At 64.9% G+C, this 56,472-nt stretch carries 54 protein-coding genes (2 of these 54 only partly in view); 19 read left to right on the plus strand and 35 right to left on the minus strand.

Annotated features, from left to right (window positions below; all coding sequences use genetic code 11):
• Positions 1-824, plus strand: the 3' portion of a protein-coding gene (locus ACN6KF_RS27265; RefSeq protein WP_434960050.1) for a hydantoinase/oxoprolinase family protein. 289 nt of this gene lie to the left of the window's left edge; the window shows 824 of its 1,113 coding nt (coding positions 290-1,113); its start codon lies beyond the left edge, outside the window; it ends in the stop codon at positions 822-824.
• Positions 825-917: 93 nt separating this feature from the next.
• Here the strand turns inward: ACN6KF_RS27265 and ACN6KF_RS27270 are convergent, their stop codons facing one another.
• The 6 genes from ACN6KF_RS27270 to ACN6KF_RS27295 form a co-directional block, all read right to left on the minus strand.
• Positions 918-1,493, minus strand: a complete 576-nt coding sequence (locus ACN6KF_RS27270; protein WP_434960051.1) for a DUF447 domain-containing protein — start codon at positions 1,491-1,493, stop codon at positions 918-920.
• A gap of 2 nt (positions 1,494-1,495) precedes the next feature.
• Positions 1,496-2,890 carry a DUF6513 domain-containing protein gene (locus ACN6KF_RS27275; RefSeq protein WP_434960052.1) on the minus strand — a complete coding sequence of 465 codons (1,395 nt, stop codon included), beginning with the start codon at positions 2,888-2,890 and terminating at the stop codon, positions 1,496-1,498.
• Positions 2,869-3,426, minus strand: coding sequence for a flavoprotein (locus ACN6KF_RS27280; protein ID WP_434960053.1), 558 nt, complete (start codon positions 3,424-3,426; stop codon positions 2,869-2,871). Before ACN6KF_RS27280 ends, ACN6KF_RS27275 begins: the two co-directional genes overlap by 22 nt.
• Positions 3,423-4,022, minus strand: coding sequence for an amino acid kinase family protein (locus ACN6KF_RS27285; RefSeq protein ID WP_434960054.1), 600 nt, complete (start codon positions 4,020-4,022; stop codon positions 3,423-3,425). The genes ACN6KF_RS27280 and ACN6KF_RS27285 overlap by 4 nt, the downstream gene beginning before the upstream one ends.
• A complete protein-coding gene (locus ACN6KF_RS27290; protein ID WP_434960055.1) occupies positions 4,019-4,717 on the minus strand; it encodes a (5-formylfuran-3-yl)methyl phosphate synthase in 699 nt (232 codons plus the stop codon). Before ACN6KF_RS27290 ends, ACN6KF_RS27285 begins: the two co-directional genes overlap by 4 nt.
• A gap of 67 nt (positions 4,718-4,784) precedes the next feature.
• Complete coding sequence (locus tag ACN6KF_RS27295; protein WP_434960056.1) at positions 4,785-5,354, minus strand: DUF2380 domain-containing protein; 570 nt, start codon at positions 5,352-5,354, stop codon at positions 4,785-4,787.
• A 214-nt stretch (positions 5,355-5,568) separates the two neighbouring features.
• On the opposite strand from ACN6KF_RS27295, the gene ACN6KF_RS27300 reads away from it, so the two are divergent.
• The 9 genes from ACN6KF_RS27300 to ACN6KF_RS27340 all read left to right on the plus strand — a co-directional run bounded on the left by ACN6KF_RS27300 (position 5,569) and on the right by ACN6KF_RS27340 (position 12,789).
• Complete coding sequence (locus ACN6KF_RS27300; protein WP_434960057.1) at positions 5,569-6,780, plus strand: ABC transporter substrate-binding protein; 1,212 nt, start codon at positions 5,569-5,571, stop codon at positions 6,778-6,780.
• Between the two features lie 53 nt (positions 6,781-6,833).
• Positions 6,834-7,808, plus strand: a complete 975-nt coding sequence (locus ACN6KF_RS27305) for a YVTN family beta-propeller repeat protein (RefSeq protein ID WP_434960058.1) — start codon at positions 6,834-6,836, stop codon at positions 7,806-7,808.
• Between the two features lie 59 nt (positions 7,809-7,867).
• Positions 7,868-8,356: an SRPBCC family protein gene (locus ACN6KF_RS27310; protein ID WP_434960059.1), complete on the plus strand. Its 489-nt coding sequence runs from the start codon at positions 7,868-7,870 to the stop codon at positions 8,354-8,356.
• A 67-nt stretch (positions 8,357-8,423) separates the two neighbouring features.
• Entirely contained in the window at positions 8,424-9,167 is a 744-nt protein-coding gene (locus ACN6KF_RS27315; protein WP_434961316.1) for an ABC transporter ATP-binding protein, read from the plus strand.
• A complete protein-coding gene (locus tag ACN6KF_RS27320) occupies positions 9,167-10,012 on the plus strand; it encodes an ABC transporter permease (RefSeq protein WP_434960060.1) in 846 nt (281 codons plus the stop codon). The genes ACN6KF_RS27315 and ACN6KF_RS27320 overlap by 1 nt, the downstream gene beginning before the upstream one ends.
• A 32-nt stretch (positions 10,013-10,044) precedes the next feature.
• A complete protein-coding gene (locus ACN6KF_RS27325; protein WP_434960061.1) occupies positions 10,045-10,671 on the plus strand; it encodes a hypothetical protein in 627 nt (208 codons plus the stop codon).
• A 174-nt stretch (positions 10,672-10,845) separates the two neighbouring features.
• Positions 10,846-11,112, plus strand: coding sequence for a CPCC family cysteine-rich protein (locus ACN6KF_RS27330; protein WP_434960062.1), 267 nt, complete (start codon positions 10,846-10,848; stop codon positions 11,110-11,112).
• A 192-nt stretch (positions 11,113-11,304) separates the two neighbouring features.
• The gene (gene yghX, locus ACN6KF_RS27335; RefSeq protein ID WP_434960063.1) at positions 11,305-12,192 is read left to right on the plus strand and encodes a YghX family hydrolase; all 888 of its coding nucleotides are present in this window, start codon (positions 11,305-11,307) and stop codon (positions 12,190-12,192) included.
• Positions 12,193-12,483: 291 nt separating this feature from the next.
• Positions 12,484-12,789, plus strand: coding sequence for a hypothetical protein (locus tag ACN6KF_RS27340; protein ID WP_434960064.1), 306 nt, complete (start codon positions 12,484-12,486; stop codon positions 12,787-12,789).
• A 178-nt stretch (positions 12,790-12,967) separates the two neighbouring features.
• On the opposite strand, the gene ACN6KF_RS27345 is transcribed toward ACN6KF_RS27340, so the two are convergent.
• The 11 genes from ACN6KF_RS27345 to ACN6KF_RS27395 all read right to left on the minus strand — a co-directional run bounded on the left by ACN6KF_RS27345 (position 12,968) and on the right by ACN6KF_RS27395 (position 26,143).
• The gene (locus ACN6KF_RS27345; RefSeq protein ID WP_434960065.1) at positions 12,968-13,783 is read right to left on the minus strand and encodes an IclR family transcriptional regulator; all 816 of its coding nucleotides are present in this window, start codon (positions 13,781-13,783) and stop codon (positions 12,968-12,970) included.
• A 235-nt stretch (positions 13,784-14,018) separates the two neighbouring features.
• Entirely contained in the window at positions 14,019-15,218 is a 1,200-nt protein-coding gene (locus ACN6KF_RS27350) for an aminotransferase class V-fold PLP-dependent enzyme (protein WP_434960066.1), read from the minus strand.
• Between the two features lie 35 nt (positions 15,219-15,253).
• Positions 15,254-15,745, minus strand: a complete 492-nt coding sequence (locus tag ACN6KF_RS27355) for a RidA family protein (protein WP_434960067.1) — start codon at positions 15,743-15,745, stop codon at positions 15,254-15,256.
• A 33-nt stretch (positions 15,746-15,778) separates the two neighbouring features.
• Positions 15,779-16,771, minus strand: a complete 993-nt coding sequence (locus ACN6KF_RS27360) for an ABC transporter ATP-binding protein (protein ID WP_434960068.1) — start codon at positions 16,769-16,771, stop codon at positions 15,779-15,781.
• Positions 16,768-17,787: an ABC transporter ATP-binding protein gene (locus tag ACN6KF_RS27365; protein WP_434960069.1), complete on the minus strand. Its 1,020-nt coding sequence runs from the start codon at positions 17,785-17,787 to the stop codon at positions 16,768-16,770. The genes ACN6KF_RS27360 and ACN6KF_RS27365 overlap by 4 nt, the downstream gene beginning before the upstream one ends.
• Complete coding sequence (locus ACN6KF_RS27370; RefSeq protein WP_434960070.1) at positions 17,784-19,010, minus strand: amidohydrolase/deacetylase family metallohydrolase; 1,227 nt, start codon at positions 19,008-19,010, stop codon at positions 17,784-17,786. Before ACN6KF_RS27370 ends, ACN6KF_RS27365 begins: the two co-directional genes overlap by 4 nt.
• Positions 19,011-19,013: 3 nt before the next feature.
• A complete protein-coding gene (locus ACN6KF_RS27375) occupies positions 19,014-19,877 on the minus strand; it encodes an ABC transporter permease (RefSeq protein ID WP_434960071.1) in 864 nt (287 codons plus the stop codon).
• Complete coding sequence (locus ACN6KF_RS27380) at positions 19,877-20,818, minus strand: ABC transporter permease (protein WP_434960072.1); 942 nt, start codon at positions 20,816-20,818, stop codon at positions 19,877-19,879. The genes ACN6KF_RS27375 and ACN6KF_RS27380 overlap by 1 nt, the downstream gene beginning before the upstream one ends.
• A 167-nt stretch (positions 20,819-20,985) precedes the next feature.
• Positions 20,986-22,518, minus strand: a complete 1,533-nt coding sequence (locus tag ACN6KF_RS27385; RefSeq protein WP_434961317.1) for an ABC transporter substrate-binding protein — start codon at positions 22,516-22,518, stop codon at positions 20,986-20,988.
• A gap of 125 nt (positions 22,519-22,643) precedes the next feature.
• The gene (locus ACN6KF_RS27390; RefSeq protein ID WP_434960073.1) at positions 22,644-24,263 is read right to left on the minus strand and encodes a serine hydrolase domain-containing protein; all 1,620 of its coding nucleotides are present in this window, start codon (positions 24,261-24,263) and stop codon (positions 22,644-22,646) included.
• Positions 24,264-24,607: 344 nt separating this feature from the next.
• The gene (locus ACN6KF_RS27395; RefSeq protein WP_434960074.1) at positions 24,608-26,143 is read right to left on the minus strand and encodes an ABC transporter substrate-binding protein; all 1,536 of its coding nucleotides are present in this window, start codon (positions 26,141-26,143) and stop codon (positions 24,608-24,610) included.
• Between the two features lie 329 nt (positions 26,144-26,472).
• On the opposite strand from ACN6KF_RS27395, the gene ACN6KF_RS27400 reads away from it, so the two are divergent.
• Positions 26,473-27,234 (plus strand): potassium channel family protein, encoded by a 762-nt coding sequence (locus ACN6KF_RS27400; RefSeq protein ID WP_434960075.1) that lies wholly within the window; start codon positions 26,473-26,475, stop codon positions 27,232-27,234.
• A 6-nt stretch (positions 27,235-27,240) separates the two neighbouring features.
• Here ACN6KF_RS27400 and ACN6KF_RS27405 read toward each other — a convergent pair whose 3' ends face one another.
• From ACN6KF_RS27405 to ACN6KF_RS27425, 5 genes are read right to left on the minus strand one after another with little or no spacing between them, the layout of a single operon-like run.
• Complete coding sequence (locus tag ACN6KF_RS27405; RefSeq protein ID WP_434960076.1) at positions 27,241-28,242, minus strand: carbohydrate kinase family protein; 1,002 nt, start codon at positions 28,240-28,242, stop codon at positions 27,241-27,243.
• A gap of 40 nt (positions 28,243-28,282) precedes the next feature.
• A complete protein-coding gene (locus tag ACN6KF_RS27410) occupies positions 28,283-29,482 on the minus strand; it encodes a trans-sulfuration enzyme family protein (protein ID WP_434960077.1) in 1,200 nt (399 codons plus the stop codon).
• A gap of 19 nt (positions 29,483-29,501) precedes the next feature.
• Positions 29,502-30,338 carry a carbohydrate ABC transporter permease gene (locus tag ACN6KF_RS27415; protein WP_434960078.1) on the minus strand — a complete coding sequence of 279 codons (837 nt, stop codon included), beginning with the start codon at positions 30,336-30,338 and terminating at the stop codon, positions 29,502-29,504.
• Between the two features lie 2 nt (positions 30,339-30,340).
• Complete coding sequence (locus ACN6KF_RS27420; RefSeq protein WP_434960079.1) at positions 30,341-31,255, minus strand: carbohydrate ABC transporter permease; 915 nt, start codon at positions 31,253-31,255, stop codon at positions 30,341-30,343.
• Positions 31,256-31,286: 31 nt separating this feature from the next.
• Positions 31,287-32,537, minus strand: a complete 1,251-nt coding sequence (locus ACN6KF_RS27425) for an ABC transporter substrate-binding protein (RefSeq protein WP_434960080.1) — start codon at positions 32,535-32,537, stop codon at positions 31,287-31,289.
• 142 nt (positions 32,538-32,679) lie between these two features.
• On the opposite strand from ACN6KF_RS27425, the gene ACN6KF_RS27430 reads away from it, so the two are divergent.
• Together ACN6KF_RS27430 and ACN6KF_RS27435 are read left to right on the plus strand one after the other, a co-directional pair.
• Complete coding sequence (locus ACN6KF_RS27430) at positions 32,680-33,546, plus strand: MurR/RpiR family transcriptional regulator (RefSeq protein ID WP_434960081.1); 867 nt, start codon at positions 32,680-32,682, stop codon at positions 33,544-33,546.
• A gap of 12 nt (positions 33,547-33,558) precedes the next feature.
• Complete coding sequence (locus tag ACN6KF_RS27435) at positions 33,559-34,242, plus strand: phosphoribosylanthranilate isomerase (RefSeq protein WP_434960082.1); 684 nt, start codon at positions 33,559-33,561, stop codon at positions 34,240-34,242.
• Between the two features lie 7 nt (positions 34,243-34,249).
• Here the strand turns inward: ACN6KF_RS27435 and fhuF are convergent, their stop codons facing one another.
• The 11 genes from fhuF to ACN6KF_RS27490 form a co-directional block, all read right to left on the minus strand.
• Positions 34,250-34,948 (minus strand): siderophore-iron reductase FhuF, encoded by a 699-nt coding sequence (fhuF, locus tag ACN6KF_RS27440; protein WP_434960083.1) that lies wholly within the window; start codon positions 34,946-34,948, stop codon positions 34,250-34,252.
• The gene (gene fhuB / locus ACN6KF_RS27445; protein WP_434960084.1) at positions 34,945-36,930 is read right to left on the minus strand and encodes a Fe(3+)-hydroxamate ABC transporter permease FhuB; all 1,986 of its coding nucleotides are present in this window, start codon (positions 36,928-36,930) and stop codon (positions 34,945-34,947) included. Before fhuB (ACN6KF_RS27445) ends, fhuF begins: the two co-directional genes overlap by 4 nt.
• Complete coding sequence (locus ACN6KF_RS27450) at positions 36,923-37,831, minus strand: ABC transporter substrate-binding protein (RefSeq protein ID WP_434960085.1); 909 nt, start codon at positions 37,829-37,831, stop codon at positions 36,923-36,925. Before ACN6KF_RS27450 ends, fhuB (ACN6KF_RS27445) begins: the two co-directional genes overlap by 8 nt.
• Positions 37,825-40,257, minus strand: coding sequence for a TonB-dependent siderophore receptor (locus ACN6KF_RS27455; RefSeq protein WP_434960086.1), 2,433 nt, complete (start codon positions 40,255-40,257; stop codon positions 37,825-37,827). Before ACN6KF_RS27455 ends, ACN6KF_RS27450 begins: the two co-directional genes overlap by 7 nt.
• A 184-nt stretch (positions 40,258-40,441) precedes the next feature.
• Complete coding sequence (locus tag ACN6KF_RS27460) at positions 40,442-40,831, minus strand: type II toxin-antitoxin system VapC family toxin (protein WP_434961318.1); 390 nt, start codon at positions 40,829-40,831, stop codon at positions 40,442-40,444.
• Between the two features lie 14 nt (positions 40,832-40,845).
• On the minus strand, positions 40,846-41,124 hold the full coding sequence (locus ACN6KF_RS27465) for an antitoxin (protein ID WP_434960087.1): 279 nt from the start codon (positions 41,122-41,124) through the stop codon (positions 40,846-40,848).
• Between the two features lie 97 nt (positions 41,125-41,221).
• Positions 41,222-42,208, minus strand: a complete 987-nt coding sequence (locus ACN6KF_RS27470; RefSeq protein WP_434960088.1) for a FecR family protein — start codon at positions 42,206-42,208, stop codon at positions 41,222-41,224.
• Between the two features lie 156 nt (positions 42,209-42,364).
• Complete coding sequence (locus ACN6KF_RS27475; protein ID WP_434960089.1) at positions 42,365-42,877, minus strand: RNA polymerase sigma factor; 513 nt, start codon at positions 42,875-42,877, stop codon at positions 42,365-42,367.
• Positions 42,878-43,229: 352 nt separating this feature from the next.
• Entirely contained in the window at positions 43,230-44,948 is a 1,719-nt protein-coding gene (locus ACN6KF_RS27480; protein ID WP_434960090.1) for an ABC transporter ATP-binding protein, read from the minus strand.
• A 274-nt stretch (positions 44,949-45,222) separates the two neighbouring features.
• On the minus strand, positions 45,223-47,205 hold the full coding sequence (fhuB, locus tag ACN6KF_RS27485) for a Fe(3+)-hydroxamate ABC transporter permease FhuB (protein WP_434960091.1): 1,983 nt from the start codon (positions 47,203-47,205) through the stop codon (positions 45,223-45,225).
• Complete coding sequence (locus tag ACN6KF_RS27490) at positions 47,192-48,118, minus strand: ABC transporter substrate-binding protein (protein ID WP_434960092.1); 927 nt, start codon at positions 48,116-48,118, stop codon at positions 47,192-47,194. The genes fhuB (ACN6KF_RS27485) and ACN6KF_RS27490 overlap by 14 nt, the downstream gene beginning before the upstream one ends.
• 314 nt (positions 48,119-48,432) lie before the next feature.
• Here ACN6KF_RS27490 and ACN6KF_RS27495 point away from each other — a divergent pair, with 314 nt between their 5' ends.
• The 5 genes from ACN6KF_RS27495 to ACN6KF_RS27515 are packed head-to-tail and all read left to right on the plus strand — an operon-like array spanning position 48,433 to position 53,698.
• A complete protein-coding gene (locus ACN6KF_RS27495) occupies positions 48,433-50,637 on the plus strand; it encodes a TonB-dependent siderophore receptor (RefSeq protein WP_434960093.1) in 2,205 nt (734 codons plus the stop codon).
• Positions 50,631-51,491: a tonB-system energizer ExbB gene (gene exbB, locus ACN6KF_RS27500; RefSeq protein WP_434960094.1), complete on the plus strand. Its 861-nt coding sequence runs from the start codon at positions 50,631-50,633 to the stop codon at positions 51,489-51,491. Before ACN6KF_RS27495 ends, exbB begins: the two co-directional genes overlap by 7 nt.
• 4 nt (positions 51,492-51,495) lie before the next feature.
• The gene (gene exbD / locus ACN6KF_RS27505) at positions 51,496-51,951 is read left to right on the plus strand and encodes a TonB system transport protein ExbD (RefSeq protein WP_434960095.1); all 456 of its coding nucleotides are present in this window, start codon (positions 51,496-51,498) and stop codon (positions 51,949-51,951) included.
• Complete coding sequence (locus tag ACN6KF_RS27510; RefSeq protein ID WP_434960096.1) at positions 51,948-52,859, plus strand: energy transducer TonB family protein; 912 nt, start codon at positions 51,948-51,950, stop codon at positions 52,857-52,859. Before exbD ends, ACN6KF_RS27510 begins: the two co-directional genes overlap by 4 nt.
• A 14-nt stretch (positions 52,860-52,873) precedes the next feature.
• Positions 52,874-53,698: an ATP-binding cassette domain-containing protein gene (locus ACN6KF_RS27515; protein ID WP_434960097.1), complete on the plus strand. Its 825-nt coding sequence runs from the start codon at positions 52,874-52,876 to the stop codon at positions 53,696-53,698.
• A 19-nt stretch (positions 53,699-53,717) separates the two neighbouring features.
• Here ACN6KF_RS27515 and speB read toward each other — a convergent pair whose 3' ends face one another.
• The gene (speB, locus tag ACN6KF_RS27520; protein ID WP_434960098.1) at positions 53,718-54,686 is read right to left on the minus strand and encodes an agmatinase; all 969 of its coding nucleotides are present in this window, start codon (positions 54,684-54,686) and stop codon (positions 53,718-53,720) included.
• Positions 54,687-54,737: 51 nt separating this feature from the next.
• Positions 54,738-56,102, minus strand: a complete 1,365-nt coding sequence (locus ACN6KF_RS27525; RefSeq protein ID WP_434960099.1) for an MFS transporter — start codon at positions 56,100-56,102, stop codon at positions 54,738-54,740.
• 215 nt (positions 56,103-56,317) lie between these two features.
• On the opposite strand from ACN6KF_RS27525, the gene ACN6KF_RS27530 reads away from it, so the two are divergent.
• On the plus strand, positions 56,318-56,472 hold the 5' portion of the coding sequence (locus tag ACN6KF_RS27530) for a LysR family transcriptional regulator (RefSeq protein WP_434960100.1). The gene runs 754 nt beyond the window's last position; the window shows 155 of its 909 coding nt (coding positions 1-155); the start codon lies at positions 56,318-56,320; its stop codon lies beyond the right edge, outside the window.

Below are 56,472 nucleotides of genomic sequence, written 5' to 3' on the forward strand. Positions count from 1 at the left end.
CGACCCGTCATTGCCAGGGCGAGATCGCCATCTATGGTGGACGGACGGGCTTCCTGCCGCCCCATCGCGCGGTTGCTCATGCGGTGGATGTTGCCTCGGCCAACTGGCACGCGACAGCCGCCTTCGTCGCCTCCCGCCTGCCGAATGCCCTGCTGGTCGATATCGGATCCACCACCTCCGACCTCATCCCGATCGAGGAAGGGAGTGTTGCGGGCCTTGGCTACACCGACGCCGAGAGGCTGGCGTCGGGCGAGCTGGTCTATGCCGGCGTGGTGCGCACGCCCCTGATGTCGCTCGCCGACAGACTGCCCTTCCAGGGGCAGGATGTCACGCTGGTCGCCGAGCATTTCGCCACCATTGCCGATGTCCATCGCCTGCTCGGCACCTTGCCCGAGGAGGCCGACCAGCACGACACGGCCGATGGCCGCGACAAGAGCCTCGCCTCCACGCGCACCCGGCTGGCACGCGTCGTCGGCCAGGATGCGGGCGATGCGCCCGATCATGTCTGGAGCGAGCTTGCAGCCCATTTCGCCGAGCTGCAGCTGCGCCGCCTGCACGATGCCGCCGCCCGCATCCTGTCGCGCCGAAAAGGGGAGGCGCGCCCGCCTCTGGTGGGTTGCGGGGTTGGCCGCTTCGTGGCGCAGGCGCTGGCGACCCGCTTGGGCCTGGCCTATCACGATCTTGCCGATCTGGTGCCGAGCACTGACGGATCGAAGAGCTACTGGGCCTCCTCCTGCGCGCCGGCAGTGTCGCTCGCACTGCTCGCGGCCGAACAGACTGTCATCCCCGGCGAGCGAAGCGAAGGAAGGGGATCCAGAAGCTGAAAGACTCCACGCGCGGGCCCTGGATCCCCTTCCCTCGCCACGATGTGGCTCGCCGGGGATGACAGAGCCAGTCTGGGTCCGGGGGACCGCACCTCAGCCGGACGAGCCAGCCGGTTTCAGCCCGGCCAGGATCTTTGCCTCGATCCACTGCCAGGCTTCCAGTTCGGCTTGGCCGGCCGTCTTGCTGATGGCGATGCGCAGATAATCCATCTCTGTGCGGATCTTGTCGGGGCTGAGCATATGCAGCCTCGTCGACAGGATGGCGGCTTCCAGCACGGCCGCCTGGGCCCGGTTGTAACCGCGGAAGGGGTGATGCACGGCCTGGTGGACGACGCGGCAGCGAAAGCGCGGCCTGACCTCGTCGGCAACCACCTCCTCGACTGCGAGCTCCATATGGGCGAAGGCCTCGGCCAGCCTCACGCCCTCGATCCGCTCGCAGGGGCAGGTCGTCCACCCGCGCCGGCCGGTAACGCAGCCGGCGATCACCCTGATGTCGACCGGAGCGGCGGCGGCGAGGAAAGGATGGCGCTCCAGATTGGCGATGGTCGGCGAGGGGCGGAAGGGGGCGACGACATAATGTTCGCCGTCCTCGATCAGGCCGAAGGGGACCAGATGCGCGCTGCCATCGGCATTGAGCGTGGTCACGATGGTTTCGAGAATGCGCGGCATCGTTATTTTTCCTTGCGCCCGGCCAGCGTATGGCCTGGTGCCTTGAAGCCGGTGGCGTCCTCGCTCGGCCTGTCTGCGGCGCAGCCGAAGTCGAGCGGTTCGTCCTGGGCGTAACGCTTGCCGAGCCGCCAGGCGGTCTCGGCCTTGGCCAGTTCCGTGCCGAGATAGAAGGCGTGGGCCGCATCGTCGGTGACGCCGAGCTGCGGATAGAAGGGCAGGGCCTCCGTGCCGTGGGCATGGATGGCGCGGTTATAGGTGTGGATGCCGTCATCACTGACTTCGATGCGGAAATTGGCATCGCGCACGGCCTGCGCATTCTGCTGTACCTGCTCCGGGGAGCTCACCACCGGCCGCTTGTCGTGCAAGGCGAGCAGGGCCGAGCCATAGCCCTTGGGCAGGGATCCGTCGGCCTTGGCCGCGAACATCACCCGACGCGCGGCGTCGTGCTCCTGCAGCGTGCGGCGGGTGTGGGCGCTCACCTGGACCACCAACACCTGGCGGATGGCGAGCTCCGAGCAGATCCCCATCAGCAAGGCGGTCAGGCCCAGGCTGTCGGCTTCGGTCAGCTCGGTCAGATTGCCGGTCCCCATCAGGATCTCGGCTTGCGGCTTCAGGCGTCGGAACTCGACATAGCGCGCAAGGGAAGCCGCAAAGCCGAAATGGATGGGATCGAGCACGGGATCGGCGATATAGGGTTGGCCGGCCTGTTCCATGCGCTCGACCGCCCGCAGCAGCGAGGCGAGATCGCTGGGCTCCACCGGCACCAGCACCGGGATCGCCTGCGTCCCCAAAGCGAGATCGAGCGTGTGCTCGTTGAGGCTCAGCAGGAAATCGGCGCCGGCCTCGGCGCCGCGCCTGAGTTCGGTGGGCGAAGCACTGTCGACGCTGACCTTGAAGCCATGCTGCTTGAGCAATCTTATGCTGTCTTCGAGATGCGGGAAGGGCGTATCGGGAAGCGCGCCGAGATCGATGACGTCGGCGCCCTTGGCCGCCATGGCGCGCGCGCGTTCCAGCAATTGCCCGGGCGAAAGCTGCGAGGCCTCGACGATCTCGGAAAAGATGGTGACGTCGTGGCGCGAAAGATCGGGCGGATGTCCGCCCCGGCCGAGAAAAGCCGGCAGGTCGGCGATCTCGTCGGGGCCGCGGTCCACCGGAAGTCCGAAATGGGCGGAGAGGGCCGCAAGATCGGCCCGGCAGCGGCCGGGCAGCAGCACGCGGGTGATGCCCTCGGGCAGGGTGATGCGCCGGCGGATGATCTCCTCCGTCATCAGGGCGGCGACCTTGACTCCGGCATCGAGGATCGTCCAGTCGAAGGAAGCCGGACCCAGTGCGGTCAGCGTGCGCTCGAGCCTGACACGGCTGAGATGGCCGGTGATCAGGGCGAGATGGTCACGCATCTCAGCCTTTCCAGCACCGCCTGGCGCAGACCTTCATAGGTTTCGACCACCGTCGTCGCCTCGAACTCCTTGAGCCTTTCGACATTGTCGAGGTCGATGCGCCTTGGATAGACCTTGACCATGCCGGAGGGGGCCTGCGTCTCCATTTCAGGTGCGGTGTCGCAGGCAAACACGATCGAGGGAATGCGGCATTTGCCGGCCTGCGCATAGACATTGGTGGCGAGTGTATCGGAAATGCCGAAAACACATTTGGCCACGGTGTTCGAGGTCGCCGGCGCCACCACCAGCGTATGGTAGTCGCCATGGTAGAAGGCGCCGACCGGGGCGGCGCTCGCCGTGGTGTCCTTGATCAGCCGCGTGCCCTTGGGCAGCGCGTCGAACTGCTTGCGATACATGCGGATCACCTCGGCCGCGGCCCGGGTGACGAAGAGATCGCAGTCACCCACCTCGCGGATCAGTTCCAGGCATTCGGTGAAGTAATGGCCGGAACCGGTGAGAGCCCAGGCAAGGCGTGGCTGCGGTGAACGCCGGCTCATGAGGCCTCGCAGGGAATGGAGAACAGCGCGGCAAGCCTGTCGTCGCTGGAAGGACCTGCCACCATGATGGAGCCGGCAAACCGGGCCGCGTAGCGGGGAAAATGGGCGTCGACTACATCGGCTGCCGCTAGGGCTGCGGGTGTCGAATCGGCTGACGCGTCGATGGACTTGAGCAGGACGAGCCTGTCGGCGCCCAGTTCGGCAGCCAGCCAGGCAGCCAGGCTGTCCGACGTCACCTCCCAGCTCTCGGTGATGTCCGGATGCCCCGCGCGCAGCTCGGCAGGATGCCAGATCGGGAGCTTGCCCTGCCGGAGGGCGGCGGTGACTCCGGCCCTGTCCCCGACCGCTGTCAGGCGCGGATGCCGGGTTGCCAATATCTCGGCCAGATGTGTCATGGCGTCGAGCGCGAGGCGATGAGCGAGGACGTCGTCGAAGGGCATGGCGGCCTGCACCTGGCGCACCGCATCGGCAAAGGGGCCACCGCCGGCAACCAGCACGAGCGGTGCCTTCGTTTCGCCGGCGAGTTGTTCGAGCAGTCGGTCGAGGCGGGCCGATCCGCACAGGCTGCCACCGATCTTGACCACGGTCAGGCTCATGCGGCCTGCTCGCCATGCCGGATAGCCTGAAGGCGACTGGCGGCGCGGCCGATGGCCAGAGGATCGAGCTGGCCTCGACGATCGCCCGCCAGGCAGAGCCCGCCGCGAAAGCCGAGATAGTCGGGGCCGAGGGCGGCGAGCGGCTCGACGTCCTCGATGCGCAGGGAGCCGGCAAGCCCGCACATCAGGCCGAGCCGGTGACAGCCCGCCACGAAGGAGGCGATCTGGTCCGCCGTCAGCAGGTCGGGCAGGCGGATGCCTTTCTTCTGCCGCGTATCCAGCATGACTCCGGCGAAGCCAGCTTCATGGAGAGATGCCGTCAGTGACAGGGGTGGATCTTCGTCGGCGAACAGCACCGCGATGAAGCGCCCCCGTCCGCCAAGCAGCCGACCGAGCTCGGCGACGGCAGGGGGGCAAGCCGTTGCCCTGCCCAGGCCCAGCTTGATGAAGCTGACCCCGGTTGCCGCGATCGCGAGGGCGCTGTCGGCAAGTTGCCCGATATCCTCGTCATCCCCGGCGACGGCACTGGTGACGGCATCGGCCGGCAGGCAGGCGCGGATAGCGCGGATGGTCTCAAGAGGAAGGGCGCCCAACGCACCGGCCTCAGGATTCTTGGCGTCGATGAAATCGGCGCCTTGCGAATGGGCCAATCGGGCCTCGGCGCTGTCGACGACGCTGACGAGCAAACGGGTCACGATGCGCAACCTTCCCTTTTGTCCTCTACAATGCCCCCATGGGCGTTCGGCGGCAACCGTGCGAAATTTATCGCGGCCGCCGTGCCTCCTCCTGCAACTGGCCCAGAACGAAATCCGTGGCGTGCTGCCAGGCCTCGTTCGTATCGCCTCGGAAGCTGATCTGCCGGAAGAAGATGCGCTTGCCGTCCTTGGCATCGAAAACACCGACCCAGATCGCCGAGATCAGGGTGCTGGTCTTGTGCACGGCGCCGGTCAGGATGAGACCCGCACCGGCCTTGCGCGCTTCGCTCAGCAGGCAATCCTGATCGTTGCCGGTACAGGCGATGATTCCTGGCGTTGCCGCAACGATACGATAAAAACCACCTGCCTGCAGGCGGCTGGTCAGATGGTCCGACATTGCCTTCAGCCGGTCTGCGTGGGCTGTCTTCTGGTCGGATGCCTCGCCGGAGGTGTCGAGATAGCCGAAGGGCAGAGTGAGCAGAGCCTTGTCGGCCCCTCCGGCCCGACCCTGCGAAGGGAAGACGGCAGCCGTTGCCAGCAGGACAAGTATTGCCGTGCCTGTCTGCCGCAGCTGGCCGCGACGCCTTCCGATCCAATACTTCAGGCTGCGCTGGTGCGTTCCTACAATCAGGGACATCCAATCAAGCACAGTGGTCCCTTCACAAATAAGAATATTCTATGAAAGCATATCATTTCACGTTGCGGTGAAAATTGCCATGAACATGAAAGCCAGTACAGACTGTATTCAGCTTATAATTTCCTTAGGTATATTAAGTTGACGTTCTTCAATTGCAGTGCGTAAGCTTTCCGATGTTCAGGCACGCAGAGGCCTGCGCGTTCGGGAGCGAAATGTGTTACCGGCTGCGAGATCAAAAAGCCTGTCCGGCCTGATGGCGGCGCTGCTGCTTGCCTTTGTGTCTGTGCTGGGTTGCGACACGGCAAGGGCCGCCGAACCGCTCGAAATCCATATCGGCGTCATCACCCACAAGGCGCCGCCGCCCGCTCTCTACGAACTCGATCCCACGCCGGAAGACGAGGCTGCTGCCGGCGCCGGGCTCGCCATCGACGACAACAACACCACGGGCCGCTTTTCCGGCCAGCGCTACGTGCTGGACCAGGCCGTGCTCGACAAGGGCCAGTCGCCGGTGGAGGCAGCCGTGAAGCTGGCCGACGGGGGAGCCAAATATCTCGTCGTCGCTCTTCCGGCGGACGAACTGCTGGCAGTTGCCGATGCCCTCAAGGGGCGTCCGGTCCTGGTGTTCAATGCCGCTGCGCAGGACGATCGGCTGCGTGGCGCCGATTGCCGCGCCAATGTGTTCCACGTCCCGCCGAGCCGCGCCATGGTGACGGACGCACTGGTGCAGTATCTGGCGACCAAGCGCTGGATGAAGCTTTTCCTTACCTATGGGCCAACAGAGGCCGATAAGCTCTATGCCGACGCCCTCAGGCAATCGGCCAAGAAATTCGGCCTTACCCTCGCCGCCGAGAAAGCCTGGACGTTCGGCCCGCTCGCACGCGCCCGCAGCGACAGCATCACCCAATCGGACGCCCTGGTGTTCAGCCGCGGCACGGATTACGACATCATGGTGGTGGCCGATGAGGAGGCCGATTTCGGCGATTATCTGGCCTATCGCACCTGGGACCCCAAGGTCATTGCCGGCACGCAAGGGCTGATCGCCGCGTCCTGGCACCGCGCCCAGGATGCCTGGGGCTCTGCGCAATTGCAGAGCCGCTTCTTCAAGCGCGCCAAACGGACCATGCGGCCGATCGACTATCAGGCCTGGGTGGCGGTGCGCGCCGTCGGGGAAGCGGCCACACGCACCAAATCCGCGGATCCAGCCACGATCTCTACCTTCCTCGTCGATCCGAAATTCCAGCTGGCTGCCTTTAAGGGCGTGCCGGTGAATTTTCGAGACTGGGACCATCAGCTGCGCCAGCCGGTGCTGATCGCCCAACCCATGGCGATCGTCTCGGTCTCGCCGCAACCCGGCTATCTGCACCAGCGCAGCGTGCTTGACACGCTTGGCGTCGATCAGCCCGAGAGCCAGTGCCATTTGCCATGAACACCGATTGCCACGAATGCTTGGCGGGAGCCCGCCTAAAGAGGAGCCGGACCATGCCGTATATCGTCAAGGCCGTTTTGCTGGGGCTTGCGACGACCCTTCTGGCCGGGACGGCGCAGGCCTATACGGTCTATGTCTCCAACGAGAAGGGCAATTCGATCACCGTGATCGATTCCGAGACCCAGACCGTGAAGCAGACCGTGCCGACCGGCCGGCGCCCACGGGGCATCACCATCTCCAATGACGGCAAGTCCCTCTATCTGTGCGCCAGCGACGATGACGGCGTCGAGGTGATCGACACGGCGACGATGAAGGTGGCCCGCACCTTGCAATCAGGCCCCGATCCCGAACTCTTCATCCTGCATCCTTCGGGCAATCCCCTTTATATCGCCAATGAGGACGATGCACTGGTGACGGTGGTGGACGTGCAGCAGAACAAGGTGCTCGCCACCGTGCCCGTCGGCGTGGAGCCGGAGGGCATGGGCATCAGCCCCGATGGCAAGATGCTGGTGAATACCTCCGAGACCACCAACATGGCCCATTTCATCGACACCTCGAGCTTCCAAGTTATTGACAGCGTGCTGGTGGATTCGCGCCCCCGTTTTGCCGAGTTCAACAAGGACAATTCCAAGGTCTGGGTCAGCGCCGAGGTCGGCGGCACGGTCACCGTGATCGAGCCGGCGACACGCAAGATCCTCAAGAGGATCGAGTTCCAGGTCCCCGGTGTCACCGCCGAGACGATCCAGCCAGTCGGCGTCCGCGTCACCAAGGACGGCAAGACCGCCTTCGTGGCGCTCGGGCCGGCCAACCGCGTTGCGGTGATCAATGGCGAGACGCTCGAGGTTGAAAAATATCTGCTGGTCGGCCAGCGCGTCTGGCAGCTCGCCTTCACGCCGGACGAAAAATACCTCTACGCTACCAACGGCAATTCCAACGACGTGTCGGTGATCGACGTCGCAAGCCAGAAGGTGATCAAGACCATTCCGGTCGGTGAAGCGCCATGGGGTGTGGTGGTCTCGCCGAACTGATGCCACGCCACGATTCAATCAGCCAGATGAAGCAATTGGAAGATCTTGGGAGGAAGACCATGCGTATCGCGACTCTCGTCGGTACCCTGACGGTACTGGGCCTTGCCTGCAGCCCGGCCCTTGCGGAAAAGAACTCCAATCGTGTCGAGGGCAAGGGCACGCCGGCCAAGGCCTGGGCCCTGATCGGCGATTTCTGTGGCATCAAGACCTGGCATCCGGCCATTGCTTCCTGCGAGCTTTCGGAAAAAGACGGCGCCAAGATCCGCACGCTCACCACCAAGGACGGCGCCAAATTCGTCGAAAAGCTGGTCAAATGGGACGACAAGGACACGTCCTATACCTATGCCATTCTCGAAAGTCCCCTGCCGATCGAGAATTACGTCTCCACGCTGAAGGTGGAAGAGGACGACGAGCCCGGCAAGATCGCCATCACCTGGTCGTCCACCTTCGATCCCAAGGGCGTGACGGGACAGGCCGCCCGCAAGGCGGTCGCGGATATCTATCTGGCCGGCCTGCTCGAGCTCAAGGCAAAGCTCAAAGGCAAGTGATGGCTGCAGCGGTTGCCCGGCCTTGGTGTATCCTGTCGCCCTTTCGGCGCGACGGGGATCGACCATGATGGTTCATTCGGACAAGCCGGCGCTCTCGGTCTCGGCCCTCGGCCATCATTTCGGCAAACGCGAAGCGCTGGTCGATGTCTCACTCGAGGTGCTGGCAGGGCGCTTCGTTGCCTTGCTGGGACCGAACGGTGCCGGCAAGACGACCTTGTTCTCGATCGTGACGCGGCTCTATCAGAACCGCTCCGGCAGCGTCGAGGTCTATGGACAGGATCTGCGCCTCAAGCCGTCGCGGGCCCTGGCCGAACTCGGCGTCGTCTTCCAGGCCCGCACGCTCGATTCCGATCTGACGGTGCGCCAGAACCTTGCCTATCACGCGGCCTTGCACGGCCTCGGCGGGCGGGCGATGCGCGAGCACATCCTGGCGCTTCTGCAGCGCGTCGGCTTGGCCGAGCGGGCCGACGAGAAGGTGCGTACGCTTTCCGGCGGCCAGGCCCGTCGGGTGGAGATCGCCCGCGCTCTGGTGCACAGGCCGCGCCTTCTGCTCCTGGACGAGCCGACCGTCGGCCTCGATCTCCAGGCCCGGGCCGACATCGTCGCCACCGTGCGGCGCCTGGTGGTCGAGGACGGCATCGCAGTGCTGTGGGCCACCCACATCTTCGAGGAGATCGCCGAGAATGACGACGTCTATGTGCTGCATCAGGGACGGATCGTCGCCGAGGGCAAGGCGGCCGTGCTCGCGGCCCGCAGTGGCGCCAGCCTGGCGGAGACTTTCCGCCGCCTGACGGACAAGGAAGCAGCCTGATGTCGGATGCGGCACTCTCCTCGCGGTTGAATTTTTCGGGCTATCTCGTCTGCCTCGGCGGCATAGCGCATCGGGAGATGCTGCGCTTCGTCAACCAGAAGGAACGTTTCCTCTCGGCGCTGGTACGCCCGCTGATCTGGCTCTTCATCTTCGCAGCCGGCTTTCGCAGCGTGCTCGGCGTCTCGATCCAGCCGCCCTACGAGACCTATGTGCTCTACGAGACTTATGTCGTGCCGGGGCTGGCGGTGATGATCCAGCTCTTCTACGGCATGCAGTCCTCGCTTTCGATGGTCTATGACCGCGAAGTCGGCTCGATGCGGGTGCTGCTCACCAGCCCGTTCCCGCGCTGGTCGCTGCTGGCCGCCAAGCTCATGGCCAGCGTGCTGGTGTCGGTGCTGCAGGTCTATGTCTTCCTGGCGATCGCGGCCTGGTGGGATGTCGATGCGCCGGTGCAGGGCTATGTCCTGGCCTTGCCGGCTCTGATCCTGACCGGCCTGATGCTCGGTTCGATCGGCCTCTTCCTCTCTTCGCTAATCCGCCAGCTCGAGAATTTCGCCAGCGTGATGAATTTCGTGATCTTCCCGATGTTCTTTGCTTCCTCGGCGCTGTACCCCCTGTGGCGCATCCGCGAGGCGAGCGAGGGGCTCTATCTGACCTGCCTTGCCAATCCGTTCACCCATGGGGTCGAGCTGGTGCGCTTTGCCCTTTATGGCCGGCTCGAGCCGGTCGCGCTGGCGGTGGTTACAGGCACCACGGTCGCGTTCTTTGCCGCTGCGCTCATCGCCTATGACCCGGCCCGTGGCCTGATGGTGCGCCGCGGCGGCCCCAAAGGAGAAGCATCATGAGATCTGGCAGGCCCCCGATATCTGGCAGGTCCATGGTTCGAACCCTTCGGCCGGCCATCGTCGTGGTAATGCTGGCCGGTGGCCTGGATTGGGGTCACGCCGTGCAGGCCCAGCAGCCCCAGCCCGATCCGGATTGGCCCTGCATCCAGCGCAAGGTCGGCACGCTCAGCGCCGGCGTGGTCTGGAGCGGGCCGGACATCGCGGCCGCCGGCGACTGGACCAAGGATTTCGACACGGCCGCGCTGGCGCAGAAGCTCGCTTCGCGCCGGACGCCGATCGAGGAGGTCGACGGCCTGCTCGACGGCTTCGTGCAGCAGGCGGGCGCGGAGAAGGACGCCCGCCTGACCCGCCTGTTCGCCGGCGTGCTCGAACTGGTCAACGAGGAGCGCGACAAGATCCTGGGCGGTATCGGCCGCTATGCGCGCGGCCAGAACAAGCTCGCCGACCGCATCCGCGACGAGAGCGACAAGATCGGCGCCGCCAAGGATTCCCCCAGCGCGGTTGGCAGCAAGGAAACAGATGTTCTCGAGACCCAACTCAAATGGGACAAGCGCATCTTCGAGGAGCGCGGCCGTTCCCTGACCTATGTCTGCGAGACGCCGGTCTTGCTCGAACGCCGGTTGTTCGATATCGCCCGGCGTATCCAGCAGCGCTTGTGATGGGGGGGCCGGTGGACCAGCCGAAACGGATGCGCGCCGCGATATGTGGGACGGTTGCGGACTCTTAGCCCGCAGGCCCTCTCGGGCTTTTTTCCCCCTGTAGTGGAAGGCCGCCATTCGGGGGCGTACCGAAGCCATGTTGACAGTGTTGCGGCAGGCATGCAGCCTTCGCAAATGACTTCTCAACACCCTGTCGGACCCTTGGGCTCCGGTTCCTCCCGGTGTCCTTGTTGTCGCTACCGGACGCCAGGTGAGCGCGGTGGCTATGAGGTTTGCCCAGTCTGTCACTGGGAGGATGATGGCCAGGACGATCATGACGCCGACGAGGTTCGTGGAGGCCCTAACGGCTCCTTGTCGCTTACCCAAGCACGACGGAACTTTGAGCAGTCTGGCGTTTCAGATCCGGAACGCTTCGAGCCAAATCATCCAACGCGTTCGTAAAAACATATTGTTGAGGCCTCCTTACTCGGGGGGCTTTGTGGCTCAAGGGCGGGCGTTCAACGCGGTGCGGGATGATATTCATGCTCTTCGCGATCTGGCGCCTGCGGAAGCCGAAAATCTCGCCATTGTGAAGACCGCTCTTCCGAAGATCATGTAGGCTTCCGCCTGGGAACGAGAAGGGAGGGACGATCGATGACCCGAATGACGGCCAAGGATTTCCCTCAGGAATTGCTCGAACTCTACGACTTCTATGCGCATGGCAAGATCTCCAAGCGCGAGTTCCTCGATCGGGCCGGCAAATTCGCCGTGGGTGGCCTCACGGCAGCAGCCATTCTTGCCTCTCTCAGCCCCAATTACGCCTATGCGCAGCAGGTGCAGTTCACCGATCCGGACATCGTGGCCGAGTACATCACCTATTCCTCACCCAAGGGGAATGGCGAAGTCCGTGGCTATTTCGTGCGCCCGGCCAAGGCGACCGGCCCCGTCCCCGGCGTGGTCGTCGTCCACGAGAACAGGGGCCTCAATCCCTATATCGAGGATGTCGCGCGGCGCGTGGCCAAGGCCGGATTCGTCGCCCTGGCACCCGATGGCTTGACTTCGGTCGGCGGCTATCCCGGCAATGACGACAAGGGCCGGGACCTGCAGGCCAAGGTCGATCCGGAAAAGCTGATGAACGACTTCTTCGCGGCGACCGAGTTCCTGATGAAGCACAGTTCGGGGACCGGCAAGGTCGGCATGACCGGCTTTTGCTATGGCGGTGGGGTCGCCAATGCCACGGCCGTGGCCTATCCCGAGCTTGCCGCCGCAGTGCCCTTCTATGGGCGGCAACCCAAGGCCGAGGACGTGTCGCGCATCAAGGCGCCTTTGCTGATCCATTATGCGGAACTGGATACCCGTATCAACGAGGGCTGGCCGGCCTATGAGGCTGCGCTCAAGGCCGGCGGCAAGACCTATGAGGCCCATATCTATCCGGGCGTGAACCACGGCTTCCACAACGACTCCACCCCCCGCTACGACGAGGCGGCGGCCAAGCTTGCCTGGGATCGCACGATCGCCTGGTTCCGGCACTTTCTGGCTTGAGACATTTTGCCCTAACGTCTTGTTTCGGCGCTTCTTTGCGCGTCCTGCTGCTTCCTGTCAGATTCCAAGGGGGCTCCGGCTGTCCCCGGATATGGCATGGCGCCATCCGCACGCGGGCGCAGCCATTGCCCGCCAGGCGAGTTAATCTGACTTTCCGCAATTTCTTTGCTACGGAGTGAAAATTACATAGAAGGTGATTGTATTACTATTTCAACAGGTGCGACACATCCTGCCGTCGACCTGCCCAAGATGCAGCCACCTGGGATATTGTAGAATATTGGGTATTTTACGATGCGGAAGCCGCCAAAGCTGGACCCCGAATTGCTGCGGGACTGCTATCTCTCGGGGCAGATGACAGAGGCTCAATGGCAGGAGCACGTCGCCAATGGCGATGTCGAGGAGCTTGCCGGGGCCAAGGACGATAGCGCCTCGATTTCACCGCTGGAAGCCGCGATGATCCTCGGCAGGGACGCCATGCAGTTGCGCGCCCAGCAATTCATGGACAGGCATCCAGAACTCTCGGTCACCGATCTCATGGTCGAATTCGCGCTGCTCGAGGCCGAGATGCTGATAGCGTCGAAAAACCGGGCGGCCTAGTGACAGGCTCGGTTGTCCCGCAGCCATGGTGATTGCACGCAATCCGCACCCAGCTCCTCGGCGGTAGATTTTTGCCGATAGCCGACCGCAGGACGAAGGAGGATCGCTGGCGCCCCCTTGGAGGCGGAGGGTGGCGATGACGATTGGAAACGATCGTTTCCAATCGCAATTGTCTTATTCAGCGCCGAGCTTGCCAGCCCAGCCGGCTTTCGATGCGTCGCGCGCTGGCCTTGACCAGGGCGATCAGGTCGGGATCCTTCTGCTCGAGCTTCCTGTCCGGCACCACGATCGAGATCGTGGCGCGGCAGGCGCCCTGATTGTCGCGGATCGGAGCGGCGATGCAGGCGACGGCAAAATCGGAGTCGCCGGCCTGGATCGAAAGGCCCTGCTCCAGGGCTTCGGCAGCTATCTTCGCCAGCACATTCTGGTCCGTCTCGGCGCGGCCGGTCGGCGAGGCGATCGCCGAGCGCGCGAAGATCTCGCGCCGCTCCGCTTCCGGCAGATGGCCGACCAGGATGCGGCCGGACGCCGTCCAGTTCAGGGGGCTGCGCGTGCCGACGCGCGAAGTCACCTGGAAATGGTCCTTGCCCTCTTCCATGGCCAGCACGACCATGTGGTCGCCGTCCCGCCCGCAGATCTGGATGGTCTCGCCCGAACTGTGGGCGAGTTCGTGCATCTCCTGCTCCGCCACGTTCAGGAGGTCGAGCGTGCGCGCATAGGTCAGGCCATAGTGATAGAGGCGGGGCCCGAGCCAGAGCAGGCCGCCATCCTGGCGATCGAGCATCTCCTTCTCCACCAGGTCGTCGACGATGACATAGATCGTCGACAGGGGAGCGCCGATGTCGCGCGCGATCTCATAGGCGGTGGCCGGACGCTCGACCTTCTGCAGATAGTCGAGAATCTGCAAGGCGCGGTCGATGCCGCTGGTGCGCGAGCGGCGCCGGGTGGCACCGCCTTCATTGACATCGTCACGCTCAAGGGCTGTCGTGGACATGGGATTCCGAGCTTTCCATCACGTGTCATTCTACGCTGCCGCGGCGGCGTCGAACAAGGTAGCCTCAATCGGCAATTCGCCTCGTTCGTGGAAGGCAGCGTGCCGCTTGTCATTGCCGGGCTTGACCCGGCAATCCAGTTCTTCCGGCGGTCCGTGGCGGCGCCTGGATATCCGGGACAGGCCCGGGTATGACAAAGTCCGAGCCGCTTCCTCCTCTAGCGAACCCATCATGGCGTCAATCGGGCCAATGCAGGATCGCGGCTTCCCGGGCCAGCAGGCGATCATCGAACGGTGTGGCGATCGGGATATTGGATTTGCGAGCCTGTTCGAGTTCCTCGGCGAGGCGCGCCGCCACGATCTCCTCTTCGCCCGGATGCAGGTTGCAGGGATCGAGGAAGAAATAGCCATGCTCGACCTCGTGGTCGCGCACGATCACCGGGTGCTCGCCCGCGGCAAGGCGGTCGGCAAGGTCCCAGGCGGTGATGCGGGCTTCCTGCGGGTCGACGAAGACCTGCAGCCGATCGAGCGGATTGTGGGTCGGATCGGGGACGATCACGGCCTTCACACCCTGCTTCCCGTCGAGAGCCTTCACCCAGCAATCGAGAGCCTTGCGTTCGCGGGCGCGGATGCCGTCATGATCGCGGGTCTTCCAGGCCTGTAGGGCAGCCAGCGTGCCGACGATGCCTTCCTTGCCCACCTTCATGCCGCGGCCGATGCCACGGTTCTGCAGATAGACGTTGCGCACCAGCTCCTTTGGGCCGGCCACGATGCCGGAGGTCGGCCCGCCGAGAAATTTATGGCCGGAATAGAGGACGAGGTTGGCGCCGTCGGCCAGGAAGCCCTGAAGATCATATTCGGAGGCCGCGTCGACGATGACGGGAATGCCGCGCTCATGGGCGACCTTGGCGAAGACCCTGAGCGGGATCTGCGCATAGTCGACCACATGATGGGAGACGACATAGACGGCCGCAGCCGTGCGATCGGTGATGGCGCCGGCCAAATGATAGGCCGAAGCGCTGGTGGCCTGGCCGATGGGCACGACCTTGGCCCCGGCGAGGCGGATCGCCTGCTCGATGGGCGCCCCATAGCTGACCATGTGGCCTGACTGGATGATCACCTCGTTCTTCAGGCCGGTGGTGTCGGGCAGGCGTTCGATGGCGGCAAGGTCGGCACCGGTCATGGCGGCGGCAACGGCGAGGCTGATGGCCGCCGAGCAAGAGGCGGTGATGAAGCCCGCTTCCGCACCGGTCAGGTTGGCGATCACGGCGCTCGCCTTGCGATGAAGGTCTCCGAGTTCGACGAACTCGCTCAGGATCGCCGAGACCGCTTCCACGGCGGGCGGCACCACGATGGAGGCGCCGAGCGATGTCATGGTTCCCGATGCGTTGATGACGGGCCTCAGGCCGAGGCGGCTGCGAATGTCGTTGGCGGGCATGGGTTTGGGCTCCGAAAGGCGAAAATGGAAATGGTTCAGTCGATCGCCACGATGGCTTCGATCTCGACGGTGATCTGGCCGGGCAGCGAACCCTGGCCGACCGCCGAACGGGCATGGATGCCGCTGTCGCCGAAGATTTCGATGAACAGGTCCGAGCAGCCATTGATCACGGCCGGATGCTCGGCGAAATCAGGCGCGGCGTTCACCATGCCGAAGAGCTTGACCACTCGGCGCACCCGCGAAAGATCGCCCAGCGCGTCCTGCATGACGGCAATCAGGTTGATGCCGGTCAGGCGGGCGTGCCGATAGGCTTCCTCGACCGATACTTCGGCGCCGACCTTGCCGGTATGGGAGCGGCCCTGGGCATCGTTCGGGCCCTGGCCCGACAGGAACAGCAGCTTGCCCTCCTGCACATGGGTGACGAAATTGGCAATCGGCGTGGGCGCGATCGGAAGCGTGATTCCGAGCGCTGCCAGCCGCTCATAGGGCGAGGCCTGCTGGCGCGGAACGGTCTCGGAAATGGTCATTGAAATACTCCAATCATACGAAAAGCGCCGTCGTCATGCGAAAAGCTCGGTTTGGCGGATGCAGGCGACGTGGTGCCCGCCGCCGATATGCTCGACCGGCGGAATGGTGGCGGCGCAGGCCGGCGCGGCGGATGGGCAGCGGGTGCGGAACACGCAGCCCGAGGGTGGCGCGATCGGGCTGGGGATGTCGCCCTGCAGCGGCACGCGTATGCGCTGGCGCGTGGGGTCGGGCACCGGCGCGGTCGCCAGCAGCGCCTTGGTATAGGGATGGCGGGGAGCGGCATAGACCTGCCGGCTCGGGCCCCGTTCCATGACACGGCCGAGATACATCACCACCACTTCGTCGCACAGATATTCGACGACCGAGAGGTCATGGGCGATGAACAGCATGGTCAGGCTGAGCTTCTTTTTCAGATCGCCGAGCAGGTTGAGGACCTGGGCCTGGACGGAGACGTCGAGGGCCGAGACGGGCTCGTCGGCCACGATGAATTCGGGCTCGACCGCGATGGCCCTGGCAATGCCGATGCGCTGGCGCTGGCCGCCGGAGAATTCATGCGGAAAGCGCGTGGCATATTCGGGCGGCAGGCCGACCAGGCTGAGCAGTTCGGCGACGCGGTCGGCGCGTGCCTTGCCGCGGGGATAGCCGCAGGTATCGAGCGCCTCGCCGATGATGGCTGATATGCGCATGCGCGGATTGAGGCTGGAAAAGGGATCCTGGAAGACGATCTGCAGCCGGCGTCGATAGGCCAGCATTTCTCTGGCGCTGAGGCCGAACAGGTCGACGCCGTCGAAGATCGCCTTGCCGGAGGTCGGCTCGACCAGGCGCAGCACCGAGCGGCCGGCGGTGGTCTTGCCCGAGCCGGATTCGCCGACCAGGCCCACCGTCGCGCCGCGCTTGACGTCGAAGCTGACGTCCTCGACCGCATGGACGATGCGCCCATTGCGAGCCGGGAAATGCTTGGTGAGGTTCTGCACGCTGAGCAGGGGCGTGTCGGCCGCGGCCTGGAGAGAGGGGGCTGTGGTCATAGCTCGGCGCTCCGGATGCAACGCGAGAAGCTGGCTGCTCCGGTCGCGACCAGGTCGGGAATGGCGGCGCTGCAAGCCTCGAGCGCCAGGGAACAGCGCGGTCCGAAGGCGCAACCCGGTGGCAAAGCGGTGATCGCAGGCACATTGCCCGGGATCGAATGCAGGGCCCGGCGCTCGCCGCTGGCATCGATGTCGCGCGCCGCGTTCGGCGTGCAGGCGAGCAGGCCCCTGGTATAGGGGTGGCGCTGATGGGCGAAGAGATCGATGACGGGCGCCTGCTCGACCACCCGGCCGCCATACATCACCACCACATTATGGGCGATCTCGGCGACCACGCCGAGATTATGGGTGATGAACAGGATGGACATGCCGAATTCGGCCTGGAGGCGGCGCAGCAGGTCGAGGATCTGGGCCTGGATGGTGACGTCGAGGGCGGTGGTCGGCTCGTCGGCGATCAGCAAAGATGGGTTGCAGGACAGGGCCATGGCGATCATCACGCGCTGGCGCATGCCGCCGGACATCTGGTGGGGGTAGTCGTCGAGGCGCGAGGCGGCATCCGGTATCTCGACATGCTTGAGCATGGCGAGCGCCCGGCGGCGGGCCTCCCGGCGGTTGACCGGCTCGTGCAGCGCGATCATCTCGCCGATCTGGTCGCCCACCGTGTAGAGCGGATTGAGGCTGGTCATCGGCTCCTGGAAGATCATGGCGATCTCCCGGCCGCGCATGCGGCGAAACTGGCGGGGCTTAAAGGCGGCGAGGTCGTGCACGCCGCCGGCGCGATCGCGGAACAGGATCTTGCCGCCGGCGATGATGCCGGGCCTGGAGAGCAGGCCCATGATCGACAGGCTGGTGACGGATTTGCCGGAACCGGATTCACCCACCACGGCAAGCGTCTCGCCGCGCTTGAGATCGAAGGTCACCCCATCCACCGCCTTGGCGGTGAAGCGCTTGTTGACGAACCAGGTGCGCAGGTCCTGGACGGACAGGATGGTGTCGGGCGCGGTCGAACCTGTCATGACTGCCATCCGCAATGAGGGCAGGCGTGCTTGCCGGCCGTCGGTGCCTGGGCCGGGACATAGCGCTGGGCGGCAACGACCTCCGCGCCCAGGACGACCTGGCGCGGCTCGAACACCTGGGTGAGCCGGCTGAGCGCGCCCTGCGAGTCCTTGACGGTGAGATCGGCGTCGACGACATCGAACAGCGTGAATTCGGCCGGCTGGCCCTTGTCCAGCAACCCGTCCGCCTTGAGGCCGATGGCCCGGCGCGGCGCTGTGGTCACGGCGGTAACCACCTCTTCCAGCTTCATGCCGAGCGAGAGGAGCTTCGACATGGTGGTGGCCATGTCCCACACCGCCCCGTCCAGCGAGCGGTTGTGCAGGTCCGTGGAGATGGTCCGGGGCGGCAGGCCGCGCGCCAGGGCCGCCTTGGCCACGTCGAAGGAGAAGGAGGCGCCGCCATGGCCGACATCGAGCACGATGCCGCGCTCCGCCGCCTCTTCGGCGAGGCGATAGAGGTCCTCGTCCTCCAGGATCGAGCTGCCGGCCTTGCCGTTGAAGCAATGGGTGACGATGTCGCCTTCGGTCAAGAGGCCGAGGACGTCGTCATAGAGCGGCGGCGGCTCGCCGACATGCACCATCAGCGGCAGCTTGAGAATGCGGCCGAGCTTCTTGGCGAGCTTGACGGGGGTGAGGTCCCAGCCGCCGGTGATGACGTGGCTGGCGCGCACCTTCAGGCCGACGATGACGTCGCGGTTCTGCTCGACGGTGGCGATGATCCGCTCGAAATCGATGGAGCGGATGTCCATGAGTTCACTGACCCGGTTGCAGGCGACCAGGCCGATCGAGCCGAGATTGAGGAAGGCGTAGACGTTCTCGCGCGCCGGCTCGATGATGAACTCGCGCAGGCCGTGGAAATTGGCCTCTCCGGCCGAGCCCGCATCGACCATGGTGGTGACGCCGCGCGCGGCACCGCATTGCTCGGGCTTGAGCGAAATGTCGGTGCCGCCATACCAGACGTGGACGTGAAGGTCAGTCCAGCCCGGTGACAGGAAGCGACCTTCGGCATCGATGACGCGAACGTCGTCGCCGGCCGCGATCGAGGCAGCGGCCTCGGCGATGCGACCCTCGCGGTCGACCAGGATGTCGAGGGGCGTGCCGGACGGCGCGGCGGTGAAGCCGATGGTCCTGGCACCCTTGATGAGCAGCGGCCGGTCGGCCTGAGGGAAACGGTTGCCGATCATGGCTCAGATATCCTTTGCCAGGCGCGGATCGAGGAGATCGCGCAGGCCGTCGCCGACCAGTTGCAGTGACAGCACGGTGACGACGATGGCGGCCCCGGGGAACCACATCAGCCAGCCTGCCTTGTCCATGAATTGGCGCCCGACGCTGATCATGGTGCCCCAGGTGGGCGTGTCGGGCGAAATGCCGACGCCGAGAAAGGATAGGCCCGCTTCGGCGAGGATGGCATTGGCGAAGATGAAGGTGCCCTGCACCAGCAGCGGCGAGGTGACGTTGCGCAGCACGTGGCGCAGCAGGATCTTCCAGGTCGGCACGCCGAGAGCGCGGGCGGCCTCGACATAGGGCAGTTCCCGGATCACCAGAGTGGAGGCGCGCACCACGCGGGCGAGGCGCGGGGCATAGACGATGCCGAGCGCGATGATGACGTTGATGGCCGAGGCACCCAGGGCGGCGACCAGTGCGATCGCCAGGAGGATGTCGGGGAAGGCCATCATCGCGTCGATCACGCGCGAGAGGGGGGTATCGGCCTCCCGGAAGAAGCCCGCGGTGAGGCCGAGCGCAATGCCGATCAACGAGGCCAGCACCACCACGGCGAGGCCGACGGACAGGGAGGTCTGGGCCGCATAGAGCATGCGGGCGAAGATGTCGCGGCCGAGATCGTCAGTGCCGAACAGATGGGCGAGGCTCGGTCCCTTCAGGCGATTGGCGACCGAGAGTTTGGTCGGCGAATAAGGCGCGATCAGCGGCGCGAGGATCGCGGCCAGGGCGATGATGGCAAGAACGGCGAGACCGATGAACGCGGTCGGCCGTCTGATCAGGCGCGACAGCAGGCCGGGCGCTGCCTGGTAGTAGGAGGTGATGGCAGCCATTAGTAGCGCACCCTCGGATCGATGAGCAGATAGAGCATGTCGATGCCGAAATTGACGAGGACATAGAGCCCGGCAATCACCAGCAGCGCGCCTTGGATCACGGGGTAGTCGCGCCGGAGCACGGCGGAGACCACGAGATTGCCGATACCCGGCACGCCGAACACGGTTTCGGTCACCACGGCGCCGGAGATCAGCAGCGCCGCGGTCAGGCCGATGACGGTGAGGATCGGGATCAGCGCATTCTTGAAGGCATGCCTGATCACCACGCGCCATTCGCTCATGCCCTTGGAACGGGCCGTGCGGACATAGTCGTCCGAAAGCACGTCGAGCATCGAGGCGCGGGTGAAACGGGTGATCAGGGCCGAACTGACCACGCCCAGTGCCACCGCCGGCAGCACCAGATGATTGAGGCGCTCGCCGAAGGAGGCGCCTGGTCCGCCATAGCCGGACGTGTCGAACCAGCCGAGCTTCACCGCGAAGATCTGCATGAGGACGAGGCCGAGCCAGAAGCTCGGCACGCTGGCGGCGAACATGGCGAGCATGGTCGCCGCCTGGTCGAACAGCGAGCCGCGCCAATAGGCCGAGAGAATGCCGACCGGCAGGGCTATGGCGCTGGCAATCAGCAGCGAGAACAGCGTGAGGAAGAAGGTCGGCTCGGCGCGGGCGGCGAGAGCCTGCGTCACCGGCTGGTTGAGGAAGATCGACTGGCCGAAATCACCCTGCACGAGGCCGAGGACGTAATAGGCGAACTGGGTGATGATCGGGCCGTCCAGGCCGAGCTTGGTGCGCAAGGCGGCGATGTCCGCCTCGGACGCGTCGGGGCCCAGCATCATGGCGGCCGGGTCGCCCGGCGTGACCCGGACGATGATGAACACGATCGTCACGACGAGGGCCATCACGATGATCATGCCGAGGAGGCGGTGGAGAATCGTGCGCAGCATCTGGGATCCTGGCGTTGTTCGAGGCCGGAGAGCGTGACGAGGCGATGTGAGCGGGATCGCGGGCACCGCCGGTGTCGGCTGGTGCCCGCTCTCAAGCCTCCCCGGGAGAGAAAAGGAGGCTATGTCAGCCCATACAGGCACTGGTCGTTTCAGGGGCCGCAGGGGGCTTACTTGCCTTCCAGATAGGCGTTCCAGAAGTAGGGCCAGGGGGCCGGCGTGACGCCCTTCAGGTTGGGGGCCTGGGCGGCGAGGGCGTTGAAATTGCCGACCTTGTAGGCTGGCGCCTCGTCATAGAAGGCCTTCTGGACGGCCGGCCACAGGGCCAGCCGCTTGGCGGGATCGGACTCGGCGTTGAAGGCGCCCAGTGCCTCGTGCTTCTTGTCCGAGACCCACCAACCGGGCGAGCTGTCCGACATGAAGCCGGTCAGCGACGGCTCGGGCAGGAAGGGGCTGTGGGTGATGTAGATGTCCCACAATTTGGGATCGGTGCGGTTCTTCGTCAGCGTCGCCCATTCCACCACGTCGAGCTCGACCTTGAAGCCGGCCGCCTTGAGATATTCGGCGGCGACCTGTGCCAGCTTGTAGTGGAACTCGTATTGGCGGCTGGTAAGGATGCGCAGAGGCTTGGAGCCGTCATAGCCCGCCTCCTTCAGCAAGGCGGTCGCCGCCTCGACGTCACCCTCCGGCTTGTAGGGCTCAGTTCCCTCTTCGGTATGCCACTGATAGTCCTTGGGATAGAGGGCGCCGTCGACCGAGAAGAATTCCTCCGAGCCGAAGGCGGCCAGCATCATGTCCTGTGGGGAGAGCGCTGCCTGGATCGCCTTGCGGATGCGGATGTCGGAGGTGAGGCCCTCCTTGTTGTTCATGAAGAGGACCGGCCAGCCGAAGGGTTTCAGCAGGACAGGGGCGGTCTTGCCCTTGGAGATCTTGTCGAAAGCCTCGACGGGCAGGGAGTCGACATAGGCGAACTGGCCTGATGCGGCGCCTTCGACGCGGGTATTGGGATCGGGGACCGGTACGAAGCGGATCTCGTCGAGATATTGCTTGCGCGCGCCGCCATAGCCGTTGGGCTCGCCCGGGCGAGACGCATACTCGTCGAAGCGCGCGAGCTGGATGAACTGGTCGGGCTTGCGCTCCTTGAGCTTGTAGGGTCCGGTACCGATGAAGCTGGTCAGGGGATCCTGCCCGGCATTCTTGGCCGGAATGATGATCGCCGCGGCATTGTTGAAGGCGAGCAAAGCGAGCAGCGGTGCATAGGGTTTCTTGAGCGTGATCTTGACGGTGTGATCGTCGGTTGCGTCGATGGCGGCGATCATCTCGGCCGTCTGCTTGCCGCGCGTGGCGATCTTCGTCCATCGTTGCAGCGAGGCGACGACATCGGCGGAGGTCATCACCGAGCCGTCATGGAACTTGATGCCGGTGCGCAAGGGAATGGTGTAGGTCAACCCGTCGGCCGAGATTTTCGGCATCTCGGCGGCGAGCAGCGGGGTCACGCCCCAGTCCTTGTCGAAGGTGAAGAGCGTTTCGAAGATATGCTGGGAAACGATGCCGACGAGGTCGGCGGTCGAAGCCATCGGGTCGAGCGTAGGCGGTTCACCGACGGTGGCGACATCGATGACGCCACCTTTGGTGGGTTCCGCCCATGCCGGTCCGGCCGCCGGAAGCAATGTCAGTGCAAGCAGGGCAGACAGTCGTGCCAAGCGTCCCATATTGCGTCCCTTTGTTACATTACTATGTAATCTATAACTTATTTATGTATCACTATGCCCTCGATGCCGTGTTTGGTCAAGTCGCTTCGTCTTGGCGGGCCTCTGCAGGGGGCGGTTCAGGCATTGGCCAGGCGGTGAAGCACGATGTCGGCGCTGCGGTCGGAATTGAGGATGATGGCGTCCGCTAGGCAGCGAACGCTGAACAGCCAGGGCAGTTCCCACGGCGCCGCCCGCCAGGCGTCATGCGTCTCCCGGCTGGCCGGATGGGTGAGGAAGAGATCGTGGTCGCAGGGTTCCAGGCCGAGATCGAGCGCCCCGAAAGGCGAGGACAGGCGCAGGCCAGGGCCGTCGGCGGTGCGATGGAAACTCGCCTCCAGCCCGCTCGTCTCGTCGCGATAGCGTCCCGCGGGCAGGACGCTCCGGTCTGGTGGAGTCTCGACGAGCCTGAACCGGCGGCGGCGTCCGAATTTTTCGGTCTCGATGCTGCCATCTGCCTGAACCAGGAGATCATAGGGCGCCAGCCCCGCCCGGGGGCGGAAGCGGCCTTGCGCCACCTCCTCGAGCTCTGCTGCCCCCATGCTGGACACCAGGCTGGGCGTGCCGCTCTCGCTGGCGATACGGATGAGAGCGCTGGTGCCGTCCTCCCGATAGGTGCCCGCGCGCTCGTTGAGCAAGGCGATCGCAGAGGGTGACAGCGCTGGCCCGCCTTCCAGGCCCAGGACGATGTCGGCGACGCGCCGGGTCAGGGCATAGGGCGAGAAATCGTCGTGATTGGCGAGGAGGACGATGCCGAGATCCCGGTCGGGGATGCGGATCGATTCCGAGCGCGAACCGGCGATCCAGCCGCTATGGCCGACGCAGCGCAGGCCGCGGTGAAGGTTGGTGACGAGGCCGAGGCCGTAGGGGGAGGGGATGCCGTTGATCAGCGCGCCGGGCGCTTCCATGCGGGCGATCATCGCGGCGTCGCCGACCTTCGGCCGGGCGAGATTGGCCTGCCAGGCCAGCATGTCCTCGAGGCTTGACACCAGCCCGCCCTCGCCGCCGATGGCGATGCCCCAGGCGGCCTTGAGCCAGGCGCCGTCCGGGCCGCGGCGATGATGGGTGACGAGGCGTGGATAGATCTCGTCGTCGCGCAGCATCAGCCTGGTGTCGTGCATGCCGAGCGGGCCGGTGATGCGCTCACGCAGGAGATCGTTGAACGACAAGCCCGAGACCTGTTCGAGGATTTCCGACAGCAGCAGGAAATTGGAGTTGGAGTAGAGCAGGTCCGTATCGGGCGGGAAGTTGAGACCCTTCTGGCGGGCGACGACGGCGCGTGCGGCGGCGCGGGAGGAGGGGGCCAGGATCGGAATGCCGGCCAGGATCATGGTGTCGAGAATGTCGCGCAGGCCGCTGGTATTGGCGGCCAGGTGCCTCAAGGTGATCGGCTGCTCATAGGCGGGCAACCAGGGGCAGTGGTCGCGGACGTCATCGCTGAGGGAGAGCTTGCCCTCGGCTTCCATCATCAAGGTCAGCAGCACGGTGAACTGCTTGCTCTGGGAAGCGATGCGCACGACCGAGGTCGGCGACAACGCGATGCCATGGGCAAGGTCGGCCATGCCGCTGCAGCGCTGATAGACAACGACGCCCCCGAGCGTCACCGCCGCCATGAAGCCCGGCGAGGTCTCGCTGGCCCAGGGCGCGAAGAGGGCATCGATCTCGGCGACGGCGGCCGGGGCAAGGGAAGAGGTGGTCATGGCATGCGACTTTCTGGCAAAGTGGCTTTGGGCATTGAAAACACTGTCATTCCCGACGGTGACTTGCGTCGCAGCAGCTACTCACCCTGTTTGCGCTACGACATGCACACATCTCGACCAAGCCGGCTGGAGCGCGCGAATCCCTCCCCGGCTTCGGGGAGGGTGGGCGAGCGAAGCGAGGTCGGGTGGGGGAGAGTGGTACAAATCCAGCCATCATTGGCGTGGTGGTGCCACCCTTCCCCATCGGTCGCTGCTTTATCTGGAAAGCGTGAGATGTCAGCATGCCGTGGCCTTCTTACAGGGCGGTGCTGCGCGACCTCGACGGCAGCGCCGCCGCAGGCGACTCATTTCTCGAGATAGACGTTCCAGAAGGCCGGCCAGGGCGAGGGCTCGAAGCCCTTCAGCTTGGGCGACTTGGCCGAGAGGGCGTTGAAGTCGCCGATCTTGACGATCGGGGCTTCGGTCATGATCAGCTCCTGCACGCGCTGCCAGTGCTTGACCCGCTCGGCTGGATCGGAGGTGGCGTTGAGGGCATCGACCGCCGCCCGGCTGTCGGGCGTATCCCACCAGCCGACCGAGGCCGGCGCCAGGATGTTGATCAAAGCGGGTTCGGGCAGGAAGGGGCTGTGGGTGATGAAGATGTCCCAGGATGCCGGGTTCTGGATCTGCTGGACCAGTGTTGCCCAGTCGACGACATCCATCTTCACCTTGAAGCCGGCGAGCTTGAGATATTCGGTGGCGACCTGCGCCATCTTGTAGTGGAACTCATATTGGCGGCTGGTGAGGATGCGCAGCGGCACCTCCTCGCCGAGGCCCGCCTTTTTCAGTTCGGCCTTGGCCTTTTCGGCGTCGGCGATATCATAGTTGCCTTCGACGCCAGCATCCGTGCGCCAGGGATAGCCTTGCGGATACATGGCGCCATCGACGGCATAGAATTTGGTGTCGCCAAAGGCGGCCGCCAGCATGTCGCTCTCGCTGAGCGCGAGCTGCACCGCCTTGCGCACGCGCATGTCGGCAAGGACGCCCTGCTTGGCGTTCATGCGGATCATCGGCCAGCCGAAATGTTCGAGCAGCACCGGCTCCGACTTGCCCGACTTGATCCTGTCGAACTGTTCGACGGGCAGCGAGTCCGCATAGCCGAATTGGCCGGAGACCGCGCCTTCGATGCGGGTATTGGGATCGGGAACCGGTACGAAGCGGATCTCGTCCAGATATTGCTTGCGCGCCCCGCCATAACCGTCGGGCTCGCCGTCACGCGAGCGGTAGCCCTCGAAGCGCACGAGCTGGATATATTGATCGGGCTTGCGCTCCTTGAGCTTGTAGGGTCCGGTGCCGATGACCTGCTTGAGCGGCGTGTCCTGGTCCTCGGATGGCAGGATCACGGCGGCCGAATTGTTGAAGGCGAGCAAAGCGGGCAGTGGCGAATAGGGCTGCTTGAGCGTGATGCGGACCGTCAGCGGGGCGGCGGCAGCGATATCGACGACCAGCGGAGCGACCTGCTGGCCGCGGGAGGCAACCGTCAGCCAGCGCTTGAGGGAGGCGACGACATCGGCAGAATCCATCGCACTGCCGTCGTGGAAGGTGATGCCCTGGCGCAGCTTGATCTCATAGATCTTGCCATCCGGGCTCACCGTGGGCAGCGCTTCGGCCAGCAGCGGCGTGACGTTCCAGTTGCGATCGAAGGTGAACAGGGTTTCGAAGATGTGCTGGCCGACCATGCCGACGATGTCGGTGGCGCTCGCCATCGGGTCGAGCGTCGGCGGTTCGCCGATGGTGGCGACGTCGATGACACCGCCTTTCTCAGGCCCCGCCACCGCCGGGCCGATTGCCGGCAATAACAGCGCAGCAAGAGCCGCGGCCAGACTGAACGCACGCTTCATGGATCCTCCCCGGAATTCATTATAATGGAATATATATCTTATTTAGGGACTATGGTTGCATCCCCTTCCGACGTCGTCAAGATGTTACCGGCAGCTTATCGCGCGAGCGCATCTTGCGATGGCGCGGTGCGAGAGCGTGTGTACCGAAGGGGATGGCGAGCTCGCGCAGCCTTGTGAGTAAACGGCGCGGATGAACAAGAATCGTAGGGACTCGGCGAAGCGCGACGTTAGGGTAGGGCAGCGTTTCCGCCCAAACGCGCTTTGGCTCCGTCCGAATCCCGCACAATATCCGGTCGGACAAGGAGACCCTGGTCGAGAGGAAAAGCGGCATGATTGCGCTTGCTGAGATCCGCCATACGCTCCGGGGGCTCTATTTCGGCTCGAGCCGGCGGGCCGTCTGCTTCCAGATCCTGCGCTTCGTCATCGATGTCGGCATTCTCGTCTTCTTCATCGCCGGGCCGAGCATGAAGAACGAGACCTGGCATACGGCCATCAATGCCATCGTCGCGGCGATCATCGTGCTCGAACTCGCCGCTAGCGCGCTCGTTGCGCCCAGCCTGAAGAAATGGGCGTTGCGGCCGATGACCTGGATCGATGTCGCCATTCTCGCCACCTTCTTGGTACCCGCTTTCTTCTCCAACCTGTTCCTGCGCGTGCTGCGCATCTGGTCGCTGAGCAAGAGCAATCTGTTCACGCTGGCACTGCGCAAGTCGGGCTACCGGCAGATGGAAGACACGTTGCGCGCCGCGATCGATCTCACGGTGTTCCTGTTCCTGATCTCCAGCTTCGTCTACACCATGTTCTACGGCAACGGCTTCGATGGCTATGTCCAGGCCCTGTACTTCACCGTCGCCACGGTGACGACGACGGGCTTTGGCGACATCACCTTGCCCGGCAATCTCGGCAAGCTCACTTCCATCGTCGCCATGATCATCGGCGTGTCGCTGTTCGTCCGCCTCGCCCAGGCGATCGTGCGGCCGCACAAGGTGAATTTCAGCTGCCCCCAATGCGGGCTCTCCCGGCATGAGACGGATGCGGTGCACTGCAAGGCTTGCGGCCATGTCCTGAACATCCCGGATGACGGGGACTGAAGCCAGTCAATCCGGCCTAATGGGTGCGTCACCCAGGAGTGCCGCGATCCTGCCGGCCTGCGAGGACTCGATGCCCATGCTCCCGATCATCGCCAACAGGGTTTGGCGATCGACGGCGTCGGCGCCGGAACCGAGGGTCGTGGCCGCGATGGCACCGGCGGCATTGGCAAGGGCGCTGGCACCGGCCGGTGACAAGTCGTTGACGATGCCGAAGAGATAGCCGGCGGCGAAAGCATCGCCGGCACCAGTGGTGTCGACGGCCTCGATCCTGGCGGCTGGCGAGACGAGTTTTTGTTGCCGGCTATGGAGGAGCGACCCCCGGGCGCCGCGCTTGATCACGACATTCCTGGCACCCGCCTCGATAAGGTTTCTGGCGACCCGATCGAGAGCTGGCCCAACGGTGGAGGCGCCGAGCAGACGGGCATCAGCCTCGCCGAGGAACAGCGTGTCGATGGTGGGCAGAAGGGCAAGCACCGTTTCCTTGATGGTGCCGGTAATGCCGGCGGGGATGTCGAGGCTGACTGGAATACCCGCAGACGCCGCCTGCGCGACCGCGCAAAGGGCGGCCTCGCGTTGCGGCGCCTGCAGCAAGGCATAGCCCGACAGGTGCAGGAGAGCCGTGCCGGCCAGGGCGGCCGGATCGACCTCATCCGCCCTCAACCGCACATTGGCGCCCCGATAGGCGAACATGGTGCGCTCGCCGCTTGCGCTGACCACCACAACGTTGAGCTGCGTGGGTTCGGCCTCGTCCCGCCGCACCCATCCTGTCTCGACGCCGGCCTGCCTCATCGCACCGAGGCACCAGTCGCCCCAGCTGTCCTTGCCGGTCTTGCCGATGAAGTGCACCGGCAAGCCGAGGCCCGCAAGGATCCGCGCGGTATTGGTGGCAGAGCCGCCCAGGCCATGGCTCTGGCGCTCGGCGATGCCCTCGCCGCCCTCCGGCGGATAGGTGGGGACCTGGAGCGTCAGGTCGACATTGATGTCGCCGAGGACTGCCACTGCCGGCACGATCTCTCCTTGGGCACTCATAGGCTGGGGCGAGGCTATTCTAGACGATGTGCATCTGGTCGATGGCCTGGGCGACGTCGGCGATGATGTCGTCAGCATGCTCGATCCCCACCGAGAAGCGCACGAGGCCGTCGACGATGCCCATGGCCTGGCGTTCCTGCGAAGGGATGTCGAGGAAGGCCATGGTGCCCGGCATCTGCGTGGTGGTGCGCAGGCCGCCGAGGCTGGCGGCGAAGGAGCACAGCTTCAGCCGCTTGAGCAGGCGCACCCCGTGCTCCTCGCTCTCCACCTGGAAGGACAGCATCGCGCCGAAATTGCGCAGCTGCTCCTTGGCCGTGGCGTGGTTGGGGTGCGAGGGCAGGCCCGGATAGAACACGCGCTTGACCTTGTCATGCCCTTCCAGATAGCGGGCGAGGGCGGCGGCGTTGGCGCACTGCTTTTCGAGCCGAAGCGCCAGGGTCTGGGCGCCGCGCAGCAGCAGCCAGGCATTGAAGGGCGAGAGTGGTGCGCCCAGCTTGTTGAGCGTGTTCCAGCGTACGTCCTCCAGCCAATCCTTGGGCAGGATCTCGGATTTGAGCGTGATGATGCCGCCGACGGCGTCGTTGTGGCCGCCGATGAATTTGGTGGCACTCTCCACCACCACGTCGACGCCGAAGGCATGCGGCTGGCACACGGCGGGGCTGGCGAAGGTGTTGTCGCAGATCACCGCGATGCCACGGCTATGGGCGAGCTCCACCAGCTTGCGCATCGGGGGCACCTTCATGGTCGGGTTCGCGAGCGCCTCGAAATAGAGCACCTTGGTCTTGTCGGTGAAGGCGCGCTCGACCTGGGCGGGGTCGGTGGTGTCGACGAAGCTCACGGTGATGCCGAAATCGCCGATGCGATGGTCGAAGAATTCGTGCGTGCTGGAATAGGTGGTGAGGTCGGTGACGATATGGTCGCCGGCCTTGAGGATGCCGAACAGCGCGTGAGAGATCGCAGCCATGCCCGAGGCCGTGGCAAGGCAGGCATCCGCCCCGGTCAACTGCGCCAGATGTTCCTCGAGCTTGTATTCGGTGGGATTGCCGCAGCGGCTGTAGATGTTCACGTCCTTGCGCGCGCCGGCTACGATCTGGTCGTAGATGTCGCCGGCATATTGGAAATTGGCCGACATGTAGATGGGATAGCTGATCGATTGCGATTCCGGCTCGGGCGCATAGAACACGGCGCGGCTGGCGAAATCGAGCTCTTTGGACGACATGCGGGCACTCCTTGAGGTGTCATTCCTTGACGGCGCCGCCGGTCAGGGCGGCGGTGATCTGGCGTTCGAACAGGACGAAGAGGACGAGCGGGGCGAGGGCGGCGATGAAGATGGCGGCCAGCATCACCGGATAGTTGGTGATGTGCTCGCCGACGAAGTCGGCCAGGCCGACCGGCAGCGTCTTCCTCGCCGGCGTGTTGATGAAGACGAGCGGGAAGAGGAAGTCGTTCCACACCCAGATCATGTTGACGATCACGGCGGTGAACATGGCCGGCCGGGCGAGCGGCACCGCGATGCGCCAGAAAATGCCGAATTCGCTGCAGCCGTCGATACGTGCCGCGTCCATCAGTTCGCGCGGCAGGGTGACGAAGAAGGCGCGCATGATGAACAGCGTCACCGGCACGTTGAAGGCCGCCGTCGGCAGGATCACGCCGAGATGGGTGTCGAGCAGGCCCATGGTGCGCAGAACCACCACCAGCGGCACCAGCGCGACATAAGCGGGAATCGCCATGGCGACCATCAGGCCGGCCTCGACGCCGGCCAGCCAGCGCGGGCGGTAGACGGCGAGCCCATAGCCGCCGGCCGTGGCGGCTGCGACGGCCAGCAGGGTCGAGCCGGCCATCACGATCAGCGAGTTCAGGGAATAGGTGCCGAGCGCACCATTACTCCAGGCTTGGGCGAAGGCGTCGAGGCTCGGGGCTGACGGCAGCGACCACACCGAGCGCATGAATTCCTTGTTGGTCTTGAGCGTGCTGTAGGCCATCCAGGCGAAGGGAGACACCACGATCGCCACATGGAGCGACAGGAAGGCGAGGACGCCGAGGCGCGTCGGGCTCCAGCGGGACAGGGCCGGCATGCTCACGCCTCCCTGCCGGCGGCGCGGCCGCGCAGCGAGCGGAAGATGATGAAGGCGCCGATGGCGGTCAGCAGCATCTGGGCAAAGCCGATGGTGGCGGCATAGCCCATCTCGAAGGCGTTGAAGCCGACCTTGTAGAGATAGGTGGAGACCACTTCGCTGGCATGGTTGGGACCGCCATTGGTCAACACGAAGACCAGGGAGAAGGTCTTCAGCGAGCCGATGATGCAGAGCAGGACATTGGCTCGCACCGTATCCCACACCATGGGCACGGTGACCGAGACGAAGGAGCGCCAATGGCCGGCCCCGTCGAGCTCGGCCGCCTCGAACACGCTTTCGGGCACGTTGCGGATCGCCGCCACGAACAGCAGCACGTAGAGCCCGAGATAGGTGAAGCTCATCACCGCCACCACGGTGGCGAAGGCGGTGGAAGACTGACCGAGCCAGCCCGAGGCGAGGCTGCCGAGGCCGACGGCCTTCAGCCCGGCATTGAGCAGCCCGAAATAAGGGTTGTAGATGAAGCGCCAGAGCAGGCCGATGCACACTTCGCTGACGATCACCGGGACGAGATAGAGAAACAGGAAGAAGCGCCCGGCTGCGCCGACGACGCGCACCAGGCAATAGGCGATGGCGAGGGCGAGCAGCACCTGCAGGACGATGGCCGAGACGGCGACGGCGAGGTTTCGGGCGAGAGCCGCCCAGAAGAAGCCGTCAGCGGCCAGGCGGACGAAATTGTCGAGGCCGACAAAGACGGGGGCGGCCGAGCCGTTCCACTGGTAGAAGGACAGCACGCCCGAATGCAGCACGGGATAGGCGACGAAGAGGCCGACCAGGATGAGCGCCGGCAACAGGAAGGCGAACGCGTAACGCGCGTCGCGGCCTGCCGACGGGTCCTTTCCTGCTTCCTGCGCTGCCATGAAATGCTCTCTTCTTCCCGGAAGGCGCGTCTTATTTCGCCTTCAGGGCTTCTTCCACGCGCTTGGCGGCATCGACCGGCGCGACCGAACCGTCGAGCACGCCCTGGAGCGAGGTGTAGTAGGCATCGGTTCCCTTGGGCGGCATGGCGGTATCGTAGAAGGGATCGAGCTTGCCGGCCTTGCTCATCAGATCATTGCTGATGGCGTAGAGCACCGGTCCCGCGGCCGCCTGCGTGGTGGCGCCCTTGACGGTGACCATGGTCTTGCGCAGCTCGACATATTTGGTCATCACCGCCGGCGAGGTGAGGAAGCGCAGCAGCGTGACCGCGTCCTGCTTGTTGGCGGTCTTTTCGGCGATGCCGAAGGCCGCCGCGACGCCGCCCAGCACGTCGCCGGGATTGCCCTTGCCGCCGGCCACCGTCGGGAAGGGGAAGAAGCCGAGCTCGAAACCCTCAGGCGCGTCGGCGGAGGCGCCGATCTGCCAGGTGCCGTTGAGCATCATCGCGGCCTGGCCGTTGAGGAAGAGCATATTGGCTTCCTGGTCGCTCATGCCGTTGAAGCCGACGGGGAAATAGCCCCTGGAGGACAGGCTGGCGATGCGGGTCAAGGCCTCGGTGGCCTCCGGACCGAGAGCGACGTCGGCCTTGCCCGCCACGATGTCGGAAACCAGGCCCGACCCCTTCAGGCGCATTTCGAGATATTGGAACCAGAAGGTGGCCGGCCAGGAATCCTTGTTGCCCAGCGCCATCGGCACGAGGCCGTCGGCCTTGATCTTCTCGCACAGGGCCAGGAATTCGTCGTAGCTGGTCGGAACCGTCCAGCCTTTCTCGGCGAACAGAGCCTTGTTGTACCAGAACACGGCGGCATCGATGTCGATCGGCACGGCATAGGCGTGGCCGCCGATGCTGGTCTGCGCCAGGGCCGTCGGCAGGAAGCTCTCGCCCCAGCCATCCTTGGCGAGATCGGCGTCGAGCGCATACATCTGGTGACCGGCCACGAAGGCGCCGAGGAAGCCGCCGGGCAGGGTGTAGAACACGTCCGGCGGGTTGCCGGAGGCCATGGCGGTGTTGAGCTTGGTCTTGTAGGCCGACTGCTCGGCCGCCACCACGTTGAGCTTGATGTCGGGATGGGCCTTGGCGAATTCGTCCAGGGCGTAGGTAATGAAGTCGACCTTGTCCTTCTGCCCCGAATAGGCGTGCCAGAAGGTCAGCTCGCCCGCCAGCGCCGACAGGCTCATCGCCAAGGACGCGGCGATGCCGAGTGCGAGTGCGCGAAAACGCATGTCTTCAATCCTTCCCCACCGGTTCCGAATGCTCGGTTCGATTAATTGCAGTGGTGCCACATTGAAATGAACATGTCTACAGTAGTACCACAAACAAAGCTGTGCTAGGAGCTGGACGGCGAGTGCAAGATTCGAGGCAGGCATGATCGATCAAGCCAAGAGCGCGGCTGGGGGGCAGGCAACGAGCCGGCTGCGCAGCGCGCTGCCTGCACTGTCGGAATCGGAACGGCGCGTGGCGCTGTGGGTCCTCGACCATATCGATCTGGCGATCCGCCAATCCATGTCGGCCATCGCCCAGACCGTCGAGGTCAGCGATACCACGGTCCTGCGCATGTGCCGTACCGCGGGCTTTGCCGGCTTCACCGATCTCAAGCTCGCTTTGGTCCGGGATACGGGCGAGCGTTCGATAGCCAGGCCCGATGAGGGCGCAGCCGGAACCGATGGCGACCTCGGCTGGGCCAGCCGGGTCTTCAATGCGAACATCCAGGCCATCAGCGACACCCTGTCGATGCTCGACCAGGGCGACTTCGCCCGCGCTCTCGATCTCGTCTCCGGCACCCGCCATATCCTGATTGGCGGCATCGGCGGTTCCGGCATCGTGGCCCAGGCCCTCTATCAGCGCTGCTTTCGCCTGGGCCTGCGCTGCGACGCACCGGTCGATTCGCAGCTCCAGCTCATGCATGCCTCGCTGCTTGGGCCGGGGGACCTGGCCGTGGCCATTTCCTATTCCGGCATCACCAACGACCCCGTGCTCCTCCTGCAGGAAGCCAGGACGCAGGGCGCCTCCACCCTGTGCATCACCGGCAACCGGCGTTCGCCTTTGGCGCGCCTTGCCGACGTCGTGCTGGTCAGCGTCTCCCATGAACTGCGCAGCGAGCCGATGGCCGCGCAGATCGCGCAGCTGACGCTGGTCGATGCCCTTTATGCCGCTTTGGTCGCGCGTGCGCCCGACACCGCTCAGCTCAACGAGGAGCGCATGGTCAATGCCATCCTCCCCAAATCCATCTGAACAAGGCCAATCATGAAAGTACAGATCTATACGATGCAGACCGCCGCCGAGGCGCTTGAGCTGGCTGCGCTCGGTGTCGATTGCCTGGGCGTGACGCCCTCCAATCGCGGCCTTCCTGGGGAAATCAGCAATGAGGCGGCGCGCGAGATCGTCGATGCCCTCGCGGGCAAGGCGACGCGCGTCGCTTTGTCGGTGGAGGCCGACCCGCAAGCGATCGCCGCCATGGTCGATGCCGTCAGGCCGGACGTGCTGCATCTGTGCGGCGATATCGCCAAGGTCACGCCCGAGGTGGTGAAGGCGTTGCGGAGCGAGCTTCTCGCCCGCCATCCGGGGCTGAAGATCCTGCAGGCGATCCCGATGACGGGCCCCGAGGCGCTCGACCATGCCGCAGCCTTCGAGCCGGTGGCGGATATCTTCATCCTCGATTCGGTGGCCGCCCATATCGGCGGTATCGGCGCGGCCGGCGTGACGCATGACTGGTCGCTCAGCCGTGAGATCGTCGTGCGCAGCAAGCTTCCCGTCATCCTGGCCGGCGGCCTCGGCCCGGACAATGTCGGGGAGGCCATACGCGCCGTGCGTCCCTGGGCGGTGGATTCGCTCACCCACACCAACAGCCCGCTGGCCTCGGGCGGCTTTCGCAAGGATCCGGCCAAGGTCGCGGCCTTCGTCGCGGCGGCACGGGCGGCTGCTGCCTGAGCAGCCCTCAGTAAAGTGGGCAGGTCTTGCACAGCTTGAGGCCGTCCATGCGATAGCGCAGGCAGCAGATCCGGCGCCTGCGCCCCTTTTCGGCGCTGTAGCGGACGGGCTCGAACAGCGGATTGCTCGCACCGTCTTCCCATCGCCGTGTCGCCAGCAGGGTGCGGGCCTGGGACAACCCTCGATGATCCGTTCCCAAGAATGTCTCGAACTCGCCCAGGCTGTGCTCGACGATGGTTCCGGCATTGCTCCACAAGACCTTCCGGGGCAGGGCGCTCGCCCGCGAGATCGCCGCGATCATCGGGGTGAGATGGCCATCGACCAGCTCTGCGAAGCGCTCGCGGATCGTGTGCGGGGCAAGACGGTCTCCCGCATCCGGCAGGCGCAGGGCGGCGGTCCGGCCGTCTTCGGAGGTGATCACGCCGATCTCACCGATTCCGATCGGCAGGCTCCAGTCGGCGATGATATTCGCGGCCAAGACAGGCGGGATCAGGATCGAAAAGTGCCATTTCGACCAGAGCGTCGCTACGGCGATCGGCTCCGGCCTGTCGTAGTTCCCGGCGAATCGGGCCAGCAGCGGCAACAGCCCCTCTCCCTCGACCAGTGCGGCCGCGGGAACGAAGGGGCGGGCGTCGTCGCCAAGCGCCAGATTGTCGGCGAGGAAGGCGAGCGGTCCCCGGAAGATGGTGGCGAGCGTGGTGGTCACCGCTTCCAGGCCGCCATGATGAAATAGGCGCCGCCGAGGCCGGTGGCGATCAGCCCGGCCGGGATCTGCCAGGGAAAGGCGATGGTACGGCCCACCCAGTCAGCGAGGACCATCAGGACGGCGCCGATGAGAGCCGAGCCGTAGATTTCCGCCAATGCGGTCCTGGTTCCCAGAAGTCGCGCCATATGGGGCGCCATCAGGCCGACGAAGCTCAACGGCCCCACGAACAGGGTGGCGATGCCGGTCAGAATGGATACGACCAGCAGGATGGCGAGGCGCGCACCGGCGATAGGCACGCCGAGCGAGCGGCCGACCGGCTCGCCCAGCGGCATAAGGCCGATCCAGCGCACCAGGGGCAAAGGCAACAACAAGGCGAGGGCCGTTGCCAGGGCGATAGCGCGCGCCTCGGCGGCATCGACCGAATAGGTCGAGCCCGACAGCCAGCCGATCACCCGCAGGATACGGGGGTCGCCGATGACGAGCAGGATCGATAGCAGCGAGGCCAGCAATGCGCCGAGGCCCGCTCCGATCAGCAAAAGATGGTCGGGGGCGAAGGCCGAGCGCCGGCCCAGCCAGAGCACGCAGGCCAGAATGGCGAGGCAGGCCAGGCAGGAAAGCGCGGCCGTGCCATAGCGGTCGAGGCTCGGCAGGAACAAGGTTGCCACCAGAAGCATCAGGGCGGTTCCCGACGAAATGCCGAGGAGTTCCGGGCTTGCCATCTCGTTGCGGGTCAGGCGCTGGAGCAGGGAGCCCGCCATGGCGAGCATGGCGCCGGCGCAGCAGGCGGCCGTGATGCGCGGCAGCCGCCAGATCGACAGGTCGGTGAGCAGCTTGCCATGGGCGAATTGCCAGCCGTCAGGCCCGGGGCCGAGCATGGCGGCGAGGGCGAAACTCAGAACAAGAGCCGCACCTAGGCCCGTAAAGGCCGGGCCGGTGCCGACCTGCAAACGTATCGGCACGGTCACCATGGCAAGAGCGCTTCTTGCTGCCGGCGCGCGTTGCAACATCCAGAGCAGCAGGGGAATACTGAGGAGCATGGCGGCAATGCCGGCTGGAATCTCGATGCCGCCTGTCAGCGCCAGCAGGGCCTGGTCCGTCAAGGCCAGCAGTCCGGCAGCAATCAGGGGCGCGGCAATCATGCGGGTGGTCAGCCGCCTGGCGCCGGCGCTGCGCGCGATGGCTGCACCGGCAAGACCGAGGAAGCTGATCAGGCCGACCGCGCTCGCGACCAGCGCGCTCAGGCCGACAGCGGCGAAAAGGGTCGCCGCCCTGACCAGCGATGTGCGCACGCCCAGCCGCTCCGCACCTTCGATCTGCATGACCGAGAGAGGAGACAGGAGAAGCAGGACCGCCAGCGACACCAGGCCGAGCTTCGGTGCCAGCGCCAGCAAGGGCCCCCAGCCGTTCTGGATGAGCGAACCGGCCTCCCAGATGTAGAGATCGCCCAGCGCATCGAAATGGGTGAGCACCAGCATGGTGCCGAAAGCGCCGAAGGAGAGCGAGGCGATCAGCCCCACCAGAGTGACCGTAGCCGGTGCAAAATTGGATCGGGCCGAGAACAGCAGCACGATGGCGGCCACGCCGATGCCACCGGCGAGCGCCGGCAGGTCCCAACCCAGGGACAACAGGCCGGGAGCCCAGATGATGGCGGCGGCGATAGCGCATTTTGCCCCGGCAAAGATCCCCAATGTTCCCGGCTCGGCGAGCGGATTGCGAAGCACCTGCTGGAGAACCACGCTGGCCAGTCCCAGCGCGCCGCCGCTGAGGAGACCGACGCAAAAACGGGGCAGCAGCCCATCCCGGGCCATGATCGAGCGCAGGTCGTCGCTGCCGGCCAACAGGGCCGGCCAACCTGCGGGCGGAACGAGGCGGGCGAGGTTGAGCAGGAACAGGGCCCCTGCCAGGCCGATGAGAGCGCAGCTGACGAAGATCCAGCCGAAGATCCTGCCATGGCCGCCGGAGGCTTGTCGGGACTCAGGCATCACGCGGCAGGCTCTCCGCGAGCTGGCGTGCGAAGCGCATCGCCGAGGCGACGCCGCCATTGGGGTAGATCACCGGCATCATCGTCACCCTGTTCATCTTGACGGCGGGCAGTGCTCGCCAGAGCGGATTGTCGGCAAGCCGGGCCAGGGCATTGCTGGTTTCCTCGCCGCGATCGAAATGCACGATCCGGGCCTCGGGATCGCCCGCCAACTGGTCGATGCCCACCGAGATCACGCCCGATCCGTTCACCCGGCCCCGCCAGGCATTGATCAGGCCGAGCCGGGACAGGCTGTCGCCGATCAGTCCGGTTCCCCCGAACAGAGCGACCGTGCGGCCGTCCTGGGCAAAGCGGCCGACGTAAAGGGAACGCCGGGTCCGCCCGGCGAGGGCTGCGCGTGCATCGGCGAAGACCGTTTCCAGCTGCGATGTCAGCGCTTGTGCGGCTTCCGTCCGTCCGGTCAGTTCCGCCAGCCGGCCGAGCAACTCGATCGCCTGGCCGACACCGGACTTGCCGGCCGAAGCCGCATCGAGGGGAAACAGCGGCGCGATCTCCCGCAGGCGGCGCAGCGGGCCGGCCTGCCAGGCGGCCAGCACGATGGCATCAGGCCGGATCGCCTGCAGAAGCTCGGCGTTGGGCTCCAGCAGGGGGCCGAGGTCCAGAACTTCCTCGGCCAGCACCGGCTGTGCGACGAGCCTGCGATACAGGGCGACATTGGCCACCGCCACGGGGCTGATGCCGAGCCAGACGAGAAGCTCGGTCGCCAGAAGATCCAGCGCGACCAGGCGAGGCGGGCTCGCCGCACGTGCCGGAGTTCCCATCAGGGCGATGAAAGGGAGAGCCAGAGCAGCGCACAGCAGGTCGCGCCGCACGGCGGCCTGCCCTGGCGGAAGAGCTACCATTTATAGGACAGCGTCGCGGTTGCCGTCAGCGGTTCCCCATAGCGGCACCCCGTCGAACCGGCGCAAGTGTAGAACTTCTTGTTGAACAGATTGCGGGCATTGACCGTCAGGCTGGCGCCGTCGAGCTTCTTGTCGATCACGCCGAGATCGTAGCTCGCCATGGCATCGACCAGCAGATAGTCCGGCACGTGGGTCGGCGTTCCCAATACATCGATGCTGTCGGCGATATAGGTTTCCCCGACATAGCGCAGCCCGCCGCCGATCTTCAGCCCTCGCACGCCGAGATCGTCGAACTTGTAGCTTGCCCATAACGCCGCGGAATGCCGGGGCACCAAGTCCACAGGACGGCCCACCGTGGAAGGAACCGCGCTCTGCAGGGTCTTGCTGTCGGTGAAGGCGTAGCTGGCGACGAGGTCGAGATTGCCGAAGGAGGAATGGGCTTCCAGCTCGATGCCACGCGAGCGGACCTTGCCGACCTGGTAGACATCGCCGAAAGCGTCGAAGCTGCTGACATTCTGCTGGGTGAGCTCGTAGACGGCGGCGCTGAGCAGCAGGTTGCTATCCTGCGGCTGGTAGCGCACGCCCGCCTCATATTGCAGGCCCTTGTTGGGCTTGAGCACCGTGCCGCTGCGTGAATCCAGGCCGAGTTGCGGTGCGAAGGACTGGCTGACGCTGACATAGGGCGCGATGCCGTTGTCGAAGCGGTAGACCAGCCCGGCGCGGCCGGTGAAGGCGCTGTCGTCCTGGTTCGTCTTGGCGCCGGTCTGGTAGTTCAGAACCGTTGCACGGCTCCAGTCATGGCGCCCGCCGAGCAATACGGTCAGGTTGCCCAGACGAATCTGGTCCTGCAGATAGATGCCGAACTGGTCGCTGAGATTGTCGCTGCCGCGATCGACGGCATAGTTGATGACCGGGTAACCGGAATAGACGGGGTTGTCGATATTGAGCGGGACGATCGAGCCGCGATAGCGGTGCGAGTCGTAGCTGCGGCGGTAATAGTCGAAGCCGGTCAGGAGCGTGTGGCTGAGCGGGCCGGTCTCGAAGCTCTTTTCGATCGAGGTATCGGCGGTAATACCGTAGGAGCGCTCGGTTCGGGCGCTGGCCCGCCGCGCGAGCTGGCCGTTGGTAACCGGCAGGAGACCTGCCTGCATGTAGTCCCAGCGCACGTCGGAATAGTAGTAGCGGGCATTCTGGCGCAGCTTCAGCGTCTCGTCGAAACGATGCTCGAAGGCATAGCCGATCGTATAGGCATCGCCGACGAAACGATCGAAGGATTCCTCACCCAGGAACAGCTTGCGCGGGATACGCCCGGTCGCGACATCGCTCCAGTAGAGCGGCGTGATGAAGCGTGTATTCACGTGCTGGTAGCTCGCCAGCAGCGTCAGGGACGTCGCATCGTTCGGCTGCCAGGTGATGGCGGGCGCGATATAGACCTTGTCGTCCGGTATGTGCTTGACCCAGGTATCGGCGTCCCGGACCAGGCCGGTCAGGCGGTAGCGCAGGGTTCCGTCGGCAGTCAGGGCATCGGAGAAATCGAAGGACGCCTGCTTGCGGTCATAGCTGCCATATTCGAGATTGATCTCGTGCAGGGGCGTCGGCGTTGGGCGTTTGGAGATGGCGTTGATGACCCCGCCCGGCGCCAATTGGCCGTAGAGCACCGAGGAGGCGCCGCGCAAGACCTCGACCCTCTCCAGGCCGTAGGGCTCCTGGGAGCTGTCATAGACATTGGACTGCAGCTTCATGCCGTCACGCAGCATGCCGCCATTGCCGGTCGCGACATCGAAGCCGCGCAGCATGACGTCATCCGTCATCCGGCTGAAGGCCTGCGACTGCATGCCGACTCCCGGGGTGTAAGTCAGGACGTCGGAAAGGGAGGTGACCTTCTGGTCCACCATCTGGTCCTTTGTCACGACGGTGATGGACTGGGGCGTCTCGATGATCGGCGTATCGGTCTTGGTGCCCGACGCGCTCTGGCGGGCGACATAGCCCTGCACCGGGGCCCAGGCTGATTGGCCGTAGACGGTCACCGGATCGAGTTCGATGGCATTGGCGTTCTCGGCCCCGCCGATGCTTGCGGTGATGTCGGCGGAAAGGACGGTGACGGTGGTGGCATTGCTGAAGCGATAGTTCAGGCCGGACCCCGCCAGCAGCCTGGCAAGCGCCTGCTGCACCGTCAGCGAACCGCGAACCGGGCGACCGAGCGCTCTGATGGGATTGTTCTCGCGGAAGACCACGGAAAGACCCGAGATGCGCCCGATCTCGTTCAGTGCCTGGGGGATCGGCCGCGCCGGAATGTTGAAGCTGAAACGCTGTCCCGCGGGCTGTTCAGCCCGAGCCGTGGACACTCCCACGCTTGCCGCCGTCGCAGCCAACAGCATGGCGGCCGCCATACTCCCGGCCACACGCCTCACGCCATGCCTACTCATCGCAACCTGTCCCCTCGATCATCGATCACCGGCAAACCGCGGTCTCGGCACCTGCGGATTACCAGCCTCCATGGTCTTCACGTTCGAGGGAGGGGCTCACTGAACCCCTTGGCGAAGATTTTTGTTGCCGCAGGAGATCTGGAACCGAAGTCGATCGGGACAGGGTCGCTTCTATTAAGGTGCGCTACGCCAACCAATTCTCAAGGACGAGGTCGGGAATGCGTGCGAACTCGTCGATATTGGCCGTGACCAGAGGTATTCCCGCCGCGGAGGCATGGGCGGCGATCAACAAATCATTGGGGCCAATCGGGGTGCCTGCACGTTCGAGGGCGGCTCGAATATCGGCATATTTACCGTCGGCCGGCACATCGAAGGGCAGGATCGTCAATCGCTGCAGGATGGCTTCGACACGCTCCTGCAACCTACCCGAGCCGCGCTTGACGGCTCCAAACCGCAGCTCGCAGGCGGTTATGATACTGACGGCGAGGCCGTGATCACCGATCCCAGCGATGTGCCGGGCGGCTTTCCCATCGGGATGGCGAATGAGATCGGATACGATATTGGTGTCGAGCATGTAGCGCGCATTGCTCAAAGCTCGATATCCTTGAGGGGCAACAAGCCCTTGTCCACATCGGGAAAGTCGTCCTCCTTGCCCAAAGGCGGCTCTTTGACCCAGCCAGAGAGCAATGTCAGCAGGTCATTGCCATCTGTCGGGACCGGCTCGAGAATCAGCCTGTCGCCATCGCGGGTGATCCGCACGCGATCCCCGGGCAGCGCGAACTCAGCCGGGATCCGTACAGCCTGGCTGCGGTTGTTGCGAAAGAGTTTGACCTGCTTCGACGGTGGTGAGGTGAGCGGATGCGCCATACCAGGATCCTCATGCATATGCCATGTATATGCCGGAAACTTGATGGGCGCAAATCAGACTTCGGTGCACTTGTCGTCGCAATAGCAGACCACGTCCTCACGGCCGGATGAACACGACGAGGCCGCCGGGAAGGGCAGTCATCCGGAAGCCGACGCTGGCCTGCAGCGACTGCAGCGCGGCATCCGTGTCGGCCAGGCTGAAGCTGCCGGTGACGAGCTGGTCGCCCAGGCCCGCACCGGTGACGACGATCCTTCCCTGGCGATAACGCGCGATTTCCTCGATGACTTCGGACAGCCTGGCCCGGTAGAAGACATAGCGTCCCTTGCGCCAGGCCAGCGCATCCTTGAGATCGACCTGTTCGATCTCTCCAAGCCCTTGCCTGTCGAAACGAAGGCGCTGGCCCGGCGCGTCCAGCAGGGCTTCGCCGAGATGCTCGGCCTTGACGGCCACCTTGCCGCTCTCGAGCGTGACGACAGTGCCGTCGTCCCCGAGATTGACGTCGAATCGGGTGCCGATGTCCCTGATGTCGCCGTCCGGCACGCGCACGACGAAAGGAGCCTTGCCGGGCGCGACGTCGAAGGAAGCGGTGCCGCGCACGAGCTTCACCTGTCTTTCGGTCTTGTCGAAAGCTTCGTCGAGCGCACTGTCGGCGTCGAGAAGCACTTTCGAGCCATCGGACAGCGTGACGGTGCGCCGTTCGCCACGGCCGGTACTGTGATCGGCCATCAGTTTCTGCAGCAAATGGGGGTTCTGCAGCCAGAGGACGCCGCCCAGGCCGAGGGCCAGCACCAGAGTCGCCGCCGATAGCCGCCGGAAGTTGCGGTGCTGGCGCCGACTCCTGTCGACGGCGTGAAGATAGGGCGCGAGCGCTTCATTTTCGCGAGTGGCAAGTTGGCGAGCGGGCTGCTCGGCGGCGCTCCAGACTTGCTCCATCCTGCGAAGGGCGTCGGCATGAGCGGGATTGGCGCCAAGCCAGCTCTCGAACGCTGCCTGCTCGGCCCGCGATAATCCGCCGAGGCGTCGAACGAACCAGTCTCTGGCCTCCTGTTCGACATCCGCTGGGGAGGATTGGGGGGGCGCCATGATCTGTGGCCTCGAAAACCGCTTTTTCGTCTATGGCACCGTGCGATAGAGAATCGGCGCACTATAACCCGACTGCGCCGGGCGTGCCTGCCACACGATGCCCGCCGGCACGTTCGCCGGGGACGAGCGTCTTTGGGGGGATAGGCGGTGGTGGCCTCAGGCTCCTTGCGCGGATGCGCCATCGGTTGCGGTGCATGCGGCGAGCGCTCGCGCCATGTGCTTTGCCACCGTGCGCTCCGATATGCCCAGGGTCGTGGCGATCTCCACGAAACTATGTCCGTGAATACGGTTCAGCAGGAAAATGTGCCGTGTCTGCCGAGGAAGCGCCGCGATCGTATTCTGAAGGGATTGCAGGTTCTGGCGGGCCGACAGGATTTCGAACGGCGTTGCGGGGGAGGCCGCATACTGGGTCGACAGCGTGTCTTCCTGCAGCCGCTCGCGCCTGGATTCCGACCTCAAATGATCGATCGCCGCATTCCGTGCGCAACGGGTCAGGAAGGCTGAAGCGTTGCCGGTCGTGTCGCTGGTGCGCTCCCAGATCCGCAGGAACATGTCCTGGATGAGATCGAGCGCCGCATCCCGGCTCCTGACTTTGCGCCGGAGCGTCCGCTCCAGGCGAGACCGCTCCGTGGCATAAAGAGTTTCGATGTCGTGGCTGCGGCTGTTCATGGGGCGAATTCTGTGGGCAGGCGGCAATGACCGGGCAAGTGGCCAAGCATTATCCAGAAAAGCAGCGCTACTCAATGAAAATGATTTATATCTATTCTAATTTGTACAAATTGTTAGAATGATATAAAGATAAGAATTAGTATTTATTAAGAAAATATCGAAAAATATAGTAATTTTACACTGTTTTCTGGTGCGAGCACGATGGCGGGCGCTCATCCCGCTGGTACTCGGCCATGTCGGCCTGCAGAAACACGCATTTAGACGGAAACGCTTGTTTGCTTTGGTTCGCCGTTCTGGCGCGTCCTTGCGATTTCCGTCGATTGCGGCAAATCGCAAGGACGCAAAGGCTGCTTCAGGCAAATTGCGCCCGGTGCAGCCGCCCATAGATTCCGGACTTGTCCAGCAGATCGCTATGGCGTCCCTGTTCGACGATGCCCCCGCCGTCCACGACGAGGATGCGATCGGCATTCTTGATCGTCGCCAGGCGATGCGCGATCACCAGGGTCGTGCGCCCCTTCGAAAGCTCGGCGAGAGCCTGCTGGATGGCGAGCTCCGTTTCGGTATCGAGCGCCGAGGTCGCCTCGTCGAGGATGAGGATCGGCGGGTTCTTCAGGAACATGCGGGCAATGGCGAGGCGCTGCTTCTGGCCACCCGACAGTTTGACGCCGCGTTCGCCGATGAGGGTGTCGAGGCCCTTGGGCAGCGCGGCGATCACGCCGTCGAGGCGGGCGCGGCGGGCTGCCTCGAGGATCTCGTCCTCACCCGCTTCAAGGCGGCCATAGGCAATGTTCTCGCGGATGGTGCCCCCGAACAGGAAGACGTCCTGCTGCACGATGCCGATCTGGCTGCGCAGGGAGCGTAGCGTCAGGTCGCGGATGTCGATGCCGTCGATGGTGATGGCGCCCTGGGTGACATCGTAGAAGCGGGGCAGGAGCGAGCAGATCGTGGTCTTGCCGGCGCCCGACGGCCCGACGAAGGCCACCGTCTCGCCGGCCGCGATCGACAAATCGAGATGGGAGAGGATCTGCCGGTCGGGTGTGTAGCCGAAGCCGACCTTTTCGTAACGGATGGCGCCGGTGAGCATCGGGGCCGGCCGGGCATCGGGGCGATCGGTGATATCAGGCCGGGTGTCGAGAAAGTCGAGATAGCGGCGGAAGCCGGCAATGCCCTTGGGATAGGTCTCGATCACCGCATTGATCTTCTCAATGGGACGGAAGAACACGCCGATCATCAGGAGGAAGCCGACGAAGCCGCCATGGCTGAGCTGGCCGGTCAGCACGAAATAGCTGCCGGCGATCATCACGGCGAGCTGGGTGAGCCGCATGCTCAGATAGCTCAGCGAGTTGGAGGCGGCCATCAGCCAATAGGCCTGCAGCTTGGTGCGGCGATAATCGTGATTGTCGCGCGAGAACAGGGCCCGCTCGTGGTCCTCATTGGCGAAAGCCTGCACCACCCGGATGCCGCCGACATTTTCTTCGATGCGGGTGTTGAAGCTGCCCACGCTGTCGTAGAGAGCACCCCAGTTCTTGGTCATGCGGCCGCCGTAGCGCAGTGTCACCCAGGCCGTCACGGGCACGACCATGGCCGTGATGAGGGTGAGCTCGACATGCAGAGAGAACATCAGGAGGAAAGCGCCGGCCAGCGTCATCACCGCGATGAACAGATCCTCCGGCCCGTGATGGGCGATCTCGCCAATCTCCTCGAGATCCTTGGTGAGCCGCGCGACGAGATGGCCGGTCTTGTTGTTGTCGAAGAACCCGAAGGACAGTTTCTGCAGATGGTCGAACGCCTTGCGTCGCAGCTCGGTCTCGATGTTGATGCCGAGCATGTGGCCCCAATAGGTCACGATTGCCATCAGGCCGGTATTGACGATGTAGACGGCCAGAAGGCCGACACAGGCCAGGGTGATCAGATGCCACTGGCCGGATGGCAGCAGCGTATCGATGAAGATCTTGATCGCGACGGGAAAGCCGAGTTCGAACAAGCCGGAAGCGATCGCGCAGGAAAAGTCCAGCAGGAACAGGCCGCGATGGGGCAAATAATAGGCGGCAAAGCGTTTCAGTAAGGCCATGGTGATCAAGCAACAACGAATGAATGGACGTCGAGAAGGCCGCCGGGGCTCTCCTCGCAAGGCAAGAACAGATCAAGCAGCCAGAGCAAAGTGCATTCCTAGCTGAACGTACTTTGCTCCGGCTCTTTGTTTCCAAGCCAATCCAACGGATTGGCCCGAGCGTCTTTGCAATTCTAGGTGGTTCCGTCAAATCGCAAAATGCTTTGGCAGCATATACACCTCGTGCCAGGGAGGGGCCATCGCCACCATTGGGCTGTTCATCGTCTTCAACCCTTCAATGAGCCCTGCGCCCGAGCTGCCAGATCAGATAGGGCAGCCCGATCAGGGCCGCCACGATGCCGGTCGGCAATTCACGGGGCGCGATCACTGTGCGCGCCAGGGCATCGGCGACGACCATGACCAGCGCACCGATCAGCACTGAACCGAGGATTTGCGACCAGGCCCGGCGCAAGCCGAGCAGGCGCGCCATATGGGGCCCGGCCAGGCCGACGAAGGTGAGCGGACCCGTGGCCATGACCGCGACCGAAGTCAGCAGCGCGGCCATGCCCAGTATCGACAGCCGGCTGGTGTGGACCGGCAGTCCGAGAGCCCTGGCCGTGACGGGGCCCATCGGCACGATGTCGAGCCATCGCGTCAGCGCCAGGGCGGCCGGCAGCAGCAGAGCGGCAAAGGCCGCTGTCGTCAGCACTTTGGGCCAATCGGCATAATAAGTCGATCCGGCCATCCAGGCGAGGACTTGCGGCGCACGGGGATCGCCCAGAGCGAGAAAGGCGACGATGATGACGTCGAGCAGCGCTGAGAGGGCGAGGCCGGTGAGCAGGACCTGGTCGGGGGCAAAGCCGCTGCGCCGGCCGACCATCAGCACCAGGAAGAGCGCGAGGAAGCCGCCGGCTGCACCGGCAGCCGTATGAGCCGCCAAGCCGGTCGTCTGGCCGAGCATCATCGCAAGGGCCATGCCGAAGGCAACGCCGGTACCGATTCCGAGAACCTCGGGCGCGGCCAGCGGATTGCCCGATATCCGCTGCAGCAGCAGGCCCGCGGTGGCGAGCATGGCGCCGGCCAGTGCGGCGATCGCGGCGCGCGGCGCCCGCCAGGGCTCGACCAGGGCGAAATCGGCGGGCGAGATCAGCTGCCAACCGGCGCTGCCATGGCCGATCAGCAGGGCGCCGATCGCGGCAAGGACGAGCAGGACAGCAAGCAAGGGCAGGAGCCGGGTCCGATCGTGTGTGCCCGTAGCCAGGGAACGTTGCGTGGAGGGCGGCTCGGTGCGGCGCAGCCGCGGCAGAAGCCAGAGCAGGAGCGGTGCCCCCAGCAGGGCCGTTGCCGCGCCCGTTGGCAGGTCGATGATACCTGCGGCTTCCAGCAGTCCGACGATGGCGTCGACAGCCAGCACAAGCAGGGCACCGGTCAACGGCGCCAGGATCAGCCGGGCGGTAAAACGGCGGGCCCCCGACAGGCGTGCGATCTGCGGTGCCGCCAGTCCGACGAAGCCGATCACCCCGACATGGGCCGTGATCACGGCCGTGAGTAGGGCGGCGATGAGGAGGCCGGCGCCGCGCACCAGGCTGAGCGGTACGCCCAGGGCACGGGCATTTTCCTCATCCAGGGCGAGCAGTTCGAAGGGGCGGCCCAACAGAGCGGCCAGGAGATAGAGCAGGCCGATGGCGGGCGCGAGCGCCGCCGGCGCCATCCAGTCCTGCTGCGCCAGCGAGCCGCCGCCCCACAGGAAGAGGATGGCGACATATTCCTGGTTGAGAAGGCGCAACGCGATGGTGAGGGCACCGCAGAACAAGCCCGCCACCAGGCCGGCCAGCACCAGGGCGACGGACGAGAAGTGGTTACGCGCCGCACAAACCATCACGAAGCCCAGGGCCAGCAGCGTGCCGGCCAGGGCGATCGTCGGGCGTCCGAGCACGAGCAGGCCGGGGGCCGCGACGAGGACGACGGTCAAGGCGAGCTGCGAACCGGCTTCCAGGCCCAGCGTAGTGGGCGAGGCCAGCGGATTGCGCAGGGTCTGTTGCAGCAGGAGGCCGGCCAGGCCCAGCCCCGCACCGGCCAGCAGCGCGGTGAGTGCGCGGGGCAGGGCGGAGAAATGAAAGACGAGCTGCTGCGGATCGTCGAGCCGGGGATGGAGCGCGGCGCCCCACCATTGCAGGGCCGGCAATTGCGTCGTCCAGCACCAGGCGGTCAGCATGACGGCCAGCAGGCCCAGGACCGCGTAGGCAAACAGGGGGCGGCGCGCGTCAGAACCGGGCATTGCCGCCATCCGCCGCGCTGTTTTTGCTGAAGGCATCGACCAGAAGATGGGCAAAGCGCTGCGCTGCCGTGAGATCGCCGAAGGGCCAGGTCGCGGCGAGACGCTTTACGCGGCCCTGCCTTACCGCAGGCAGATTGCCCCACAGGCTGTCCGTATTGGGCGCGAGGCTTGCTTCGGAGGGCAATGGATCGACCACCACGATCTCGGCATCGGCAAAGGCGGCGAGCCTCTCAACGCCCACCAGGGCAAAGCCCCAGCCATTGGTCGGCGCGCTCCAGGCATTGGTGAGGCCGAGCCGTTGCAGCGCACCACCGAACAGGCTGGCGGGGCCGTAGACGCGCACGAAGCGCTTGTCGAGAAACTGGATGACGAGCAGGCGGGGCATGGCCGTACCCGTGAGACGTTGGCGCAGGCTCGCAAACTCGGTTTCGGCCTGCGTGATGACAGCCCGCCCCTGTGCCTCCCGCCCCACTATCTTGGCCAGCGCTTCGAGCTCGGCTTCGGCATGGCGAAGGGGATCGCCCGTTCCGGAGTAGACGGCCACCTCCCGGGTCGGTGCGATGCGTTGCAGCGAGGGGCGCGCGGCAGCGCCGAGCGGGCTGACGATGATGAGGTCCGGCTTGAGGGCTGCGATGGTCTCCAGGCTGGGTGTATCGCGAAGGCCGACATCCGGCGTTCCCCGCGGCAGAGCCGGTTCACCCACCCAGATGCGATAGAGATCGGCATCGCCCACGCCGATGGGATTGATGCCCAATGACCTCACCATGGCTGTCGCCGTCCAGTCCAGGACCACGAGGCGCTCGGGGCATGAGGCAGATTGGGCCCGTGCAACTCCCCCGGCGAACACCAGGCTTGTGAGGATGACGACACCGAGGCGCCGGGCCGTCCGCTGAAAGGCGGCAAGCGATTTCACGGCGCCTCCGCGCGCAGAAGGAACTGATGTATTGGCGAACTGTGATCGGACGAGAGCGTCCATCGCAATGAAAGGAACTCAATTTTGATCGCGGTGGCTTATGGCACCTGAAGTATATCTATTGCAACAAAGAACATTCCATTGCCCGTGCAGTTTAGAATTTTTATAATTTGTGCAGTCAATAACAAGTATAAATGAATATATATCTGAGTAATGCTATTATAAGTTTGTTTACATGGCAAAGTCCGTTGGTCTAAACGTCTGCGCAATGGCGTTGCGGGCGGTTGACGCCGCGCGATATTATTTTTCATGGGATGGCAGAGGTGATGAACCGGCGGGTTGGAGTTTGCGTCAGGCTGTCCATGGGGACGGCATCGGGCCTGTTGATGCTGGCCGCGGCGACGGCCGCGTGGGCACAGGTGGGGAGCAATGGTGGAACGATCGCGCTCGATCCCGTCGTCGTCAGCGGCGGAACCGGCACGGGGCCGGTGACGGGCTATGTCGCGAAGAAGACCACGGCCGGCTCCAAGACCGACACGCCGATCGAAAAGATTCCGCAATCGGTGACGGTGATCGGCCGCGACCAGCTGGAGGCCCGGCAGCCCCAGAAGCTCGATGAGGTCTTCTACTACACCCCCGGCGTGACCGGCGCGCCCTATGGCTACGACCCCCGCACCAACTGGGTGTTCATCCGCGGTTTCGACGCCAGCCAGACCGGCATCTTCCTCGACGGCCTACCGCTCTACCAATATGCCTTTGGCAGTTTTTATGTCGACCCCTACGCTCTGGAGCGTGTGGAAGTGCTGCGTGGCCCTTCCTCGACGCTCTATGGCGGGGGCAATCTCGGCGGTATTCTCAACCTTGTCTCCAAGCGGCCGACCGATGGGCCGCTGCACCGGATCGAGGCGGGCATCAACAGCTGGGGCCAGGCCAGCACGGGCTTCGATTTCGGCGGCAAGATCGACGAGGCCGGCGTGTGGACCTATCGCCTGACGGGCCGGATCGCGGGCGGGCGTTATGAAACCGACAAGGCCAAGGGATTCCAGGGCTTCATCGCCCCGGCCCTGACCTACAAGCCCAATGATGCGACCAGCCTCACACTGCTGGCCAACTACACCAATATGGATCTCGACCATACGGGCGGCTTCCTGCCCTATTACGGCACGGTGAAGCCGACGCGCTTCGGGCGCATCCCTCGCGATTTCTATTCCGCCGAACCCTCGGACGACCTGTATCGTCGTTCGCAGGCGATGATCGGTTACGAGTTCAAGCACGATTTCAACGATGCGTGGACCTTTAGCCAGAACGTGCGCTACGCCTATCTCGATACGCGCGAGCGCTATGCCTACCCCTATGGCTACTACAATCCCGATGCCGACTATGGCGGAGGAAACCCGCTTCCGCTGACCCCCGGCAATGAGCTTTACCGCACCGGCTTTGCGCACCACACCACGGTCAACACCTTCTCGGCCGACAATCAGCTCGAAGGCCGGTTCGATACCGGGCCGCTGGCGCATGACCTGCTGTTTGGCCTCGATTACAAATACTATGCCATCAACCAGATGCAGGGATTGTTCAACGCCACGCCCATCAGTCCCACCGATCCGGTCTATGGCACGCCGCAGGGCGGGGTCGTCACGCCCTATCTGCGCCAGAAATACACCATGCATCAGCTTGGCGCCTATTTGCAGGACCAGATCAGTTTCGCCGACAATTGGCTGCTGACCCTGAACGGGCGCTATGACCGAGTCTGGACTGATAGTACCGCCTCGGTCGGCAACGCCAATTTCAATGGCGTCGAGGGTGCCTTCAGCGGCCGCGCCGGCCTTTCCTACGCCTTCGCCAACGGCATCACGCCCTATGTCTCGGTTGCCCGCGGCTTCAACCCGGTGATCGGATCGAATTTTGCGGGCAGTCCCTTCAAGGCGGAGACCGGCGTCCAATATGAAGCCGGCGTGAAATATCGACCGACCTTCTTCGACGGCCTGATCACCGCGGCTTATTACGACCTCACCAAGCAGAATGTGGTGACGCCGGATACGGCCCACCCCTTCTTCAGCAACCAGCTCGGCGAGGTGCGCTCGCGCGGCGTCGAAGTCGAGGTGCAGGCCAATGTCACCGATGCCCTCAAGATGACGGCTGCTTTCAGCGCCTCGCAGATCCGCATCGAGAAGGACACGGATGCAACCGTGGTCGGAAAACGGCCGAACGTGGTGCCGGAAACCACTGCCTCGCTGTGGGCCGACTACACCTTCCAGGAGGGGCTGCTGCAGAATCTCGGCTTGCAGGGCGGCATTCGCTATATCGGCTCGTCCTATGCCGACAACCAGAACCTCTACAAGGTGCCGGCCGTCACCCTCGTCGATCTCGGCATGCACTACAAATACAAGGCATGGGACTTTGCCCTGAATGTGAACAACGTCTTTGACAAGCGTTACGTCGCGGGCTGCTCCGGCATCTATAGCTGCAACTACGGCGCGGGCCGCGTCGCAACTCTGAAGGCCAGCTACACATGGTAAATTTTCGCCGCAACGGGCCGCTTATGGCCATGGTTTTGCTTGCCCTGATAGCGCCGGTTCGGGCCTTCGCCCAGGATGCGCCCCCGCCGGCCGGCGATCCAGTCGCCGCCGCGGCCAGCATCCTGCCGCATGACCTGTCGCCCTGGGGCATGTTCATGCAGGCCGATATCGTGGTGAAAGGCGTGATGATCGGGCTTGCCTTCGCCTCGCTGGTGACCTGGACGATCTGGCTGGCCAAGGGCATCGAGCTGCTCGCGGCCAAGCGCCGGGCGCAGGCGGCGGCACGTTTGCTCGAAACCGCCGAGAGCCTGGAGGCCGCGTCCCAGTCCATCGGCGCCCGCCAGTCCGGGAAGGGCGCTGTCGCCGACCTCGTGACGGCCGCCAACCGCGAATTGTTGCGCTCGGACGATTTGCCGGCCGAGGGCATCAAGGAGCGCCTGGCGATCGCACTCGCCCGCATCGAGGCGCGCGCCGGCCGTTCGATGACGCGCGGCACCGGCCTGCTCGCCACCATCGGCGCAACAGCTCCGTTCGTGGGCCTGTTCGGCACGGTCTGGGGTATCATGAACTCCTTCATCGGCATCTCGCAGTCGCACACCACCAACCTGGCGGTGGTGGCCCCCGGTATTGCCGAAGCCTTGCTCGCCACCGCCATCGGTCTTGTCGCCGCCATTCCGGCCGTGATCATCTACAACGTCTTCGCCCGCGCCATTGCCGGCTACCGTGCCTTGCTTTCGGACGCCTCGGGCGAGGTGCTGCAGCATGTCTCGCGCGATCTGGAGCGTTTGGAGCGGGATGGCAATGCTGCCCCGGTCCGAGCGCTGGCATCCGCGCGGACGCAGACGGCGGGCTGACGGCATGGGTGTCTCCCTCAAGGATCCACAAGACGGCGACCTGTCGGAAGTTTCCGACATCAATGTCACGCCGTTCATCGACGTCATCCTGGTGCTGCTGATCATCTTCATGGTGGCGGCGCCGCTCTCCACCGTCGATGTCGCCGTCGACCTGCCCGTCTCCAACGCCAAGGTGCAGCCGCGCCCGGACAAGCCGGTCTTCCTCACCGTGAAGAAGGATCTGAGCCTGGCACTCGGTGAAAACAGTGTGCCACGCGAGCAGATTCAGCCCGCCATCGACCAGCTCACAGGGGCGGACCGCGAGCAGCGTGTCTTCCTGCGCGCCGACGGGGGTGTCGCCTATCGTGACATCATGAGTGTGATGAATCTCCTGCGCAATGCCGGCTATCTCAAGATCGCCCTGGTCGGTCTCGAAGATACCGGCCAGGCCACGAATACGGTCGCCGTGCCCCCGCAATGAACGAGCAGGCGCGTTTCACCAGGTTGGCCAGCAAGGCCTTGTCCCTGCCCAACGTCGCCTTGTGGACGGCAGCGGCGGCCGTGATGCTGCTCGTGCATGGCGCTGGCATCTGGGTGGCCCGCGACTGGCACCCGATCGGGCCGCCTCCCGTCGGCAATCCCGAGCCGGCCATCGAGTTCGATCTGGCCCCGCCCACCACCCTGCCTGAAGCGCCACCCCAGGAGACATTGGCCGAGGCCCAGCCCGAGCCAACGCAGGAGACGCAGACGGAGACGGTCCAGCCGGTCGAACCTGAGCCGGCGCAGCCTCAAACGCAGCAGGTCGAGCCCACGCCGGTGGAACCTCAGCAAGTGCCGGAGCAGGCCCCTCCCGAGCCCGAGCCAACGCCCCCGGAACCGATCGAACCCATCACGCCGCCGGAGCCTGTACCGGAGGTGGTGCCCGATCTGCCATCGAAGGACAAGGCGGAGGTGATCTTGCCGGCCGCGCCCAAGCCACAGCCCAAGCCGAAGAAAGAGAAGAAGCCCGCGCCCCGCAAGGAGCCGGAACGGCAGCGTCCGGTCGTGCAGCCCAGGCCTGCCGTCGTCGCGCCGCGTCAGCAGGCGGTTCAGGCTACGGCCCCGCGCCAACAGGGTTCGGCAATGGGCGACGAGCTCGCCGCCTGGAGGCGCGCCGTGGGTACTCGGGTTCAGCGAGCAGCCAGTTCGATGTCGGTGAGCGGGAAGGGCACGGTCCGCGTGGCCTTTTCTGTTAGCGCAAGTGGACAGGTCTCATCTCCCCGTCTCGTCGGTTCGAGTGGCAACCCAAGTCTTGATGCCAGCGGCATCAATGCCGCCCGTCGCCTTGGCTCACTGCCACCACCACCGGGCGGCGCAAAAGCCATTACAGTGCCCATCATCTTCAAGTGATAATGCCGATGCATATGACCGCTTCCCACGAAAATGCGCCCGTTCCAGCGCCGGCTCTTGCGGATGTGCCGCTGTTCGCGCTCGAAGAAGTCAGCTTCGCCATCCCTGGACGCGTCCTGCTGCAGCCCCTGACCCTGTCGCTGGCACCGGGCCGGGTGATCGGGCTGGTCGGCCATAACGGCTCGGGCAAGTCGACTTTGGTCAAGATTCTGGCGCGCCAGCAGGCGCCGACCTCGGGTTCCGTGCGGTTTGGCGGGACACCGCTCTCCGACTGGGGCGAGCGGGCCTTTGCGCGCCAGGTCGCCTATCTGCCGCAGCATATTCCGCCGGCGACCAGCCTGCTGTCCAAGGAACTCGTCGCCCTCGGGCGCTATCCCTGGCACGGACCGTTCGGGCGCTTCGGCAAGACCGACTCCGAGAAGGTCGCCGAGGCCATGAAGCTGGCCGATGTCGGCCCCTTCGCCGACCGCCTCGTCGATACCCTGTCGGGGGGTGAGCGCCAGCGCGTCTGGCTGTCCATGCTGATGGCGCAGGATACGCGCTGCCTCCTGCTCGACGAGCCGATCTCGGCGCTGGACATCGCCCATCAGGTCGATGTGCTGGCCCTGGTCCAGCGCCTGTCGCGGGAGCGTGGCATCGGCGTCATCGTGGTGCTGCACGACGTCAACATGGCCGCGCGCTATTGCGACGAGCTGGTCGCGCTGCATGGCGGCCGCCTGATCGCCCGCGGCACGCCTGCCGAGATCATGACGCCCGCCTGCCTCAAGTCCATCTATGGCATCGAGATGGGCGTGATACCCCATCCCGAGAGCGGGGGGCCGGTGAGCTTCGTGCTGTAACGGCCGATGGCGGCGGACGTCAGGCTGCGGCCTTGGCCATGCGAGCCTCGAACACGAAGCCGAGGAAATTCAGCAGGATCTGTGCCGCCAGGATCGCGGTGCCCCCGGTATGGTCGTAATCGGGTGCGACTTCGACCAGATCCATCCCCACCACCTCGTTGCGGCGCGCCAGCGCCTGCAGCATTTCCAGCACCTCGTAATAGAGGAAGCCGCCATGCGAAGGCGTGCCGGTTCCCGGGGCGATGGAGGGGCAGAAGCCGTCAATGTCGAGGGTGACGTAAACGCGCGCGCCGGCCGGGATCCGATCGATCACGCCCTTGGCGCCGAGCGCACGCATCTGGCGCACCGACAAGATGTCCGAGCCCATGCGGCGGGCGTCGTCATAGCCCTCCTTGGCGGTGGAAGAGACGTTGCGGATGCCGACCTGGGTGAGGCCGCTGACATAGGCCTTCTCGGCGGCACGACGCATGGGATTGCCATGGCCGTAGCGCACGCCGTGGCGCTCGTCGACGAAGTCGAGATGGGCGTCGATCTGGAGAATGTGGATGTCGCCGCGACCCGCGAAGGCGTCGATGCAGGGAATGTTGACGGAGTGGTCGCCGCCGATCACCACCGGAAGTGCCCCCGCATCGAGGATGGCGCCGACGCCAGCCTTGATGTTGGCATGGCTCCTTTGCGTGTCGGTGTGAACGATATCGGCATCGCCGATATCGACCATCCTCACCGAGGCGGGCAGATAAATGCGGTCGTCCTCGTGGTCATAGGCACCGGCATGGCCGAAGCTGAATAGGGTGGAGGCTTCGCGCACCGATCGGGGCCCGAAGCGCGCACCGGCACGGAACTGGGTGCCGAAGTCGAAGGGGGCGCCGAGAATGGCGACGTCGGCGTCGATGTGGCGCCAATCGGCGATATAGGGGCGCTTTGCGAAGGTGGAGATGCCGACGAAGGGCAGGTTCAGCCGCCCGGCTTCGTAGGAGTGTTCGCTCATTATCGATCCTTGCAGTGTTCAGGTGATGGGATGGGCTGCGCCGCGCTGCCTCTAATCGTCGTCGAGGGTGGAGCCGGCGCGGCCGGCCGTCGTCATGGCGATGGCGGCGAGGGTCACCAAGGCGGCGGCCACCAGGAACCAGGCCGGCGCGAGCTTGCTGCCGCTCGCCCCGATCAGCCAGGTGGCGATCAGGGGAGCGGTGCCGCCGAACAGGGCGTTCGCCGCGTTGAAGCTGAGGGCGAAGCCCGAATAGCGCACGCGTGTGGGGAACAATTCGCACAACAGGGTCGGCAGCGTGCCGCCATTCATGGCGAGCAGCGCGCCGAACAGGGACCAGATGCCCAGAATGGCCAGGAAGCCGCCGCTGCCAAGGCCGGTGAAGGCGACGGATGACAGCACCATGAACAGCGGCACGGTGAGGACGGCGAAGAGCAGCGAGCAGGCGATCAGGACCGCCTTGCGGCCGAGGCGGTCCGACAGGGCGCCCATCACGAAGATCGAGGCGAGATAGACCGTCAGCGCGATGGTCGAGCCGAGAAAGGCGGCGGTTTCGCTGATGCCGAGCTCGGTCGCCAGATAGGTCGGCATGTAGCTGAGCACGAGATAGAAGCCGACGGCGTTGAGTAGTGTGCCGCCGAAGGCGATCAGCACCTGGCGGCGGTGCTTGCCGAGGAGCTCGAGCACCGGTGCCGGCGGCACGTGATGGGCGGCCTCCAGGGACTTGAAGTGTCGCGTCTCCTCGAGCCGGCGGCGGATGAAGACGCCGACATAGCCGAAGGGCAGGGCCAAGAGGAAGGGCAGGCGCCAGCCCCATTCCTGCAATTGCTCGGTGGTCAGCAGCGCGTGGAGCAGGGCGACGAAGAGGGAGGCGGCAAGCAGGCCCGCCGCCTCGCCGGCCGGCACCAGGCAGGTATAGATGCCGCGCTTGCGGTCCGGCGCGTGCTCGGCGAGGAACGAGGCGGCTCCGGCATATTCGCCCGAGGCAGCAAAGCCCTGCACGAGGCGGGTGAGCAGGAGCAGCACCGGTGCGGCCAGGCCGGCCGTCTGGTAGGACGGCAGAAAGGCGATGACGAAGGTGGCTGACGACATGATGAAGATCGACAGCGTCAGGGTCGATTTACGGCCGAACTTGTCGCCGAAATGGCCCCAGATCACACCGCCGATCGGGCGGACGATGAAGGACAGGGCGAAGACGCCATAGGTGGCCATCAGGGCGCTGCGCGTGTCGGTCGCCGGGAAGAACACCACGGCGATCACCGTCGCCAGGAAGCCGTAGACCGCGTAGTCGAACCATTCGACGAAAGTGCCGATGAAGCTGGCAAAGGCGGCGCGGCGCAGGATCGTGTTCGATGCGGCCGGCTGCTGGCCGGCCTCCAATATGGCCGATGGCGCGGCGGCCGGGTGCGGATTGCTCATGCGGACGTTTCCCCTCTTGGATGAATCTCGGTCATCAAGCTGTCGTCCTGGCCGGCGTCAGTGTTGCTGCCTTCTGCGGGCGTGATGGCGGCCGAACGATTGGCCCGGGACCATGCCGCAACCGGAAGCATTCGTATTTCGAAACTTTCCAATTCTTACATCGGAAAATTTGATGTAATTTACCCCTGTCGAACATTGGCCGGCGTGCGAGGACGATGCGGATCAGCGATTACATGGTGCGGAACCTGCGCACCTTTTGCGCGGTGGTGGAGCATGGCGGCTTTGGCGGGGCCCAGGCCGTTCTAGGCGCGGGCCAGTCGGTGATCTCCACCCATCTCAAGGATCTCGAACTCGCTCTAGGCTTTACGCT

It is taken from the genome of Labrys methylaminiphilus subsp. lupini (assembly GCF_051161885.1).
In the GTDB taxonomy this organism is placed as follows: domain Bacteria; phylum Pseudomonadota; class Alphaproteobacteria; order Rhizobiales; family Labraceae; genus Labrys.

Bases quoted from the DNA above. Each gene is read 5' to 3' on its own strand.
- ACN6KF_RS27460 (WP_434961318.1), bottom strand. From the start codon at position 40,831: ATGCTCGACACCAATATCGTATCCGATCTCATTCGCCATCCCGATGGG.
- ACN6KF_RS27420 (WP_434960079.1), bottom strand. From the start codon at position 31,255: ATGGCAGCGCAGGAAGCAGGAAAGGACCCGTCGGCAGGCCGCGACGCG.
- yghX (WP_434960063.1), top strand. From the start codon at position 11,305: ATGACCCGAATGACGGCCAAGGATTTCCCTCAGGAATTGCTCGAACTC.
- ACN6KF_RS27340 (WP_434960064.1), top strand. From the start codon at position 12,484: ATGCGGAAGCCGCCAAAGCTGGACCCCGAATTGCTGCGGGACTGCTAT.
- ACN6KF_RS27525 (WP_434960099.1), bottom strand. From the start codon at position 56,102: ATGAGCAATCCGCACCCGGCCGCCGCGCCATCGGCCATATTGGAGGCC.
- ACN6KF_RS27355 (WP_434960067.1), bottom strand. From the start codon at position 15,745: ATGACCATTTCCGAGACCGTTCCGCGCCAGCAGGCCTCGCCCTATGAG.
- speB (WP_434960098.1), bottom strand. From the start codon at position 54,686: ATGAGCGAACACTCCTACGAAGCCGGGCGGCTGAACCTGCCCTTCGTC.
- ACN6KF_RS27285 (WP_434960054.1), bottom strand. From the start codon at position 4,022: ATGAGCCTGACCGTGGTCAAGATCGGTGGCAGCCTGTGCGGATCGGCC.
- ACN6KF_RS27280 (WP_434960053.1), bottom strand. From the start codon at position 3,426: ATGAGCCGGCGTTCACCGCAGCCACGCCTTGCCTGGGCTCTCACCGGT.
- ACN6KF_RS27320 (WP_434960060.1), top strand. From the start codon at position 9,167: ATGTCGGATGCGGCACTCTCCTCGCGGTTGAATTTTTCGGGCTATCTC.
- ACN6KF_RS27410 (WP_434960077.1), bottom strand. From the start codon at position 29,482: ATGTCGTCCAAAGAGCTCGATTTCGCCAGCCGCGCCGTGTTCTATGCG.
- ACN6KF_RS27275 (WP_434960052.1), bottom strand. From the start codon at position 2,890: ATGCGTGACCATCTCGCCCTGATCACCGGCCATCTCAGCCGTGTCAGG.
- ACN6KF_RS27395 (WP_434960074.1), bottom strand. From the start codon at position 26,143: ATGAAGCGTGCGTTCAGTCTGGCCGCGGCTCTTGCTGCGCTGTTATTG.
- ACN6KF_RS27380 (WP_434960072.1), bottom strand. From the start codon at position 20,818: ATGCTGCGCACGATTCTCCACCGCCTCCTCGGCATGATCATCGTGATG.
- ACN6KF_RS27375 (WP_434960071.1), bottom strand. From the start codon at position 19,877: ATGGCTGCCATCACCTCCTACTACCAGGCAGCGCCCGGCCTGCTGTCG.
- ACN6KF_RS27430 (WP_434960081.1), top strand. From the start codon at position 32,680: ATGATCGATCAAGCCAAGAGCGCGGCTGGGGGGCAGGCAACGAGCCGG.
- ACN6KF_RS27480 (WP_434960090.1), bottom strand. From the start codon at position 44,948: ATGGCCTTACTGAAACGCTTTGCCGCCTATTATTTGCCCCATCGCGGC.
- ACN6KF_RS27360 (WP_434960068.1), bottom strand. From the start codon at position 16,771: ATGACCACAGCCCCCTCTCTCCAGGCCGCGGCCGACACGCCCCTGCTC.
- fhuB (WP_434960091.1), bottom strand. From the start codon at position 47,205: ATGCCCGGTTCTGACGCGCGCCGCCCCCTGTTTGCCTACGCGGTCCTG.
- ACN6KF_RS27325 (WP_434960061.1), top strand. From the start codon at position 10,045: ATGGTTCGAACCCTTCGGCCGGCCATCGTCGTGGTAATGCTGGCCGGT.
- ACN6KF_RS27495 (WP_434960093.1), top strand. From the start codon at position 48,433: ATGGCAGAGGTGATGAACCGGCGGGTTGGAGTTTGCGTCAGGCTGTCC.
- ACN6KF_RS27425 (WP_434960080.1), bottom strand. From the start codon at position 32,537: ATGCGTTTTCGCGCACTCGCACTCGGCATCGCCGCGTCCTTGGCGATG.
- ACN6KF_RS27415 (WP_434960078.1), bottom strand. From the start codon at position 30,338: ATGCCGGCCCTGTCCCGCTGGAGCCCGACGCGCCTCGGCGTCCTCGCC.
- ACN6KF_RS27465 (WP_434960087.1), bottom strand. From the start codon at position 41,124: ATGGCGCATCCGCTCACCTCACCACCGTCGAAGCAGGTCAAACTCTTT.
- ACN6KF_RS27455 (WP_434960086.1), bottom strand. From the start codon at position 40,257: ATGAGTAGGCATGGCGTGAGGCGTGTGGCCGGGAGTATGGCGGCCGCC.
- ACN6KF_RS27475 (WP_434960089.1), bottom strand. From the start codon at position 42,877: ATGAACAGCCGCAGCCACGACATCGAAACTCTTTATGCCACGGAGCGG.
- ACN6KF_RS27330 (WP_434960062.1), top strand. From the start codon at position 10,846: ATGACTTCTCAACACCCTGTCGGACCCTTGGGCTCCGGTTCCTCCCGG.
- ACN6KF_RS27510 (WP_434960096.1), top strand. From the start codon at position 51,948: ATGAACGAGCAGGCGCGTTTCACCAGGTTGGCCAGCAAGGCCTTGTCC.
- ACN6KF_RS27470 (WP_434960088.1), bottom strand. From the start codon at position 42,208: ATGGCGCCCCCCCAATCCTCCCCAGCGGATGTCGAACAGGAGGCCAGA.
- ACN6KF_RS27345 (WP_434960065.1), bottom strand. From the start codon at position 13,783: ATGTCCACGACAGCCCTTGAGCGTGACGATGTCAATGAAGGCGGTGCC.
- ACN6KF_RS27350 (WP_434960066.1), bottom strand. From the start codon at position 15,218: ATGCCCGCCAACGACATTCGCAGCCGCCTCGGCCTGAGGCCCGTCATC.
- ACN6KF_RS27390 (WP_434960073.1), bottom strand. From the start codon at position 24,263: ATGACCACCTCTTCCCTTGCCCCGGCCGCCGTCGCCGAGATCGATGCC.
- ACN6KF_RS27370 (WP_434960070.1), bottom strand. From the start codon at position 19,010: ATGATCGGCAACCGTTTCCCTCAGGCCGACCGGCCGCTGCTCATCAAG.
- ACN6KF_RS27270 (WP_434960051.1), bottom strand. From the start codon at position 1,493: ATGCCGCGCATTCTCGAAACCATCGTGACCACGCTCAATGCCGATGGC.
- ACN6KF_RS27435 (WP_434960082.1), top strand. From the start codon at position 33,559: ATGAAAGTACAGATCTATACGATGCAGACCGCCGCCGAGGCGCTTGAG.
- ACN6KF_RS27450 (WP_434960085.1), bottom strand. From the start codon at position 37,831: ATGGTAGCTCTTCCGCCAGGGCAGGCCGCCGTGCGGCGCGACCTGCTG.
- ACN6KF_RS27315 (WP_434961316.1), top strand. From the start codon at position 8,424: ATGGTTCATTCGGACAAGCCGGCGCTCTCGGTCTCGGCCCTCGGCCAT.
- exbB (WP_434960094.1), top strand. From the start codon at position 50,631: ATGGTAAATTTTCGCCGCAACGGGCCGCTTATGGCCATGGTTTTGCTT.
- ACN6KF_RS27295 (WP_434960056.1), bottom strand. From the start codon at position 5,354: ATGTCCCTGATTGTAGGAACGCACCAGCGCAGCCTGAAGTATTGGATC.
- ACN6KF_RS27365 (WP_434960069.1), bottom strand. From the start codon at position 17,787: ATGACAGGTTCGACCGCGCCCGACACCATCCTGTCCGTCCAGGACCTG.
- exbD (WP_434960095.1), top strand. From the start codon at position 51,496: ATGGGTGTCTCCCTCAAGGATCCACAAGACGGCGACCTGTCGGAAGTT.
- fhuB (WP_434960084.1), bottom strand. From the start codon at position 36,930: ATGCCTGAGTCCCGACAAGCCTCCGGCGGCCATGGCAGGATCTTCGGC.
- ACN6KF_RS27305 (WP_434960058.1), top strand. From the start codon at position 6,834: ATGCCGTATATCGTCAAGGCCGTTTTGCTGGGGCTTGCGACGACCCTT.
- ACN6KF_RS27515 (WP_434960097.1), top strand. From the start codon at position 52,874: ATGACCGCTTCCCACGAAAATGCGCCCGTTCCAGCGCCGGCTCTTGCG.
- ACN6KF_RS27400 (WP_434960075.1), top strand. From the start codon at position 26,473: ATGATTGCGCTTGCTGAGATCCGCCATACGCTCCGGGGGCTCTATTTC.
- ACN6KF_RS27310 (WP_434960059.1), top strand. From the start codon at position 7,868: ATGCGTATCGCGACTCTCGTCGGTACCCTGACGGTACTGGGCCTTGCC.